General features: G+C 59.1%; 52 protein-coding genes and 1 riboswitch (1 of these 53 only partly in view). Of the genes, 29 read left to right on the top strand and 23 right to left on the bottom strand.

Translation table 11 applies throughout. The features are described 5' to 3' along the window. Window positions 1-141, bottom strand: the 5' portion of a protein-coding gene (locus tag HMPREF2681_RS09110) for an esterase/lipase family protein (RefSeq protein ID WP_049172143.1). 579 nt of this gene lie to the left of the window's left edge; only the first 141 of its 720 coding nucleotides appear in the window; it begins with the start codon at window positions 139-141; its stop codon lies off the left edge, out of view. A gap of 170 nt (window positions 142-311) precedes the next feature. Further along, a complete protein-coding gene (locus HMPREF2681_RS09105) occupies window positions 312-734 on the bottom strand; it encodes an HIT family protein (protein WP_049172147.1) in 423 nt (140 codons plus the stop codon). An 80-nt stretch (window positions 735-814) separates the two neighbouring features. Here HMPREF2681_RS09105 and purD point away from each other — a divergent pair, with 80 nt between their 5' ends. From purD to HMPREF2681_RS11145, 3 genes are all read left to right on the top strand, one after another. Then, window positions 815-2,089 carry a phosphoribosylamine--glycine ligase gene (gene purD / locus HMPREF2681_RS09100; protein WP_049172166.1) on the top strand — a complete coding sequence of 425 codons (1,275 nt, stop codon included), beginning with the start codon at window positions 815-817 and terminating at the stop codon, window positions 2,087-2,089. A 239-nt stretch (window positions 2,090-2,328) separates the two neighbouring features. Continuing rightward, window positions 2,329-3,456 carry an aminotransferase class I/II-fold pyridoxal phosphate-dependent enzyme gene (locus HMPREF2681_RS09095; RefSeq protein ID WP_049172167.1) on the top strand — a complete coding sequence of 376 codons (1,128 nt, stop codon included), beginning with the start codon at window positions 2,329-2,331 and terminating at the stop codon, window positions 3,454-3,456. Between the two features lie 815 nt (window positions 3,457-4,271). Then, entirely contained in the window at window positions 4,272-4,427 is a 156-nt protein-coding gene (locus HMPREF2681_RS11145; protein ID WP_162837147.1) for a hypothetical protein, read from the top strand. A 66-nt stretch (window positions 4,428-4,493) separates the two neighbouring features. On the opposite strand, the gene trpB is transcribed toward HMPREF2681_RS11145, so the two are convergent. Further along, window positions 4,494-5,819, bottom strand: a complete 1,326-nt coding sequence (gene trpB / locus HMPREF2681_RS09090) for a tryptophan synthase subunit beta (RefSeq protein ID WP_070546880.1) — start codon at window positions 5,817-5,819, stop codon at window positions 4,494-4,496. Window positions 5,820-6,241: 422 nt separating this feature from the next. Between trpB and HMPREF2681_RS09085 the strand changes: the two genes are divergently transcribed. Both HMPREF2681_RS09085 and HMPREF2681_RS09080 read left to right on the top strand, forming a co-directional pair. Next, window positions 6,242-7,672, top strand: a complete 1,431-nt coding sequence (locus HMPREF2681_RS09085; protein WP_038626542.1) for a TrkH family potassium uptake protein — start codon at window positions 6,242-6,244, stop codon at window positions 7,670-7,672. Further along, the gene (locus HMPREF2681_RS09080; RefSeq protein ID WP_049172150.1) at window positions 7,665-8,366 is read left to right on the top strand and encodes a potassium channel family protein; all 702 of its coding nucleotides are present in this window, start codon (window positions 7,665-7,667) and stop codon (window positions 8,364-8,366) included. The genes HMPREF2681_RS09085 and HMPREF2681_RS09080 overlap by 8 nt, the downstream gene beginning before the upstream one ends. Before the next feature lie 288 nt (window positions 8,367-8,654). On the opposite strand, the gene HMPREF2681_RS09075 is transcribed toward HMPREF2681_RS09080, so the two are convergent. After that, window positions 8,655-9,413, bottom strand: a complete 759-nt coding sequence (locus HMPREF2681_RS09075) for a thiamine phosphate synthase (RefSeq protein WP_070438817.1) — start codon at window positions 9,411-9,413, stop codon at window positions 8,655-8,657. 70 nt (window positions 9,414-9,483) lie between these two features. Then, window positions 9,484-9,606, top strand: a riboswitch (TPP riboswitch). 7 nt (window positions 9,607-9,613) lie between these two features. Here HMPREF2681_RS09075 and thiO point away from each other — a divergent pair. From thiO to HMPREF2681_RS09055, 4 genes are read left to right on the top strand one after another with little or no spacing between them, the layout of a single operon-like run. Continuing rightward, window positions 9,614-10,789 (top strand): glycine oxidase ThiO, encoded by a 1,176-nt coding sequence (gene thiO / locus HMPREF2681_RS09070; RefSeq protein WP_070546897.1) that lies wholly within the window; start codon window positions 9,614-9,616, stop codon window positions 10,787-10,789. A 13-nt stretch (window positions 10,790-10,802) separates the two neighbouring features. Beyond that, the gene (gene thiS, locus HMPREF2681_RS09065; RefSeq protein WP_049172154.1) at window positions 10,803-11,036 is read left to right on the top strand and encodes a sulfur carrier protein ThiS; all 234 of its coding nucleotides are present in this window, start codon (window positions 10,803-10,805) and stop codon (window positions 11,034-11,036) included. 29 nt (window positions 11,037-11,065) lie between these two features. Continuing rightward, window positions 11,066-11,911 carry a thiazole synthase gene (locus HMPREF2681_RS09060; protein WP_049172170.1) on the top strand — a complete coding sequence of 282 codons (846 nt, stop codon included), beginning with the start codon at window positions 11,066-11,068 and terminating at the stop codon, window positions 11,909-11,911. Beyond that, window positions 11,911-13,110 carry a ThiF family adenylyltransferase gene (locus HMPREF2681_RS09055; protein WP_070546877.1) on the top strand — a complete coding sequence of 400 codons (1,200 nt, stop codon included), beginning with the start codon at window positions 11,911-11,913 and terminating at the stop codon, window positions 13,108-13,110. Before HMPREF2681_RS09060 ends, HMPREF2681_RS09055 begins: the two co-directional genes overlap by 1 nt. A gap of 36 nt (window positions 13,111-13,146) precedes the next feature. Here the strand turns inward: HMPREF2681_RS09055 and HMPREF2681_RS09050 are convergent, their stop codons facing one another. Then, window positions 13,147-14,733 (bottom strand): alkaline phosphatase D family protein, encoded by a 1,587-nt coding sequence (locus HMPREF2681_RS09050; RefSeq protein WP_016421418.1) that lies wholly within the window; start codon window positions 14,731-14,733, stop codon window positions 13,147-13,149. A 209-nt stretch (window positions 14,734-14,942) separates the two neighbouring features. Here HMPREF2681_RS09050 and HMPREF2681_RS09045 point away from each other — a divergent pair, with 209 nt between their 5' ends. Beyond that, window positions 14,943-16,754, top strand: coding sequence for a BCCT family transporter (locus HMPREF2681_RS09045; RefSeq protein ID WP_070546874.1), 1,812 nt, complete (start codon window positions 14,943-14,945; stop codon window positions 16,752-16,754). Window positions 16,755-16,970: 216 nt separating this feature from the next. Here HMPREF2681_RS09045 and HMPREF2681_RS09040 read toward each other — a convergent pair whose 3' ends face one another. The 5 genes from HMPREF2681_RS09040 to HMPREF2681_RS09020 form a co-directional block, all read right to left on the bottom strand. Then, on the bottom strand, window positions 16,971-17,909 hold the full coding sequence (locus tag HMPREF2681_RS09040) for an amino acid ABC transporter permease (protein WP_070438833.1): 939 nt from the start codon (window positions 17,907-17,909) through the stop codon (window positions 16,971-16,973). After that, complete coding sequence (locus tag HMPREF2681_RS09035) at window positions 17,909-18,595, bottom strand: amino acid ABC transporter permease (protein WP_070546871.1); 687 nt, start codon at window positions 18,593-18,595, stop codon at window positions 17,909-17,911. Before HMPREF2681_RS09035 ends, HMPREF2681_RS09040 begins: the two co-directional genes overlap by 1 nt. A 19-nt stretch (window positions 18,596-18,614) precedes the next feature. Continuing rightward, window positions 18,615-19,556 carry a glutamate ABC transporter substrate-binding protein gene (locus HMPREF2681_RS09030; protein WP_016421414.1) on the bottom strand — a complete coding sequence of 314 codons (942 nt, stop codon included), beginning with the start codon at window positions 19,554-19,556 and terminating at the stop codon, window positions 18,615-18,617. Between the two features lie 15 nt (window positions 19,557-19,571). Then, on the bottom strand, window positions 19,572-20,300 hold the full coding sequence (locus HMPREF2681_RS09025; protein ID WP_042388208.1) for an amino acid ABC transporter ATP-binding protein: 729 nt from the start codon (window positions 20,298-20,300) through the stop codon (window positions 19,572-19,574). 120 nt (window positions 20,301-20,420) lie between these two features. Further along, complete coding sequence (locus HMPREF2681_RS09020) at window positions 20,421-21,701, bottom strand: MFS transporter (protein WP_070438806.1); 1,281 nt, start codon at window positions 21,699-21,701, stop codon at window positions 20,421-20,423. Window positions 21,702-21,960: 259 nt separating this feature from the next. Here HMPREF2681_RS09020 and HMPREF2681_RS09015 point away from each other — a divergent pair, with 259 nt between their 5' ends. The 4 genes from HMPREF2681_RS09015 to HMPREF2681_RS09000 all read left to right on the top strand — a co-directional run bounded on the left by HMPREF2681_RS09015 (window position 21,961) and on the right by HMPREF2681_RS09000 (window position 27,303). Further along, entirely contained in the window at window positions 21,961-22,410 is a 450-nt protein-coding gene (locus HMPREF2681_RS09015; protein ID WP_070438830.1) for a MarR family winged helix-turn-helix transcriptional regulator, read from the top strand. Between the two features lie 34 nt (window positions 22,411-22,444). Further along, window positions 22,445-23,875, top strand: a complete 1,431-nt coding sequence (purB, locus tag HMPREF2681_RS09010) for an adenylosuccinate lyase (RefSeq protein WP_070546868.1) — start codon at window positions 22,445-22,447, stop codon at window positions 23,873-23,875. Between the two features lie 185 nt (window positions 23,876-24,060). After that, window positions 24,061-24,990, top strand: a complete 930-nt coding sequence (locus tag HMPREF2681_RS09005; protein ID WP_049172165.1) for an alpha/beta fold hydrolase — start codon at window positions 24,061-24,063, stop codon at window positions 24,988-24,990. Between the two features lie 336 nt (window positions 24,991-25,326). Then, window positions 25,327-27,303: a vWA domain-containing protein gene (locus HMPREF2681_RS09000; RefSeq protein WP_070546865.1), complete on the top strand. Its 1,977-nt coding sequence runs from the start codon at window positions 25,327-25,329 to the stop codon at window positions 27,301-27,303. 2 nt (window positions 27,304-27,305) lie between these two features. Here HMPREF2681_RS09000 and HMPREF2681_RS08995 read toward each other — a convergent pair whose 3' ends face one another. The 7 genes from HMPREF2681_RS08995 to HMPREF2681_RS08965 all read right to left on the bottom strand — a co-directional run bounded on the left by HMPREF2681_RS08995 (window position 27,306) and on the right by HMPREF2681_RS08965 (window position 34,302). Further along, complete coding sequence (locus HMPREF2681_RS08995) at window positions 27,306-28,001, bottom strand: VOC family protein (protein ID WP_070546863.1); 696 nt, start codon at window positions 27,999-28,001, stop codon at window positions 27,306-27,308. A 120-nt stretch (window positions 28,002-28,121) separates the two neighbouring features. Next, window positions 28,122-28,697 carry an NADPH-dependent FMN reductase gene (locus HMPREF2681_RS08990; RefSeq protein WP_016421405.1) on the bottom strand — a complete coding sequence of 192 codons (576 nt, stop codon included), beginning with the start codon at window positions 28,695-28,697 and terminating at the stop codon, window positions 28,122-28,124. Between the two features lie 42 nt (window positions 28,698-28,739). Next, the gene (gene nrdF, locus HMPREF2681_RS08985; RefSeq protein ID WP_083301610.1) at window positions 28,740-29,744 is read right to left on the bottom strand and encodes a class 1b ribonucleoside-diphosphate reductase subunit beta; all 1,005 of its coding nucleotides are present in this window, start codon (window positions 29,742-29,744) and stop codon (window positions 28,740-28,742) included. Next, entirely contained in the window at window positions 29,741-30,205 is a 465-nt protein-coding gene (gene nrdI, locus HMPREF2681_RS08980) for a class Ib ribonucleoside-diphosphate reductase assembly flavoprotein NrdI (protein WP_080971522.1), read from the bottom strand. The genes nrdF and nrdI overlap by 4 nt, the downstream gene beginning before the upstream one ends. A 352-nt stretch (window positions 30,206-30,557) precedes the next feature. Continuing rightward, the gene (locus HMPREF2681_RS08975) at window positions 30,558-31,520 is read right to left on the bottom strand and encodes a MaoC/PaaZ C-terminal domain-containing protein (protein ID WP_016421402.1); all 963 of its coding nucleotides are present in this window, start codon (window positions 31,518-31,520) and stop codon (window positions 30,558-30,560) included. 53 nt (window positions 31,521-31,573) lie between these two features. Next, entirely contained in the window at window positions 31,574-32,932 is a 1,359-nt protein-coding gene (locus HMPREF2681_RS08970) for a 3-oxoacyl-ACP reductase (RefSeq protein WP_049173074.1), read from the bottom strand. A 47-nt stretch (window positions 32,933-32,979) separates the two neighbouring features. Beyond that, the gene (locus tag HMPREF2681_RS08965; RefSeq protein ID WP_016421400.1) at window positions 32,980-34,302 is read right to left on the bottom strand and encodes an acetyl-CoA C-acetyltransferase; all 1,323 of its coding nucleotides are present in this window, start codon (window positions 34,300-34,302) and stop codon (window positions 32,980-32,982) included. A gap of 296 nt (window positions 34,303-34,598) precedes the next feature. Between HMPREF2681_RS08965 and HMPREF2681_RS08960 the strand changes: the two genes are divergently transcribed. The 5 genes from HMPREF2681_RS08960 to HMPREF2681_RS08940 all read left to right on the top strand — a co-directional run bounded on the left by HMPREF2681_RS08960 (window position 34,599) and on the right by HMPREF2681_RS08940 (window position 39,886). Further along, window positions 34,599-35,492, top strand: coding sequence for a phosphoribosylaminoimidazolesuccinocarboxamide synthase (locus HMPREF2681_RS08960; protein WP_070438796.1), 894 nt, complete (start codon window positions 34,599-34,601; stop codon window positions 35,490-35,492). Between the two features lie 5 nt (window positions 35,493-35,497). Further along, window positions 35,498-37,729, top strand: a complete 2,232-nt coding sequence (locus tag HMPREF2681_RS08955) for a S9 family peptidase (RefSeq protein ID WP_370449653.1) — start codon at window positions 35,498-35,500, stop codon at window positions 37,727-37,729. A 4-nt stretch (window positions 37,730-37,733) separates the two neighbouring features. Continuing rightward, window positions 37,734-38,405 carry a 5,6-dimethylbenzimidazole synthase gene (gene bluB / locus HMPREF2681_RS08950; protein WP_049173072.1) on the top strand — a complete coding sequence of 224 codons (672 nt, stop codon included), beginning with the start codon at window positions 37,734-37,736 and terminating at the stop codon, window positions 38,403-38,405. Between the two features lie 133 nt (window positions 38,406-38,538). Next, on the top strand, window positions 38,539-39,348 hold the full coding sequence (locus HMPREF2681_RS08945; protein WP_246815980.1) for a polysaccharide deacetylase family protein: 810 nt from the start codon (window positions 38,539-38,541) through the stop codon (window positions 39,346-39,348). Between the two features lie 46 nt (window positions 39,349-39,394). Next, a complete protein-coding gene (locus HMPREF2681_RS08940) occupies window positions 39,395-39,886 on the top strand; it encodes a glutathione peroxidase (RefSeq protein ID WP_049173070.1) in 492 nt (163 codons plus the stop codon). Window positions 39,887-39,892: 6 nt separating this feature from the next. Here the strand turns inward: HMPREF2681_RS08940 and HMPREF2681_RS08935 are convergent, their stop codons facing one another. Beyond that, window positions 39,893-40,831 (bottom strand): hypothetical protein, encoded by a 939-nt coding sequence (locus tag HMPREF2681_RS08935; RefSeq protein ID WP_239272507.1) that lies wholly within the window; start codon window positions 40,829-40,831, stop codon window positions 39,893-39,895. 119 nt (window positions 40,832-40,950) lie between these two features. Here HMPREF2681_RS08935 and HMPREF2681_RS08930 point away from each other — a divergent pair, with 119 nt between their 5' ends. Next, complete coding sequence (locus tag HMPREF2681_RS08930) at window positions 40,951-41,658, top strand: hypothetical protein (RefSeq protein ID WP_070546860.1); 708 nt, start codon at window positions 40,951-40,953, stop codon at window positions 41,656-41,658. Here HMPREF2681_RS08930 and HMPREF2681_RS08925 read toward each other — a convergent pair. Then, complete coding sequence (locus HMPREF2681_RS08925) at window positions 41,655-42,662, bottom strand: acyl-CoA thioesterase (protein WP_016421392.1); 1,008 nt, start codon at window positions 42,660-42,662, stop codon at window positions 41,655-41,657. The two genes, HMPREF2681_RS08930 and HMPREF2681_RS08925, sit on opposite strands and share 4 nt — an antisense overlap. Before the next feature lie 29 nt (window positions 42,663-42,691). On the opposite strand from HMPREF2681_RS08925, the gene HMPREF2681_RS08920 reads away from it, so the two are divergent. The 3 genes from HMPREF2681_RS08920 (at window position 42,692) to purM (ending at window position 45,975) form a co-directional block, all read left to right on the top strand. Beyond that, window positions 42,692-43,132, top strand: coding sequence for a sterol carrier family protein (locus HMPREF2681_RS08920; RefSeq protein ID WP_016421391.1), 441 nt, complete (start codon window positions 42,692-42,694; stop codon window positions 43,130-43,132). A gap of 51 nt (window positions 43,133-43,183) precedes the next feature. After that, window positions 43,184-44,752, top strand: coding sequence for an amidophosphoribosyltransferase (gene purF / locus HMPREF2681_RS08915; protein ID WP_049190235.1), 1,569 nt, complete (start codon window positions 43,184-43,186; stop codon window positions 44,750-44,752). A 158-nt stretch (window positions 44,753-44,910) separates the two neighbouring features. Then, window positions 44,911-45,975 (top strand): phosphoribosylformylglycinamidine cyclo-ligase, encoded by a 1,065-nt coding sequence (gene purM, locus HMPREF2681_RS08910; RefSeq protein WP_016421389.1) that lies wholly within the window; start codon window positions 44,911-44,913, stop codon window positions 45,973-45,975. Between the two features lie 311 nt (window positions 45,976-46,286). On the opposite strand, the gene HMPREF2681_RS08905 is transcribed toward purM, so the two are convergent. Then, the gene (locus tag HMPREF2681_RS08905) at window positions 46,287-46,469 is read right to left on the bottom strand and encodes a DUF3073 domain-containing protein (protein ID WP_005511943.1); all 183 of its coding nucleotides are present in this window, start codon (window positions 46,467-46,469) and stop codon (window positions 46,287-46,289) included. Window positions 46,470-46,729: 260 nt separating this feature from the next. Beyond that, window positions 46,730-47,884 carry a CAF17-like 4Fe-4S cluster assembly/insertion protein YgfZ gene (locus HMPREF2681_RS08900; RefSeq protein ID WP_083301609.1) on the bottom strand — a complete coding sequence of 385 codons (1,155 nt, stop codon included), beginning with the start codon at window positions 47,882-47,884 and terminating at the stop codon, window positions 46,730-46,732. 80 nt (window positions 47,885-47,964) lie between these two features. Between HMPREF2681_RS08900 and HMPREF2681_RS08895 the strand changes: the two genes are divergently transcribed. Then, the gene (locus tag HMPREF2681_RS08895) at window positions 47,965-48,852 is read left to right on the top strand and encodes an aminodeoxychorismate lyase (RefSeq protein WP_049190238.1); all 888 of its coding nucleotides are present in this window, start codon (window positions 47,965-47,967) and stop codon (window positions 48,850-48,852) included. A 34-nt stretch (window positions 48,853-48,886) separates the two neighbouring features. Here HMPREF2681_RS08895 and HMPREF2681_RS08890 read toward each other — a convergent pair whose 3' ends face one another. After that, entirely contained in the window at window positions 48,887-49,567 is a 681-nt protein-coding gene (locus HMPREF2681_RS08890) for a heme-binding beta-barrel domain-containing protein (protein ID WP_016421386.1), read from the bottom strand. A 101-nt stretch (window positions 49,568-49,668) separates the two neighbouring features. Continuing rightward, window positions 49,669-50,526, bottom strand: coding sequence for an LmeA family phospholipid-binding protein (locus HMPREF2681_RS08885; protein ID WP_049173063.1), 858 nt, complete (start codon window positions 50,524-50,526; stop codon window positions 49,669-49,671). A gap of 81 nt (window positions 50,527-50,607) precedes the next feature. On the opposite strand from HMPREF2681_RS08885, the gene mshD reads away from it, so the two are divergent. From mshD to pstB, 5 genes are all read left to right on the top strand, one after another. Continuing rightward, window positions 50,608-51,516: a mycothiol synthase gene (gene mshD / locus HMPREF2681_RS08880; protein ID WP_070438786.1), complete on the top strand. Its 909-nt coding sequence runs from the start codon at window positions 50,608-50,610 to the stop codon at window positions 51,514-51,516. Window positions 51,517-51,855: 339 nt separating this feature from the next. Continuing rightward, a complete protein-coding gene (gene pstS / locus HMPREF2681_RS08875) occupies window positions 51,856-52,953 on the top strand; it encodes a phosphate ABC transporter substrate-binding protein PstS (RefSeq protein WP_016421383.1) in 1,098 nt (365 codons plus the stop codon). A 236-nt stretch (window positions 52,954-53,189) separates the two neighbouring features. Continuing rightward, on the top strand, window positions 53,190-54,233 hold the full coding sequence (gene pstC / locus HMPREF2681_RS08870; protein WP_049173061.1) for a phosphate ABC transporter permease subunit PstC: 1,044 nt from the start codon (window positions 53,190-53,192) through the stop codon (window positions 54,231-54,233). A gap of 77 nt (window positions 54,234-54,310) precedes the next feature. After that, the gene (gene pstA, locus HMPREF2681_RS08865) at window positions 54,311-55,204 is read left to right on the top strand and encodes a phosphate ABC transporter permease PstA (protein ID WP_042388200.1); all 894 of its coding nucleotides are present in this window, start codon (window positions 54,311-54,313) and stop codon (window positions 55,202-55,204) included. A 48-nt stretch (window positions 55,205-55,252) separates the two neighbouring features. Then, window positions 55,253-56,029, top strand: a complete 777-nt coding sequence (pstB, locus tag HMPREF2681_RS08860) for a phosphate ABC transporter ATP-binding protein PstB (protein ID WP_016421380.1) — start codon at window positions 55,253-55,255, stop codon at window positions 56,027-56,029. The last annotated feature ends 415 nt before the right edge of the window (window positions 56,030-56,444 follow it).

Raw genomic sequence — 56,444 nt, 5'->3', positions numbered from 1 at the left:
GTCTGTTGCACGGTGCCCAAAATCTGGCGCGAAGACAGCCCAGCCATCCTCCCGTAACTGACCGCCGAGGGTCTCCCAAATGCCCTTGACCTGGCCTGTTCCATGCAGGAGGATGACCGGCCACGGCCGGGATTTGGACACTTTGGCTCCCCAGTTATCTTCGAAAACACCGCGCAGCGGACGGAAGATGGCATAGGGGAGCGATGCTGATCCTTCAGCTGCAGCCGGTTGTTGCGCCTCCGGTTCCTGCGCTTCAGGGGCAGGGACTACCGGAAGTTGTTCTTCCCGAAAATCCTCGTTTGAAGCGGCGATTAGCGCACCAACTTTCCGTCTTCGTCAGTCCCGAGGGCCTTCCGTAGCTTGGCGGCGGCCTCATCCATGGACTCTGCGGAAGGATTGCGATCTACCGACTGTAGGTTGTACCCGGACATATCGTGGGCAGGGAAGATATGAATGTGCGTGTGCGGAACCTCGAAGCCGGCGATGAGGTAGCCAGCACGCGGAGCGTCAAAAGCGGAGACAACAGCCTGACCAACCTTCTGGGCAACCTCATTGAGGTGGGCCCATAGCTCAGGCGAGGCGTCCGTCCACTTGTCCACCTCTTCAACAGGGACGACCAGCGTATGACCAGGCGCAATTGGCTCGATGGTCAAAAATGCGACGACCTTGTCATCGCGGTAGACAAAACGACCGGGGAGTTCACCGTTGATGATTTTGGTAAATACTGTGCTCATGTGCCAAGGGTAACCCGAATAGCGGATTGAGGGGTTGGGTGCGATGAGAGTTATCCGGGCTGATTAGTAAGATGATTGCTATGCGCATCCTCGTAATTGGCTCCGGTGCCCGTGAGCACGCCCTGTTGTACGCAATGAGTAAGGACCCGCAGGCTACTGATCTTCACGTAGCCCCTGGTAATGCGGGTATGAGTGAAATTGCAACCATGCATCCACTGGTCGTGGATGACCCCGCTGGCGCTGTTGCGCTGGCCAAGGAAATTGGGGCCGATTTGGTTGTTATTGGCCCTGAGGTTCCGCTGGTCGCGGGTGTGGCAGACGCGCTGCGCGACGCTGGTTTCGCAGTCTTCGGACCGAACGCTGACGCAGCTCGGATTGAGGGGTCCAAGGCTTTCGCTAAGGACGTCATGAAGGCAGCTGGGGTAAAGACCGCCTCGGCAGAGGCCATCCAGCCGGAGGCCTCCGACGAAGACATCGAGGCCGCCATTGACCGCTTTGGCCCGAACTGGGTCGTGAAGGATGACGGTCTGGCTGCTGGCAAGGGAGTCGTGGTCACTAAGGACCGCGCTGAAGCTCTCGAACACGCAAAGGCTGTTCTGGCCGCCGGTAACCCGGTGCTGCTGGAGTCCTTCCTGGACGGCCCGGAAGTTTCCCTGTTCTGCCTGGTCGACGGCGAAATCGTCGTCCCGCTGTTGCCGGCTCAGGACCACAAGCGCGTCGGTAATAACGACGAGGGGCCGAACACCGGTGGCATGGGTGCTTACAGCCCGCTGTCCTGGCTGCCGGAAGGCGCAACTGAGCGCATTGTCACCGAGGTCTGCGAGCCGGTCGCTCGTGAGATGGCCGCTCGCGGTTGCCCGTTCCAGGGTCTGCTGTACGCAGGTCTGGCCTGGGGCGAGGACGGCCCGGCTGTCATTGAGTTCAACTGCCGTTTCGGTGACCCGGAGACCCAGGCCGTGCTGGCGCTGCTGGAGTCCCCGGTGGCGCAGCTGCTCAACGCCGCTGCTACCGGAACATTGGCGGACTTCGGTCCGCTGTCTTGGCGTGATGGTTACGCTCTGACTGTTGTGCTGGCCGCTGAAGGCTACCCGGTGTCGACGCGCACGGGTGATGTCATTGAAGGTGCAGAGCCTGGCCGTGAGGCAGATGGCATTCTCCACGCAGGTACTGCCCGCAATGCTGCGGGTGAGCTGGTCTCCGCTGGTGGCCGTGTGCTCAACGTCATCGGCGTTGGTGACACGCTGGAAGAGGCCCGCGACAAGGCGTACGAGACCATCAAGACCATTAAGCTCGAGGGCTCGCACTACCGCACCGACATTGCACTACCTGCAGTTGAGGGCCGTATTTCCATCTAAATAATGCTTGAGGTGGTCCGGCTGCACTCGGATGCCTCACTGGTGCACCCACCCGGGATGAACTGGATTTCCCGGGTGGCCTCGGCGGCTGCAAAGATGAAGGTATGCACGCCGAATCTCCGCAGTCGCCAAAGTCGTCGCAGTCACCGCAGCCGTTAAACTCCTCGCAGTCACCGCAGGCATCCCAGCCCCAGCGCGACCTAGCATCCCGCCGTTGTGAGGTCGCACCCTTCCATGTGATGGATGTTCTCGCGCTCGCACAGGAGCGTCAGCGCACTCACGGTGACGCTCTATTCCTCTGCGTGGGACAGCCCGCGACCGCGGCCCCGGCTGCCGCGATTGCCCGTGCGCGTGCTGATTTAGAAAATCAGGTTCTGGGCTACACAGCGGCCGTCGGCACGCCTGAGCTGCGTGCAACCATCGCCGCCTGGCATCGTGAAAACTACGGCACGGCCACGGAAGCCGCTGATGTTGTCATCACTACCGGTTCTTCCGGCGGTTTCGTAGCGCTCTTCCTCGCAGCCCTCGATGTTGGCGACGACATCGTGCTCGCGCGCCCGGGCTATCCCGCATACCGCAATACGCTGCAGGCGCTCGGCGCCAACATTGTCGAGATTGACTGTGGTCCTGAGACTCGTTTCCAACTCACCGCCCAACACCTGGAGGCACTTCCGCGCGTGCCCAAGGCCGTGATTGTCACCAGCCCGGACAACCCCACTGGCACCATTATCGATGCCGACGAGCTGCGTGCCATTGCGAAGTGGTGTGAGCAGCACGATTGCCTGCTCATTTCCGACGAGATTTATCACGGCATTACTTATGGCCGACAGTGTGCGTCTGCACGCGAGTTCTCCGACGCGGCGGTCGTGGTCGGCAGTGTCAGTAAGTACTTCTCGATGACCGGCTGGCGCGTTGGCTGGCTAATCGTTCCCAAGTGGCTGCGTGCGCCGCTTGATCGCCTCGAAGCCAACCTCACTGTCTGTCCACCGGCAATTTCGCAGGCAGCGGCGGTGGAAGCGTTCAGCCCCGAGTCCATTGCCGAGCTCAATTCGCACGTGACGCGTTACGCACGCAACCGCGACGTTTTGCTCGAGGGGCTGCCCCGCGTCGGTCTCGGTAATATCGCCCCACCCGACGGCGGTTTCTATATCTACGCCAATATCGCAGGGCTTTACGACGACCCGAACTCCGTCGACTCCATGACTTGGGCTCGGGAACTGTTGGCCGCAACGGGCGTGGCCGTTGCCCCTGGAATCGACTTCGACACAGAGAACGGCCATCAGTGGGTTCGCCTCTGCTTCGCCGGTGAGACGTCCGAGATGGAAGAGGCTGTTCGGCGTATTGGGGTGTTCACTGATCGTCGTTAAAACGGCTTTTAGTGGCGCTCGCGGTGTGATTTACCTCACCCTTTTAGGGGTGTTTTCAGTCGGGCGAGATAGGGTGCTCGACGGGCGAATCGCTGCTTTAAACCCTCTACCGACGGTCGCTGGTAGAGCCGATGTTGGGGGCATTCCTGGAAGGGGCCGTTGGGGCTCTGTTTTCTTGATCGCCGGTTTGCTGTAAAGGCGGAAAAACTGCCTCAGATTGAGGGTTCTGTGGCTGCGGTCACATCAAGTGAGGCTGGGGTTGGGTCGATAGTGGGGTGGGGTGGCCTTCGCGGCAGCATCTTTGACAGCCGGCAGCTCTGTCGGTGGTCTATTTCCGCTGGCAGGGGCCCCTTTTTCTTTAATTGTCGATGGGGTTGACCTCTGAGGAACTGGCGGCTATCCCTGCGTGGGGTGACGATTGAGCGCGGTGTGTAACCCACATTCAATGTTGGCTGCAAGCGCTTTTAGTGGGGATAGTTTATGTCTGACCAAAAGAGACTTCCGCGCCCTGTTTTTGGTTGTGTAAAAGCGTGATTTTTGAAGCCGTTATCAACGGCAGTAAAGCGAGGTATGGGGCGGCGTCGAGGGGCGCTGTTTGTGGCTCAGTGCCTGAGCTAAAAAGCGTCCAAAAGTTAACAAAAGGTTAACTAAAAATAGAGTTTAGCGCTTGCCAGGTCTTGTGTTGTCGTCTACGGTTGCAAGTCATAAGTTCCAAACGATTCGATGAAACGACGTTTCAACTGCGGAATCGCAAAGAATCGGTTGGAGAAGTCCAACAATAAAGATCAAAGAGATCTTAAGAGAGGTGACCTCTGATGAACGCATTCAACGAGATTATGGATACTGTGTCCCCGATTTTCCAGGACGGCAAGGAATCCAAGCAGGATGCGCTGGCATCGCTGCTTGCCGAAGCCATCGTGGAGGCGAACCCGAAGCAGGGCATCGCCGCCGACGATCGCCGTGCTGCCTAACAAGAATTAGCTTTGGTCCGATTCCTGCTAGGCAGCTAGTGGGGAAGCAATCCCTACTGGTTATTCCTACTGGTTCAGGAACTCCCGGACCTGCTCCATATCCTTATCACCGCGACCCGACAGGTTCACGAGCAACAGCAAAGGCTCATCGCCTTCGTGAACCGGCAGCCCGAGCTCGCTAACAGCGGCAGGGTCGGTTTCACGGAGTCGCGCAATCTTAATGGCCTGCGCCAGCGCATGCGAGGATTCCATCGCCGGAATAATGCCCTCCATGCGGCTGAGCAGCTGGAACGCTTCCAGCGCCTCCTCGTCGGTAATTCCGACATAGCTGGCGCGGCCATTCTCCTTCAGCATGCCGTGCTCCGGGCCAACAGACGGGTAATCCAAGCCCGCCGAGATGGAGTGCGATGGCAACACCTCGCCGTCGTCGGAAAGCATGACAAATGAGCGCATGCCGTGAAGGACACCAGTCTTGCCCGCATTGATGGGCGCGCCGTGACGGTCGGTGTCGAGACCCTCACCTGCGGGTTCGACGCCAATGAGGGCGACATCGGAGTCGTCGATGTAGTTAGCAAATGCGCCGATGGCGTTGGAGCCGCCACCGACGGCTGCGATGACAGCGTCGGGAAGCTTGCCGTAACGCTCGGCCATCTGACTGCGTGACTCCTCCGAGATGACCTGCTGGAATTCACGCACGATAGTGGGGAATGGGTGCGGTCCGGCGGCTGTGCCCAGCAGGTAGAAAGTGGAGTCGAGAGTCTTGCTCCACTCGACCAGTGCCTCGTCAATAGCATCCTTCAAACCGGCCTCGCCGGTGGTGACGGGAACGACCTTCGCGCCCATGAGCTCCATGCGCTCGACATTGGGGTGCTGGCGGGCGACATCGTGCGCGCCCATGTAAATCTCGCACTCAAGTCCCAGCAGCGCTGCGGCCATCGCGGTGGCCGTGCCGTGCTGGCCTGCGCCCGTCTCAGCAATGAGACGGGTTTTTCCCATGCGCTTTGCCAGCAGCGCCTGGCCGACCACGTTGTTGCCCTTGTGCGCGCCGCCGTGGTTCAAGTCCTCGCGCTTGAGCACAATCGTCGTGTTCGGCGTGGATAGACGTCGGCATTCGAACAGCGGGGTCGCGCGGCCGAGGAAATCGCGACGCAGTTCTTCCAGCTCGCGCTGGAACTCCGGATTGCTCATCGCCTCGATGTAAGCCGCTTCCAGTTCATCGAGAGCTGGCAGCAGGAACTCTGGCACTTCCTGTCCGCCGAAGCGACCGAAAAATGCAGGCAAGAGGGTTTCGCGCACCTCGCCCGCGCCGTTAACGCTTGCCGACGGCACCCTGGTTGCAGTCGGTGCTGCAGCCTTGGCGATGGCATCCGCGCTGGGGTTGTAATCAGTCATTGAAGAGAGCCTTTCGTTGCTGTTGTTTATTTCAGCGGGCCCTGGTTCTCTTCGCCGAACCGATAAAAGAAAAGAGCCCGCCAGATTTATCTTCTTGCGAGCTCGTACTTGACGGGTTTGCCGTCGACATTAATGAGATGACGTGACGTTGCTCGCGGACTTAGGCGAGCCACCACCACTGTGCGCCGCACGGCGCGGGTGTGTTCATCAGGGGTGTCATCATGAATCTGACCATAACTCAAGGTTTCCGTAGTAGCCAAAGCGGGGTGGGGTGTGGGGGCGGGGATGGGGCACGAAATGTGTACGGGATATCGCAACGGTGTCTGGGGTCGTAAAGCAGCTCCCCGCTAAGTCCCGGCATATGCAGAGGCGGAATATCAGCATTCCCCTCGACATCGCTGGCCACGAGGACTAACGTTCCGATGGTGATTACGCTGTCGCGGCAGGCCACTAAAACACGTCGGGGAGTTCGTCCCACGACGTTGGTGGTGTGGTGTTATGTCGCCTTGATAACCGCTGGCACGGTTTTGTTAATGCTGCCGATTTCGGCGGTCAATAGCCATCCTACGGGGCAGTGCGCCCCGAGCCCTGGGGATATGTGTTTGCCCACGGCGCTGTCTGATGCGCTGTTCACAGCCACCTCGGCAACAAGCCTGACCGGCCTGATCACCGTAGATACGGCCACCCATTGGTCAACCTTCGGCAAGGTCGTCATCATGTTGTTGATTCAGCTGGGTGGTCTCGGGTTCATGACCTTGGCTTCACTTTTCGGCCTCTTCGTAGCAGGAAGGCTCGGCCTGAACCGCCGTGCCGGTGCCCGCGTTGAAGGCCGCGGTATGGATATGGGCGAGATTTCGTGGGTTGTCCGTGCTGCCGTTAGCTTCACTCTGTTGGTGGAGTTTGTGGTGGCAGTGGCACTTACGCTGCGGTTCCACTCCGGATACGGGTATGGCTGGGGAAAGGCTGCATGGGAAGGCTTGTTCCATGCCATCTCAAGCTTCAACAACGCCGGTTTCGCTCTGTATACCGACAATGTCATCGGGTTCTATAGCGATGCCTGGGTGCTTTTGCCACTGGCCTTCGCCCTCATCGTGGGTGGTCTGGGTTTTCCTGTTTTGCTCGAGGCCTGGCGGCACGGCAAAGCGTGGCTTAGTGTCTGCACTCGAGGACAGCTGCCTAAACGCTGGTCGCTGACTACTCGCTTCACCATTAAAGGCACGATTCTGCTGATTGCTTTGGGTACGCTCATGGTGGCTTTTGGGGAGTGGTCCAATGCCATGTCTGGATTCACCGCGGGGGAGAAGATACTCAACTCATTCTTCGCTGGTGTGAGCCCGCGTACCGCGGGGTTCAACGCGCTCGATTACGCGGAGTTCCATCCATCGACACTGCTGGGCACTGACTTCCTCATGTTCATTGGTGGTGGCACCGGCGGTACTGCAGGTGGCGTGAAAATCACGACGTCGGCCGTCATTCTCGCCGCTGTTCTCGCGGAGATTCGCGGTGACACCTCCGTGTCCGTGGCTAGGCGGCGCCTCAACCCAAAGGTGCTGCGCCAGGCTCTCGTAGTCCTTGCCTTCGGTATCGGCCAGGTATTCCTGGCAGTAATCGCCGTCAGTTTCCTAGCACCACAGTTTTCTACTGACCAAATTCTTTTTGAAGTAATCAGTGCTTTCGCCACGGTAGGCCTTTCCACAGGTATTACCGCCGACCTGCCGGTGGCAGCACAGGCAATCTTCATCGTGCTGATGTTCACCGGACGTGTTGGCCCAATCGCCTTGGCGACGGCCTTGGCCGCCCGCCCACGCCAGCGCGTCTACGAATATCCAGAAGAAAGGCCCTTCATTGGCTAACTCGAAATTCAACCCGTTTGCTGGTTTTGCAGATCATTTCTCCAACCAAGCCAGCTCTTCGCCTGTTGTCATCCTCGGTATGGGGCGTTTCGGACAGGCACTCGGCGAGGAGCTGGTCGCTGGCGGTATCGAGGTTCTCTGCGTAGACCATCGCGAAAAGGTGGTTCAGGAGCTGTCCTCGACCTTCGACCACGTGGTCACCGCCGACACCACCATGCCGGAGGTACTGAAGCAGCTCGGTGTCGATGAAGCCGAACGTGTTGTTATCGCCATCGGCAGTGACATTGAGGCTTCATTGCTGACCGCGTCTGCGCTGGTGGATATGGGGGTGCCCATGATTTGGGCAAAGGCCGATAACCAGGCCCACGCCAAAATCCTGGGCCAGATTGGTGTGCACCACGTCATTCGCCCGGAGGCCGACACCGGTCGTCGTATTGCGCACCTCATCGGCGGCAAGGTCCAGGACTTCCTGGAGTTCGACCGCGATTACGCAGTAGGCAAGGTCGCGCCGCCAATCCACTGCCTGGATAAGACGGTGGCGGAGATTAACCAGAGCGCACCGATTACGGTTGTCGCCGTACAAAAGCGCGGTCAGCGATTCCGCCCTGCGCTTGCCGACGACCGCATTTCCGCAGGTGATCTCCTGATTGTCTCCGGCGCTATTCGGCAGTTGGAGACATTCGCCGGAGAGTAACAGGAAGCGACGGAGTCCGTGCACGCGGGGCTCCGTCGCGATGGAAATCAACGACCAACAGTGTGGAAAGGCGGGGTCCACGCCCAGCTCAACGGGCTGCAAATGTGAAACTGTGCGAGTTTATGACGCTTTCAGGCCATTTTTGGGCCAATTTTGTCATAAACGCAGTCACTAACTCGCATTGGGGCAAAGTAGGGCTAGATAGCAAATGGTGCCCACCCAGCGACACGCCGAGCGGACACACTTTTTGCCTATTAACCCACACTTTTGCTACTTAACCCACGAAACTCAGCGACCGTTCGTAACCGCAGCGCGCAGGGCACGAGCTGCCTCTTCCGGATTTTCTGCCTCGGTCAGTGCGCGAACCACCACAATGCGCTCCGCACCAGCGGCGATAACCGCATTGGCGGTCTCGGCGTTGATACCGCCAATTGCCCACCATGGCTTGACGGGGTCACTTGCGCCGCGGTCGTGCGGGCGCACAATATCGGCCACGGAATCCTGGTGGGACTCCGCAGAACCCTGTGCACGCGCCCTCCGCACGAGTGCCGCAGCTTCACGGACCATCTCGACTCCGACGGGCTGACGGTCGGGCTTTGTCGGGGTGGCATACACCGGACCGATCACCGCGTAATCGATGCCATCGTCGGCAAGCGAGGCGGCGAACATGTCCAGATTTCGGTTGGAGCGGCCGATGAGAACCTCGGGGCCAACGATCTGGCGGGCCTGCTCGGTTGTGAGGTCCTCCTGGCCCACATGCAGGATGTCTGCGCCGGTCAGTGCGGCAATGTCGGCGCGGTCATTGACGGCGAAGAGCTTGCCGTGTTCAGCGGCGACCTCGGCGAGGGTCTCCACAGCGACAATCTCGTCGCGGGTGTCGACTTTCTTGTCGCGCAGCTGGATGATGTCGGTGCCGCCTTCGTAACAGGCGTGCAGGAATTCGCGCAGATCACCGCGGGATGCGCGCGAGTCGGTGCAGAGGTACAGGCGGGCGTCGGCAAGCAGGGCGCGTCGTGTTGTGCGAGTGGCAGCTGATGAGGCGTTCATGTCCCCATGTTAGGCGAGGTTGGGGATGCGGTGTCGTGGCGGTGAGTCCGAAGTCATATGATGGGGGAGTACCACGTTCCGCGGGAGCCGTACTCGGTATCGATGAGATGCCGCTGGCTGAGAGGGCGAATAACGCCGACCGCTTTTACCTGATGCGGGTTATGCCGCCGGAGGGAGGAATGGCAGTGAATGCTGCCGCTATGGGTGCCGCCTCGACAACTGAGGGCGGCACAGGGGATACGTCGTCGAGCGTTGTTATCGCAGGCGCGGGCATTATCGGCTTGGCGACGGCATGGAGACTACTCCGCCAGGGATTCGATGTGACCGTCCTCGATGCCGAGCCCGTTTCCGGCGCAACCTTCGCCGCGGCTGGCATGCTGGCGCCGGTTGCCGAAGTCGTGTGGGATCAGCCGACGCTGTATCCGCTGATGGTGGAATCGGGCAAGCTCTACCGCGACTTTGCCCAGGCCATCGCCGAGGAATCGGGCCACGATGTTGGCTATATCGAGAATTCCACGTTTGTTTGTGCGGGCGATGCCGCTGACCGGCAGACACTCAGCGAGCTCGTTGAGCTGCAGCATGACATGGGCATGGAGATCAACCGCATCACCGCCACCGAGGCGCGCCGGGCAGAACCGGCACTGGGGCCGGGCTGTGTTGGTGCGGTGGATATTCCGGGAGATCACCAGGTCAATCCGCGTCTGCTCGCCGAAGCGTTGCTGACCATTCTGGGAGACCGCGTCATCCGCACCCGCGCGGAAGAGGTTATTTACGCTTCCGATGCCGACCCCCGCCAAGCCATTGGGCTGCGCGGCACGGACGGAAATGACTACCTCGCCGATGAGGTCGTTCTGGCTGCGGGGCTGAACACCGCCGATATGGCCGGTCTGCCGGAGAATCTGAATCTGCCGCTGCGCCCGGTCTATGGAGATGTGCTGCGTCTGCGTGTACCGGAGCGCCTGCAGCCACTGGTCACTCGCACTATTCGCGGTGTGGTTCAGGGGCGTCCGGTTTATATCGTCCCGCGTGCCGACGGCACCGTCGTGCTCGGCGCAACCTCGCGTGAAGATGACCTGACCGGCGTCTCCGCCGAAGGAGTCCACCAGCTACTCCGCGACGCATACCGCCTGGTGCCCGGCATTCTCGACTGCGAAATCTACGAGATGACCGCCCGCGCCCGGCCTGGTTCCCCAGACGATGTCCCCATGATTGGTCGCGTGGCTCCAGGACTGACCGTGTCCACCGGCTACTTCCGTCACGGCATTCTGCTTACGGCCATCGGCTCCAAGCTCACGGCCGATGTCGTCGCAGGTCGGGAAACTGACAACGACCCGGCGCTTCTTTCCGCCGTCAATCCATTCCGCTTCAGCGATTAGAGGAGGCTCGCTTATGTCCACCACAACACTCAATGGCGAAGGCTACACACCGGCTGCGGGGGAGATGGTCGCAGATCTCGTCGCAAAGCACACGGGGCACGCGCTTAACGACGACGGCACTGCCGCGGACGGCACCCGCCTGGGAATCGCGGTAGCCGTGGATGGTGCGGTAATCCCGCGAGCCAAGTGGGCGAGCACGCCCGTGACAGGTGCAATCGACATCGTGACAGCAGTTCAGGGAGGCTAGAGATGACCGCGAATTCCGCACAAGCAAACATGTCCGCGCAGGAAAATGAAACTGGGGCGGCGAGCGGACTTACACGCGAACCGCTGCGCATTGGCGGGCTGGAGTTGAACTCCCGTCTGATTATGGGAACTGGCGGTGCGACCAGCATGGATACGCTGGAGCGCGCGCTGGTGGCTTCGGGCACCGAGCTGACTACGGTGGCGATGCGCCGCTTTACGCCCGGCACGAAGCAGAACGTTTTTGAGATTCTGCAGCGCAACAATATTGCGGCGCTGCCGAATACTGCGGGGTGCTATACCGCTCGTGACGCGGTGCTGACTGCGCAGTTGGCCCGCGAGGCGCTGGAGACCAATCTGCTAAAGCTCGAGGTCATCGCCGACGAGGACACGCTGCTGCCGGACCCGGTCGAGCTGGTTGCGGCAGCGGAGCAGTTGGTAGCTGACGACTTCGTCGTTTTCGCCTACACCAACGACGATCCGGCGCTGGCCAAGCGGCTGGAAGATCTGGGCTGTGCAGCTGTCATGCCGGCGGGCTCGCCGATTGGCACTGGTCTGGGCATTCTTAACCCACACAACATCGAGCTGATTGTGGACCGCGCGAATGTGCCCATCATCCTGGATGCGGGCATCGGTACCGCGTCTGAGGCAGCTCAGGCGATGGAGCTTGGCTGCGATGCAGTGCTGTTGGCATCCGCAGTGACCCGTGCACATGATCCGGTGGGCATGGCCACGGCGATGCGCTTCGGCGTTGAGGCAGGACTGACTGCTCGCGAGTCCGGCCGCATTCCACGGCGTCGACTAGCCCAGGCGAGCTCGTCGTTTGAGGGCATCATCACTGAGCGCGTCAGCGGCGCACGCGAGCAGGATTCTCTGTAATGGCTGAGCAGGGGGTCAATCTTTCGGACCGCGACCTGCGCCGGTACGCCCGGCATCTAACACTTCCGGGCTTTGGTGCCGAGGGGCAGCGAACTTTGCGAGCCTCCCGCGTCCTCGTCATCGGAGCTGGTGGCTTGGGATCGCCTGCGCTGTTGTACCTGGCCGGGGCAGGGGTCGGGCACATCACCATCATTGACGATGACGTGGTCGACGAGTCCAATCTTCAGCGCCAGGTCATTCACCGTGAGTCCGACATTGGTCGCCCGAAGGCCGAATCTGCCGCGGATGCCGTGCGGCGCCTTGACTCCGAGGCATCGGTGACCGCAATCGTCGGCAGGTTAAGCGTCGACAATGCTGAGGAGCTCTTCGCCACTCACGATGTAGTGCTCGACGGCGCGGACAATTTCGCCACCCGCTATCTGTCTTCCGATGCTGCGGAGCTGACCGGAACCCCGCTGGTCTGGGCCACAATCCTGCAGTTTGCAGGGCAACTGTCTGTGTTCTGGCCGGGCTGCGGTCCCATGCTTCGCGATCTCTACCCCGACATCCCCGACCCCGGCTCCGTGCCGTCGTGCGCCGCAGGTGGGGGTCTCGGCGCAATGGTCGGACAAATCGGCTCCATGATGGTCGTCGAAGCTATCAAGGTGCTCACCGGTGTCGGCAAGGTCGCCGTCGGCAAACTCGTGCTTATCGACGCCCTGGAGGCAACCACCCGCACGCTGTCCTTTGCAGCCGACCCGGAGCGCGAACCCGTTTCCGACTTGACCGAAATTGCGCAGGTGTGCGCAGCTTCGTGGACCGAGGATGAGGAGGCCCCGGCGCAGAGCATGCGCAGCATTGGTCCCAACACGGCGCACGAGCTTCTTGCCGAGGGGGTGCCTCTCATCGATGTACGCGAACCCGAAGAGCACGCGGAGGTCGCCATTGTCGGATCGGTGCTTGTGCCACTCGGCGACATTCGCAGCCGTGGGTGGGCTGCGATTCGCGAAGCGTGGGCTGAGCGGAACCTCCAGTCGAACTACCCACGAGTTCTGATTCACTGCCACTCGGGTGCCCGCTCGCAACAGGCAATTGAGCTGTTGGCCAGCGAGATCGAGGCTGATGGCGCCATACCGGAGCTCATCAATCTGGACGGGGGCATTGTGGCCTGGCAGGCTGCGGGGCAGGAGACCGTCGTAAAGCGTGGCGGAACGCACTAATTAGTGGCTACCGCCACGCGCTGTTGAACAGTGTGCCTACGCCTGCGGCTTCAGCGTTGTCGACCACAACTCGGTGCCACGAGTGGTGAGCAGACGGACGGTCATCTCGCGTGAGTCGCCGTCGATATCGACTTCGCCGAAGTGCTGGAAATCCTGTGTGGGGTCGGCGTTGGCATTGTCTTTACCCGGTGCGTGGACGTACTCCACCTTCGGCCCGAAGGTCGAATCCATTTCGTTGGGGCCGAATGCGCCCGCGTGGAGAGGACCGGAGACGAATTCCCAGAAGGGTGCGAAGTCGGTGAACTGTGCGCGCTCTGGGCTGTAGTGGTGAGCCGCGGTGTAGTGCACATCGGCGGTGAGCCAGACGACATTTGAAACATCTTTAATGGCGCTGAGCAGGCGGGCGATTTCACGTTCACGTCCTGCAGGTGCACCGGCGGCACCATTGGATACGCTTTCTTGGTCACCATCGTCGCCGTCGGGGACGATGATTCCAAGCGGTAGGTCATTAGCAACAATCTTCCACGTCGCGCGGGAGTCCTTGAGGGAGTCGATTAACCAGTTGGTCTGCTTTTCGCCAAGGATTGGTTCTTCGGTTGTCGAGCGCGGATTATTGGAAGTGTTTTCTCCCTTGTAACTGCGCATATCCAGAATGAATATGTCTAGCAACGGGCCGTAGGAAACCTTGCGGTAGACGCGCCCATCTACAGCCATTTGTTGATCAATTGGCTGCCACTCATGGAAGGCCTGGTAGGCACGCTTGGCCAGGGTGTTGACATCGCGCTCGGTATAGCGATCATCGTCTAGGACTTCGTTGGGGTACCAGTTGTTGACTGTTTCGTGGTCATCCCACTGGACTAGCTGCGGAACCTGCGCATTGAAGGCCAAGTAGTTCTTGTCCATGAGGTTGTAGGAGTACTGGCCACGATACTCTTCGAGGGTTTCAGCAACCTTGGATTTGGCCGGAGTGACATGGTTGCGCCACACAGTGCCGTCGGAAAGCGTGACGGATTCATCCAGCGGACCGTCGGCATAGCAGGTATCGCCTGAGTGAATGAATAGGTCTGGATTGCGCTCCATCATGGTGGAAAAGCCGGTGTATCCACCGATTTCGTCGTTAATTCCCCAACCCTGACCTGCGACATCGCCGGACCAGTGCAGGCGGATGTTGGATGCGCGGTTTGGGGCAGTACGGAAGGTGCCGATAACGGGATCAGAGCAGATTCCAGTATCTGCCTCTTCGAGCGTGACACGATAGAAGATTTCCTGCCCCGGTTCGAGACCGACGACACGTAGACGTCCGGTGCCGTCAGTGTCTGGAGTTAACAGAGAGTTACTGCGGAATACCTTGGCATTCTGGAAGCTCTCAGTTGCAGCAGTTTCAACCACCATATGGGCGGGGCGGTCTGAGCGAGCCCAAATCAATGCGCCGTCGCCGCGGATATCGCCACTTGCAACGCCGTGGGTGAGCTGTGGCCGAGAACGCAGTAACCCTGGGGAGGCCAGTGACGGCGAACCCGGTGTAGCTGAAGCCGCAGCTCTAGAGGCATGAGCGAGCGTGACTGAAGTGGCAAGTGCGGTGGATGCGCCTAAACGTAGAGCGCTGCGACGGGAAAGCTGCATGGAGTCGAACGATAGGTTTTCCACTTTGACGTTCAGTTAAACCAGCGTGAACTCGAAGGAAAAAGTCGCAATTACAGAACAAAGGCTTAGTTATTGAGAATGACTGGGCTTCCTTTTGTAACGTAGATAACCGACTTGGGAGGAATGTGTCTTCCGAGCTGTCTTTTCTGAGACAAACAATCTAGAAGTGAAAGGCGCTGACCCCGATAATGGGATCTACACAAACGCCACAAGTAAAAACGCAAGAAAAGAAGTCGGGCGGTTTTCTTAAGAACCTGCCGACCGACCCGTTGATCTTCACGACGGCGATGGGTTTCATTGTCCTCTTTGTGGCAGTGACCATAGCGCTGGGGGATACCGCTCGGGATGCCTACTCGGCCGCTTCCGATTGGGTTACGTCTAACATGGGCTGGCTGTTCATCGGTGGTGTCTCGGCAAGCTTTATCTTCCTCATCGGCTTGTTTGTGTCCCGCTACGGACGCATCCAGCTTGGCGATGATGACGAAGAGCCCGAATACACCATCGCCGAGTGGTTCGGCATGCTCTTCGCCGGTGGTACTGGCTCCATGCTGATGTTCTGGGGTGTGGCTGAACCGCTCAACCACGCTTACAACCCGCCGTTCGGTCAAGAGCCGATGAGCCGCGAAGCTCAGAACACTGCGATGGCATTTACCATCTACCACCTGGGTATTCACATGTGGGTCATCATGGCGCTGCCGGGGCTCGCGCTGGGGTACTTCATTTACAAGCGTCACCTGCCGCCGCGCGTCTCCTCCATCTTCGCGCCGCTGCTCGGTACCCGCATCTACTCATGGCCGGGCAAGCTTATCGACGCCGTCGCCATCATCGGTACCGTCGTCGGTATCGCGGTATCGGTGGGCATGGGTGCGCTGCAGATTAACTCCGGTGCTGCACGTGTAATCGGTACCCCGGAAAGCTCGATGGTGCAGCTCATTCTGATTGCCATCATTATTGTGATTGCCTCGATTTCCGTGGCCCGCGGTCTGGACAAAGGTATTAAGGTGTTGTCCAATGCGAACATTTGGGCCGCCATGGCATTGATGGTCTTCGTGCTGCTCATGGGCCCGACATTGACGCTGCTGCGCCAGACCGTCGATACGACAGGTGTCTACTTGGATGCGCTGCCTCGCATCATGTTCTGGACTGACTCCTACGACGTCAACCCGAATTGGAAACAGGGCGCCTGGACGGTCTTCTACTGGGCCTGGACAATCTGCTGGTCGCCATTTGTGGGCATGTTCGTCGCCCGTATTTCCCGCGGCCGTACTGTGCGTCAGTTCATTGCCGGTGTGATTGCACTGCCGACAATCGTGTCAATCATGTGGTTCTCTATCTTCGGCCGCGCTGGCTTCGAACTGGAAAATGAGCAGCCCGGTATTCTGACCAAACCAGTTGTCGAGGGCGGAGACCCGTCACCGGCGCTCTTTATCCTCCTGGAGCAGTTCCCGTTGGCAACGCTTGTCAGTGTGTTTGCGCTCTTTGTGATTATGATCTTCTTCGTCACTTCCATCGACTCGGCTTCGATGGTGATGGACATGATGTCTACCGGTGAGGAAAACAAGACTCCGACCTTCTACCGCGTGCTGTGGGGCGTCATGATTGGTGCAGTGGCAGCTTCTCTGCTGCTGATTTCTGGTGAAACCGCACTGGAAGCGCTGCAATCTGCGGTGATCGTCATCGGTGTACCGTTCTTCTTCCTCCACTTTGTGATGATGTACTCCTTGGTCAAAGGCATGAGTGATGACCACATGGCAGTGCGCAAGCCGGTTACCCGCCAGTGGGAGAAGACCGATACTCCAGAGAAGTTGGAGAAGCACGAAGCCGCACCCGCGCCGGGCTACGACGAAGAGGGCAATGAGCTGCCGCGCTTTGAGTACACCCACGATGAAGAGGGACGTCTGGTTATTCAGTCCGATGTGGTCGTTGAAGGCGAGTTTGAGTCTGGCGAAAAGTCGGAATCAGAGAGCCCAGAGGAGTCGGGGACGAAGTCTGAGTCGTAGTAGAGCACGGTCGCAGTAGTGCCCGGCACTTGTGGCCACGCTATTCACCTATCGTTGCGCTGTAGCGTGGCCATCAGTGAGTAGCTCATCGATAGGAGCGAAGGCAAAGGCCGTAGCCAAACAAAAACGCCGCCCGGCGGAAACCATAAGCAGTTTCCGTGGGCGGCGTCGCTGTGTTCGTCGTAAAGCAAGTGTGGCGTTAAGCCGTGATTAGCTTTACTCGTAGGTGCCTCGGAGGTCCTTGTAGTCCTCATCGTGCCAATCCACGTTGGCCTGGTCCTTGGTGGTGACACCGACATCAGGCTGATGCGGGACCTTCGCAATGATGTTGCGGCGGGCGCGGCCGGCGCGGAGCTGGCTTTCGATGCGCTCAGCAAGGTTGGCAAGGCCGAAGTTGATGGCAATGAGAATGATTGCTACGACGACCAGCGATGGAATCATGGCGCCGTAGTACTCGCCAAGCTGGCGGCCAGAGCGGACAACCTCGACGTAGCCAATCATGTAACCCAGCGCGGAGTCCTTCAGCGCAATGACCATCTGCGAGATAATCGCCGGCAGCATGGCGGCGACTGCCTGCGGCAGCAAAATAGTGACCATCGTCTGGCGGTGGGAGAGACCCAGCGCAATCGCAGCCTCACGCTGGCCCTTCGGCAGCGACTCGATGCCGGAACGCAGTGTCTCGCCAATGACGGAGCCGTTGTACATGGTCAGGCCAAACACAACGGCGGCAAAGCCGAGGTAGTTCGACGGAAACAGCTGCCAAAGCGCGAACACCGAGTAGGCAAACAGCATGAGCACCAGCACCGGAATGGCGCGGAAGAACTCGACAATCACCGAGCACAGCCAGCGCACCGGTGCGACCGGGCTCAGCCTGCCGACGCCCAGGAGAGCGCCAATAACCAGTGCCAACACAATAGAGACCACAGCCGCGATAATGGTGCTGACCAAGCCGGGCAGAATGTACGTGGTCCAAGTGGTGGATTCGAGGAAGAACGACCACTTATTCGCCTCGAACTGGCCCTTGTCGGCCAGTTTCATTCCGACCCCGGCGAGGATCGCAACGGTGATTGCAGCCACGATCCAGGTGAGGGTTCGGTTGAAGCGCTGAGCCTTGGGGCCCGGCGCGTCGTAAAGAACTGTTGCGCGAGTAGCCATTAGCGCTTCACCGCCCATCGCTTGCCAGCCCAGCCGAAGAACAGGCCGGTCGGCAGAGTCAGAATAATAAAGCCGACAGCGATGATGCCGAAGATAATCAGGATATCGCTGGCGTAGTTTTCGGTCATGGTCTTCATCAGCAGCGACGCTTCAGCCACACCGATTACCGAGGCAATCGTGGTGTTCTTGGTCAGCGCGATCAGGGTGTTGCCGAGCGGCACGATAGCGCCACGGAACGCCTGCGGGAAGATGATGTAGCGGAAGCTTTGGCCGAAGCTAAGCCCCAGGGAGCGGGCGGCTTCGGCCTGCCCGAACGGCACAGTATTAATACCGGCGCGCAGGGACTCCGCAACGAAGCACGAGGTGTAGGCAACGAAGGCCAACACCGCGAGACGGAAGTTCTGCTTGACAATGAAGGAGTCATTCTCCGCAGCCAGCAGCAGCCCCAAGTTGTAGTAGAGACCCATCGAGGCCAGCAGCACAATCAACGTCAGCGGGGTATTGCGGACAATGTTGATGTACCAGGTCGACAGGGTACGCAGGATTCCCACGGGGCTCACACGCATAGCGGTGAGAAGCGTGCCAAAAATCAGGGAACCAATTGCCGAGGCAACCGTCAGCTTGATGGTCACCCAGAAAGCCGGAAGCAGTTCCGGTCCCATTTCACTCCATAGTTCTGGATTCATTGTTTGCTCGCACCCCTTCCTACTTCTTCTCTACGAACGACAGATCGCCGATTGCCGGCTTGTCGTCGAGCTCGAACTTGTCGCCCAAATGCTTCTTCAGGATCTTCTGAAGCTCACCGGTGTCGTACAGCGACTCCAGCGCCTCATTGATGGCCTCACGGCTGGCATCATCACCCTTGGGCAGGCCGATGCCGTAGTACTCATTGGTCCAGTAGGAACCATCGGGGTTGCGCAGCTCGACCACGCGGAAGTCGTCGCCGAAGCGCTCCTTGTAGCGCTGGGCGAAGCCCGCGAGAATAGTCGCATCGGTGGTCAGAGCATCGACGACACCCTGCTTCACACCTTCCGCGCACGCGGCGTAGGTATCGAACTCCTGCAGCTGCACCTCCGGTAGAGCGTCCTTGACTTTCTGCGCTGGGGTGGAGCCGGATACAGAACACAGGCGAGTGCCCGGGGCGACGTCGTCAAGCCCCTGGATGCCCTCGGAACCGCGCACCAACAGTGCCTGGTGCGTGACCAGGTACGGGCCGGCGAAGTCGACGGCAGCCAGGCGGCCAGCGTTGATGGAGTAGGTGGCGGCGATCATGTTGACCTCGCCGTTGTTAATCAGCGTCTCGCGCTGAGCGGACGGGGTCTCGCGCCACTCCATCTCGGGCACATCCCAACCGTTCTTGTTGGCGATGTACTCAATGACGTAGCGGGAAACATCGTTGTCGACGCCCGCGAACTCACGGTCCGGAGTGCGCTCACCGAGACCCGGCTGGTCAAACTTCGTACCCAGCGTCACGTGCCCGGCTTCGATATCGGCCAGCAGGTTTCGGGGTCCGCCGCTACCGCAGGCCGCGAGGCTCATTGTCGTGGCAACAGCTACGACAGCCGCCGCAACTCGCTTGCCGACGACACCTCGGCGGCCCTGGTTGCGACTGCGTCCCCGGCCTCCTCGTAATAGTGAAAGCTTCATGGTGACCAGCCCCGCCTAGTGTCCGACGATCTTGGCCAAGAAGTCCTTGGCGCGATCGCTCTGCGGGTTGGTGAAGAAGGTCTCCGGGTCGGTGTCTTCGACAATCGCACCGTCGGCCATGAACAGGATGCGGTCGGCCACGCGGCGGGCGAAGCTCATCTCGTGGGTGACACAGACCATGGTCATGCCGCCCTTGGCCAGGTCGGTCATGACATCGAGGACCTCGTTGATCATTTCCGGGTCGAGCGCGGAGGTGGGCTCGTCGAAAAGCATGACCTTCGGGTCCATGGCCAGGGCGCGTGCGATGGCGACGCGCTGCTGCTGACCGCCGGAGAGCTGCGCCGGGTACTTGTCAGCCTGTTCCGCAATGCCGACACGGGCGAGCAGCTTGTCCGCACGCTCGCGGGCCTCGGCTTTGGAGATCTTGCGGACCTTCAGTGGGGCCAACGTGACATTGTCGCGAATGGTCATGTGGCTGAAGAGGTTGAACTGCTGGAAGACCATGCCGACCTCAGCGCGCAGGCGGGTGAGTTCCTTACCTTCTTCGGGAAGGAGCTTGCCGTTGATGCGAATTTCGCCGCTGTCGATGGTTTCCAGGCGGTTGATGGTTCGGCACAGTGTGGATTTACCAGAGCCGGAGGGGCCGAGGATAACTACGACCTGGCCAGCTGGGATTTCCAGGTTGATGTCGCGCAAAGCGTGGTAATCGCCGTAGTGCTTGTTCACCTCGGCAATCGAAATCATGCTCTGTGGTGTGGATGATTCAGTCATGGGGGAAAGTATAGGTGACTCACGACACATAACTGCTATCGGTGTTCCTTGTCCGATATTCACCTGTAAAAAGTGACTGCACACCAATTAGTTCTAAAGATCCACGCGATGGCGCTGCGCAACAGGCTTGCGGCCATGTACGAACCAGTAGAAAACGGCCGCGAGAACCACCACAACCGCCAGGCCTGCGTACATCTTGTCGAAGCCAATCGTGGCAGCTACCGAGCCCAACACGATTGGGCCGAGGCCGATGCCTGCATCGACAAGCAAGAGCAGCGTAGAGATACCCGTGCCCAACTTGTGCGCCGGCGCCAGGTGTACGGAGATGGTCTGGCACGCCGGCATCAGCGTGCCGTAGCCCAGGCCGCAGAGCGCGCCAGCGGCGATGACGTGCCAGTCAGAGGTTGCGAAAGCCAGAACAAGGAGCGAGATGGTGAAGCACACCAGGCCGATGGCAATTACCGGGTTGTCGCCGCGGCGATCCTGTAGGCGTCCCAGCGAGAAGCGTGCTGCCATCATCGCCACCGCATAGGCGATGAAGAAGAAGCTGGCGCCCCTAGTCAGGCCGCCCAGCTGAGAGTATCGGTTCAAAAACGTAATCACGCCCGCATACGCCAGGCCGATGAGCAGCATGAACAGGCCGATCGGCACCACTCTCGGCGTCATGATGTCATCGAAGGAAAATGTGCGCTTCGTCTCGCTTGCCGACGAATCCTCGGTGACCTCGGCCTTGGTTTCCGCAGTGGTGGGCCCGTTGTGTTGTGGCAGAACGAGTGCTAGCACCAGTCCGACAATGGACAGGCCGAGGGCTGTGGCAAAGAGGACGCTGTAGCCGACCGAGCCAATAAGGGCTAGGCCGAGAGCTGGGCCAATCGCGGTGGCCAGGGTGGTGCCGAGCGAGATATAGCCAGTTCCCTCTGCGCGGCGCGAAGCCGGAATAGCGGTCTGGGCGGCGGCCATCACGGCGGTGGAAGCTAATGCGTAGGTCAGGCCGTGGATGATGCGGATTGCAATCAGGACCGGCAGGGATGCGGCCCAAATGTAGGCGGCACAGGCTGCCACGATGACAGCGAGCGAGCCAAGCATGATTCTGCGACCACCGAAGGTGTCCACCAAGTAGCCGGAAAAGAGTCGCGCGATGGTGGCGCCGACCACGAAAGAACTGGCAGCGAAGCCACCGGCGGCATCTGAGGCGGAGAAGCGCTGGACGGCGTAGAGCGCCATGACCGTGATTGAAAGGTAGAACACCAGGTACATGCTGAAGTTAATCAGCCAGCTGATGATGAACGCGGGGGAGAAGAGCTTGTCTTGCCCGTGCTGCTCGTCCTGCTCGTTCTGTCTGCGCCTGTTCTGCGTGGTCGTATGCGTTGTCATGCTGAAAATACGGTCTCTTTTCTCGTTTGAAAACGATCGTGGAATTAGTGCTGTGGCAAAACTGCTTCCCGGCATTTGTATTATGCAAAAATGCAGTTAGGGGTCGAATTATAACAATTGATTTGTATGATGCAAACGCGCTTTTTCGGCCTTAACCCCATCCGCGGCGCGCTAGAATAGGAGCTGTTCAGCAAACAGATACATCCCGCAGGCCCATTAAAGGGCCGACATATAGGCGACAAGAGGATTGACTGCCATCGTGCGAAACGACGACCTAGCCGCGCTCGTTTACGAGAACATGCTGCTATCTCGGGTGAGCTCCAGTGGCTACCGACCACATCGCAAGGGCATCCTGTTGGATCGCTCCGCCGCAGCACTACTGGCACGACTGGAAGCGCAGCCGGATATGACAGTCGCTGAGCTTTCCGATGCGCTGGGGCTGGACATTTCTACGGTGCACCGCCAGCTGGCCGCCGCCATGCGGCAGGGGTATATCGCGAAGAGGTCCGCGCCGTCGTCAAGCGCGAAGGTGCATAGCGCGACCGACAAGGGGCTAGAGCTGCTGCACCGGGAAATCGAGGCGCGTAAGAAAACCGTCGATGACATTACGCATGACTGGGAGGACTCGGAGCTCGTGGAGTTCGTGCGATTGATGCGCAAATTCAACGAAGGCGTGGAAGAAATGCGTGGTCACCCATGGCCTAGATAACCGCGGATGCCGGGGTCATGGAATACTTGAGGGCGTGGCTGAGAAAAAGAAGATTGCAAACGTCCTTGCTAACCGATACGCCTCTGCGACTCTGGCGGAGTTGTGGAGCCCTGAGTACAAGATCATCCTCGAGCGCAAGCTCTGGATTGCAGTTTTGAAGGCCCAGGTCGCCCGCGGAATTGAGGTTCCGGAGGGCACTATCGAGGCGTATGAGAAGGTCATCGACCAAGTTGACCTCGACTCCATTGCCGCCCGTGAGCGTATTACTCGCCACGATGTGAAGGCCCGCATTGAAGAGTTCTGTGAACTGGCTGGCACCGAGCACATTCACAAGGGAATGACCTCACGAGACCTGACTGAAAACGTCGAGCAGCTGCAGGTTCTGCAGTCGCTGAAGGTCGTGCGTGACAAGGCCGTTGCCGTTGCCGCCCGCACTGCTGAGAAGGCCTCCGAGTACCAGTCGCTGGTCATGGCGGGTCGTTCCCACAACGTCGCCGCGCAGGCAACTACTTTGGGCAAGCGCTTCGCCTCCGCTGCGGACGAGATGCTGCTGGGCATCGAGCGCGTAGAAGACCTGATTTCCCGCTACCCACTGCGTGGCATCAAGGGCCCGATGGGTACCGCCCAGGACATGCTGGATCTGCTTGACGGTGATGAGTCCGCACTGGCCTCCCTCGAAAACGAAATCGCTGAAGGCCTCGGCTTCGACCGCGTCTTTGACTCCGTTGGTCAGGTCTACCCGCGCACCCTCGACTTCGACGCTCTGTCCGCACTGGTCGAGCTGGGCGCAGGCCCGGCGTCGCTGGCCACCACCATCCGCCTGATGGCCGGTAATGAGACCGTCACCGAGGGCTTCAAGGAAGGCCAGGTCGGTTCTTCCGCCATGCCGCACAAGATGAATGCCCGCTCCTGTGAGCGCGTCCACGGTTTCCAGGTCATTCTGCGTGGTTACATGACCATGCTCTCCGAGTACGCCGGTACTCAGTGGAACGAAGGCGACGTTTCCTGCTCCGTGGTTCGCCGCGTTGCACTGCCGGATGCCTTCTTCGCCATGGACGGCATGTTCGAAACCTTCCTCACCGTCCTGTCCGAGTTCGGTGCATTCCCGGCCATGATCGACCGTGAGCTGGAGCGCTACCTGCCGTTCCTGGCTTCCACCAAGATCCTCATGGCAGCCGTTCGCGCTGGTATGGGCCGCGAGGAAGCCCACGAGATTATCAAGGAGCACGCCGTCGCCACCGCACTGGATATGCGCGAAAAGGGCGCTGAGCAGAATCTCACTGAACGTCTCGCTGCAGATGAGCGTTTCCCGCTGGATGCCGCAGGGCTTGCCGACGCTCTGGCGAACCGCCATGCGTTCATCGGTGCCGCGGAATCCCAGGTTGACCGCGTAGTTGCACGTGTGCAGGCTGTCGTGGACAAGTACCCAGAGGCCGCGACCTACAAGCCGGGCGAGATTCTGTAGCTTCGCGAGCGTCACGCGCGAAACGCGTAAACGCAAAAACGTAAAGACGCAAGGTCCCTTGAAAAACTCTGTCACTTTGGGGGCAGAGTTTTTCTTTGTTTGTTGGCGAAAGCGCCAGTGAGCAGCCAACTTCCTCGGTACGATGAGCGGTAAGTATCGAAACCTCTACGCGAAAGGTGCCCGACGTGACATCGGCTGTTAGGACTTCGCTTTCTCGCCCAGGTGCCACATTGAATGTGTTGCGCTGGGTTCCAGAAAATGACAAGGGCGCGCCCATTACTCCTAAGGGAGTGGTGCAGATTGTCCACGGCATGGTCGAGTACGCCAACCGCTACGCCAAGTTCGCCGAGTACCTCGTATCCCAGGGCTATGCCGTCGTCGCGCACGACCATCGCGGCCACGGTATGACCAAGACGGATGCTGGCATCCCGGGCTACTTCGCTGACTACGGTGGCTGGAACTTGATTCTCGAAGACCTCCACGCGGTGCGCCAGTACGTTGATGCTGAATTCCCAGGCAGCAAGCACTATATTCTCGGCCACTCCATGGGGTCGCTTCTGACTCGTAACTACATCGCCAAGTACGGCGAGGGGCTCACCGGCGTCATTATCATGGGCACCGTGTCGTGGCCAGGGGCTAAGGGCGACGCGGGAATGAAGGTGGCAAACCTGCTGGCTAAGATTCGTCCTACCGCGCCGGGCAAGCTGCTCAACACTCTCACCTTTGCTGATTACAACAAGGACTTTGAGCGCCGCACTAAGTTTGATTGGCTCACCCGCGACCACAAGATTGTCGATGCTTATATTGCGGACGACAAGTGTGGTTTCGTTCCCACCAATGCCTTTTTCCGCGACCTTCTCGTCGGCACGCACTACGCGAACTCGCCTGAAGCCTATGAGAAAGCGCCTGATGAGCTGCCGCTTTTCGTGGTTTCCGGTGCCGTTGATCCGGCGGGTGGCGCTGCCTGTGTGACTGAGGTCGTGGGCAAATACCTGAACGCGGGCAAGAAGGACGTGCGCTTTAAGGTCTATCCGGATGGTCGCCATGAGATTCTCAACGAGTTGAATAAGGAAGAGGTCTACTCCGACATTGTGGCGTGGTTGGAGTCCCGCTAGGGGGAGCTGGTTAATAGACAAAAAGTATGCCCGTTCGGCGGGTCGACCGGTGGGCATCTTTTGCTACTTATCCCAATGCGAGTTACTGACTGCGTTTATGTCAGCGGCGGCAGGGCGATGCAAGTTACTGACTGCGTTTATGACAAAAATGGCCTGAAAAATTGCCTGAAAGTGTCATAAACTCATACAGTTTCACATTTGCAGCCCGTAATCATATTTGGCGCCCGTAATTTTTGGGGTCTGCCCAGTCATTATCTTGAGAATCAGACATACTTTTGTCATGTAACGTTCTTTTTACGCTTGAAGATTTACGCTTGAAGAAAAGGAACCGACCACATGATCAGAAGAAGACAACTCTCAGCGGTCGTGCTCTCCATCTCCATGCTGCTGGTGCTCGTAGGCTCTTTTGCGGGAATCACAACAGGGCGTGCACAGGCGCAAGAGGCCGCGAGTACTATCTCGCCAACCATGGTGATCCTGGATGCTTCAGGGTCAATGCTTGCCGACGACGCGGGCGGCCAGACCCGAATGGAGGCAGCGAAGACTGCCACGAGTAAGTTCGCGGGATCGGTGTCAGAGGACTCCGAAATTGGGTTCATGGTCTACGGCACGGAAGTTGGCAATTCGCCGGAGGAGCGGGAAGCTGGCTGTCAGGACATCACCACGCTGCTGCCCGTGCAGGCGGGTAACTCGGCGAAGATTCCTGCTGAAGTAGGAAAGGTCCAAGCCTCCGGCCACACCCCGATGGGGCCTGCGCTGCGTCAGGCTGCCGATGAGTTGCCGAAAGAAGGGCAACGTTCGATTGTGTTGGTCTCCGATGGTGAGGACACCTGTGCTCCGCCACCGGTGTGCGAGGTAGCCAAGGAACTCAAGCAGCAGGGCATTGACCTGGTCATCAACACAGTTGGTTTCCTCGTTGATGCGGGCGCACGTGCTGAACTGGAGTGCATTGCTGAGGCCACTGGCGGTGAGTACCTGGACGCCCAGGACTCCGATTCGCTGGCTGAGTCCATGAAGACGCTGGCGACCCGCACCGCACGCACCGCGCAGTCCAGCGCGCAAGAGATACAGGGCGGCGACGCTCCTACGAGCGCTACCCAGGTGCCTGCCGACGTGGAAACGTTCTCGACCAAGCTGCGGGAAAAGACTCCTGAGTCCGAGCGCAGCATCGGTAATCAGGAAGGCGACGGTGCTGAGTACTTCTCCGTCCCGGTTGCTGAGGGAGAGCGGCTTGCAATTAGTGCGGCCACGGTGCCGGGAGCGTCGTCAGGCGCGACTTTGATGGACCTAGATGTCCGCAACTTCGCGCTCACTATGCATTTGGACGACAGCAGTTGCTTCCTTGCCAATGATTTCGGCAATGGCATCATCGACTCCAATGGCCCCTTTTTCGCATCGATAACAACCAAGCAGTCCGGAGGAGCGGAGGGGGACTGTAAGTCGGGCAATATGGTGTTCTCCGTGGCCCGAAAAGGAGGCCCCTTCGAAGGTCAGGACATTCCTGCAGAAGTAACCATCAAGCGTTTCGCCAACGAAAACCTGACTGATGTGCCGGAGGCGTTCCCGTCCGACAAGGAGAGCTTGACCCCTCCGCCCGCGACACCGGAAGCGGATCAGGCTAAGAAGGTCACCCCAGGTTCGTGGTTCGATGACGCCACGGAACTTACTGCCGACAGCATCAGCAGCGTCACGGCCGACATCGTTCCTGGTGAGACACACGTGTACAAGATCAAGTCCGAGTATGGGCAGCAGCTCCGCGGCGCCGTCAAACTCATTGACGCCCCAGAAGCGGACAAGCTTGCACAGATCTCCGGCCTGGATATCAAGACGCTGAACTCGGCACGCCAGCTCGCCGGCAGCGAGGAAAACCGTCCGGCCAATGAACACCAGATCGGTGAAGAGACTACATTTGGTAACTCGGCCCGGATTAACTATCGCAATCGGATCGGCGAAGATAGTGAAAAGTCGGGCGATTACGAGGCTGAAAGAGCCTGGTTGGATGGCGACCAGTACATCGTTGTCTTCTTCAACAACAGCTGGGGTGCCGGTCAATCCCACGATGTCGCGGGTGTTCAAAACGTCCCGGTGACTTACCAGCTGACCACGGAGTTGGTCGGCGAGAAGATTCCGGGCCCAGCTTTTGAACAGGTCGCGCACAAGTCGCCAAGTAGCGAGGCCCCGACTAGTAGCCAGCAGAATCCGAAGGGCACCGAAGAAAACGAGGATGACGGCTCTTCCAACATGATGTGGTTCTCTATTGGTGCAGTTCTGTTAGCCGTCGTCGGCGCGGCAATCGCGTTGACCCGTAAGTAACGCTAGAGCGTCCAGTACACGCCGAATCGGTCAGGCTTGACGACGGCTTCCGTGCCCTCGGCAACCTCAGCGCCTGTTAGGCCAAGCGCTTGGCAGGCGCTTTCGACCTCTTCGGCCGAATCGCTGGAGAGGCGCATCGCCACACCGTCGCCGAAGGTGAAATTGTGCATGCCCGGCGAGTCGAGCGTCATGAAATTCCCTGACCCGAAAAGCCGGTTGTATACCTCGGTGGCGGCGGCAGCCTGTGGTTCGCCGCCTGTCCACATGAAGTAGGGAATAACGGCGGGATTCGCTGTCTTTGCGGCAGCGTCCGTGCTTGCAGCCCCGCTGGTTAAGGAATCAATCATCAGTTGCCAGTTGACCCCATTGCCGTCGACCAACCAGCCAAAGAGCGGCGAGAAATCGTAGCTGGTCAGGGGCATGAGCGTAGCACCACCGCTGATGGTTTCATCACCCGCCATCAGATGCTCCCACAGTCTGCGCAGCTGGTTTTCCTGACCAGGGGCAAATCGCACCATAAAAGACACAGCGGGGGTTAATCGGCGGTTCCCGTTCTCAATGAGTTCAAAGTCCATCCCGCCGATGGTGAGCGTGGTGGAGTTGGGCTTGATGTTGGAGTGAAAACCTTCGGCGTAAAACCGCGCAGCGGCGCGGGGGTCGTCGTTAAGCGCGATCACGGCCGAGATAGAAACAGTCATGAAAATGAGCCTAACGACGAGCGCCTAACCGCGCAGAGAACGCAGCGTTTGATCCTAGTCAGTGAAGAATCTTCATACGGCGATATCCCCAGTAACGCTGCGCTGATTAGGGGATTTCAGTTAGTGGCGTGGGCTCTGCTCGCGAACTAGGTCTGCAAATCTGTTGATGTAGTCGCGAACAAAGTCCTCAGTGCTTGACGACGTGAATTCTCCTTGTTCGTCAATGAGTGTTGGCGATTGTCCCAGGAAGACCTCTGGCTGACCGAGCATCGGCATGTCGAAGTACGACAGCGCGAGTCGCAAGTTCTTCTGAGAGCTATAACCGCCCATACGGCCGACGGAGTGGCTGATAATTCCCGCGGGCAGGTTCTTCCATGCCACATCACCGTTGGGCTTAGATCCGATGTCAACGGCATTCTTCAGAGCTGCAGGAATTGTGCGGTTGTTTTCTGGGGTGACAAATAGGATGCCATCGCTGGCTTTAATGGTTTCCCGGAAACTGGTGTATTCCGCGGGAGTCGCAATATCGGACACTGCGGGGTCGTCGTAGTCGAAGTTGTAGAGAGGGAGGTCACGAATCTCGACGATGTCGACTTTGAAGTCATCGGGGAAGTACGTGGCTGCCTTGAGTGCAATCTTTCGTGCATAGGAGGCTCGACGCAAGCTTCCTACCAGGATAGAAATCTGTGCAGTCATGCGAATGTTCCTTTCTTAGGATGTATGGGGAAAGACGTGGATTTAGAAATCCCAGTCTTCATCTGCGGTGTCTTCGGCTTTTCCGATGACATATGCGGAGCCAGAACCGGAGAAAAAGTCGTGGTTTTCATCTGACCCCGGGGTGAGGGCGGCGAGAATCTCGGGCTTGAATGCGGTCTCATCATGGTTAAACCGCTGCGGGTAACCCAAGTTCATGAGCGCTTTGTTGGCGTTGTATCGAATGAAGTTGGCAACGTCGTCGTAAAGCCCGAGTGGTTGGTATAGGGCTTCGGAGTACCTTAGTTCGAGCTGGTATAGCTCGTCGAGAAGCTCGAAGACGAAAGCCTTCATCTGCGTTTGCGTGGCGGTGTCGTAGGTTTCTACGCCTCGCTGGAATTTGTAGCCGGAGTAATAGCCGTGAACAGCTTTGTCACGCAGAATCAGGCGCACCATGTCGGCGGTATTGGTCAGGATGCCACGTGATGCGAAGTGCAGCGGGAGGTAGAAGCCGGCGTAGAGCGAGAAGGACGAAAGAAGCGTTGCTGCCGCCTTTCGCTTGAGTGGAACGTCGCCGTAATAGTGTTTGAGCACAGCTTTTGACCGAGCCTGCAGGATGTCATTGGCGACTGCCCATTGGTAGGCAGCGTCGATGTCAGGGGTATTGGATAGCGTAGAAAATACTGAAGAATAAGACTTTGCATGCACTGCTTGCATGAAAGCGATATTCGTGTAGACGGCCTCTTCATGTTCGGTGCGGGCATCTTGAATTTGGGAAATCTCCCCGACAGACGCCTGGACTGTGTCGAGCATGGTCAGTCCGGTGAAGACCTTCATGGTCAGCTCGCGTTCTAGATCGGTGAGACGTCGCCAGTCTGCAAGGTCATTGGACAGCGGAACTTTTTCGGGCAGCCAAAAATTTGCTGTTAGGCGATTCCACACTTCGAGATCTTTGTCATCTTGCACTCGGTTCCAGTTGATTGGCCGAAGGCGGGCAGCTGGGTCCTTTCGAAAAGACGGTGGCGTAGTTGAATAGCTGTAGATGTTCAAGAAGTAGCGCTCCTCCAGAATTTTTCCAGGCCCTCTTTGACGTTCTCCACATCGTGGTCTGTCCCCAGTAGCTCATAGTGGTATAGCTCCGGAACCTGGCATTTTGCAGAAATGATGGCTCCGGCTATGCAAAAGTCGGTGCCGAAATTTGTGTTGCCCGAGGTGATGACACCGCGGATGAAACTCCTGTTGGTTTCGTCGTTGAGAAAAGCGATGACTTGCTTAGGTACCGCGCGGCGCCGACATCCGCCACCATAAGTCGGTGTGATCAGGACAAATGGGCTGCAAACGCGAATCATTCCGTCTTTTCGCGGATGTAACGGGATGCGTGCTGCTGGTTGAGCCAGCTTTTGGACGAACCGGTGAGTGTTTTCAGAAGCACTGGAGAAGTACACGATTCGGGGTGACTCCTCCGGTGGGAGTTCCGTGAAAGTCAGCGGCGTCTTCGATGATGAAGACACTCGATTACCTCCTATGTTCAATGGATTGAACATAAAATAGAGGAGTGAATGGGGTGTCAACAAGGCGTTGCCTACATGCGGTTGAAAAGTGCTTAGTCACGCAATTGCGAAGTAAAGCCGCGACTCTTCATTAACGGCGGAAAAACCCAGCAGCTGATCTTCAAGGCGGGAAAGTGGCGGGGTTGCCGGCCGGGGGGGAGAGGGAGGAGGTGGTGTCTCTCGGAGGGGGCTCCAGTCGTGCCCCGGGCAAAAGCACAACAGGGAAACAAAACCGCCGCGCTTTGGAAAGGCCCAGTCGATGAGGAGACTGGTTTTCCAAAGCGCGGCGTTTTCTACAGCGCTTTCGCATCAACTACTTCAGCGGACGAACACTTCCGGTGAAGTGCGGACGCTTCTTCTTGCGATCCCACGCGACAATGTTGACTGCGCGGCCGATGTTGGAGCTGCCCTCAGTCAGGTTGTGAGCAGCACCTGCACCGTCACCGGTGTGGGTGAGTGCGACATTGATGGTGGTCGGCAGAACGACCGGCGCACCGAAGGAAATCTGGAACTCGTACGACTGACCCGGCAGAACCTGTGCCTCAGCCAGCGCGCGGGAGGCGGTGTACATGCCGTGTGCAATCGCTGCTGGCATGCCCAGAGCCTTCGCGGAGACAGAGGTGATGTGAATCGGGTTCCAGTCACCGGAAACCTTGGCCCACTTGCGGCCGGTGTTGCCAGCCAGCTTCCACTGAGCGGTGGGGAAGGGAACCTTGAACTGCTCGCGTTTGATGGTCTCGGCGCCGGACTTGATGGCCTCACGCTGTGCCTGGACCTCTTCGAAGCCCTCGGCATCCTTCAGGCGAACGCCCTTGGCCAGATACACCGACTGCTCCTCGACCAAGGTGGCGCCGGATGTGGACGATGTAACAGTTGACTCCAGAACAACCTCAGTGCCCGAGCGGTGAGCGCGGAATGCGGCAACCTTCACCGCGATATCAACTTTGCCACCGAGTGTGACAGGCGAGATTTCGCGGTAGGTGTTCTCGGTGTGGACCAGGCCCATCATCGGCAGCGGGAAATCATCCGCAGCCATTAGCTCCATCTGGATGGGCATGATTAGGGCGTGGATGTGGCCGAAGAAAGCCTGTTCAGACTTCGGGGCGCCAACGACGTCGCGGAAGTCCTGGTCACGGTCGGCATCGACAGTGACGCCCTTGACCACTAGTTCATCGACCTTGATTTCGGTGGAGTTCGGGCGTTTCTTCGCCGAACCAGCAGCTGCCTTGGCGTAGAGCGGAACCAGATTGGGAATGGCATCCAGGGTCTTAGCCATAAGTTTTCCTCTTTCCTCCTTATCGGGAGCCTATGCGGAAGCCGCGACTTCGCTTAGGCGCCGACGATGTTCTGACCGCAGACGCGCAGGACGTGACCATTGACGCCGAGAGCGCGGTCGGAGACCAGGAAGGCGATTGCCTGGGCGACATCGCCCGGCTGGCCACCCTGCTGCAGCGAGTTCACGCGTCGAGCAACCTGGCGGTTGACGAACGGAATAGCAGCGGTCATGTCGGTCTCGATGAAGCCCGGAGCAACAGCGTTGATGTTGCCGCCGCGCTTAGCAAACTCCTCAGCGTAAGCCTCGACCATTGCGATAACGCCGGCCTTGGAGGTGGCGTAGTTGGTCTGGCCGCGGTTACCTGCGATACCGGAGGTGGAAGCCATGGTGGCAATACGCGGAGCCTTCTCGAAGGCCTTGTGGTTCAGCAGCTGCTCGTTCATCTTCAGCTGAGACTCGATGTTGACGGCGATGACCGAGCCCCACTTGGCGTCGTCCATGTTGGCGAACATCTTGTCGCGGGTGATGCCTGCGTTGTGGATGACGATGTCCAGGCGACCGTAGCGGGCCACAGCGGCATCGGCAATGGCGTTGCCGGCGTCGTCGGCAGTGATGTCCTGCTGCAGAGCCAGGCCACCGAGCTCGTTGGCAACCTTGGACAGAGCCTCGCCCGCCTGTGGAACGTCGATGACGATGACCTCTGCGCCGTCAGCCTTGAGCTGGCGAGCGATAGCGGCACCGATACCACGGGCGGAACCGGTGACAGCGGCAACCTTGCCAGCCAGCGGCTTATCCCAGTCGGACGGGATCTCGCCCGCGTCGGAGGTGACGCGGAGGAACTGGCCGTCGATGAAGGCCGAGCGGCCGGAGAGGAAGAAGTGCAGGGAGGAAATCACGGATGGCGCGGTGACCGAGACCCCCGGAGCAACGAGGATGCCGTTGGCGGTGGAGCCGCCACGAACCTCGTGGCCGAGGGAGCGAATCAGGCCCTCGATACCACCGGCGACAGCGTTCTCAGCGATCTCGGCCGGGGTTGCGTTGTGGTGAGCATCCTTGGCGCGGGAGACGGTGACGATGCGACCACCCTTGTCCAGCTTGCGCATGTGCTTTGCAGCAGCGAGCACTGGGCCCTGCAGCTCTGCCGGACGCTTGGCCTCAGTGGCGACGAGGACAATGGCACCAATCTTGTCGTCAGCGGCGTTGCCACGACGGACCTGCAGACCCCACTCAGCCAGCTGAGCTGCAACTGCGTCTGCATCTGCACCCTCGCCGGTGACGAGCACCTTGTCGTTGTTCAGCAGCGGACCGCCCGGCTTGTGGCGGCGCAGGAACGGTGGCTGCGGCAGGCCAGCGGCCTTAGCCAGTCCAGTGAGCGGACCACCGTTGACGAGTTCCTGGTACTTATCGGTCATGGAAAATTCTCCTTGAAAGTAAAAGTGTCTTTATCGGTGGTGCGCTTTTAGACGCGAGCCTCGAGAACTGCGACAACACCCTGGCCGCCCGCAGCACAAACGGAGATCAGGCCGCGAGTGGTCTTGCCGGTCTCGTCTGCCTTCTGGCGCAGCATCTTGGCGAGGGCTGCCACAATGCGGCCGCCGGTAGCGGCGAATGGGTGGCCGGCTGCCAGAGAAGAGCCCTTGACGTTGAGCTTCTCGCGCGGGATGGAGCCCAGCGGGCCTTCCAGTCCGAGCTTGGTGCGGCAGAACTCCTCGTCCTCCCATGCCTTCATGGTGGACAGGACAGTGCCGGCGAAGGCCTCGTGGATCTCGAAGAAGTCGAAGTCGTCGAAGGTCCAGCCGTTGCGGGCCAGCAGGCGCGGGGTGGCGTAAGCCGGAGCCATCAGCAGGCCCTCGTCGCCGTGGACGAAGTCAACTGCGGCCGCCTCGGAATCGACGACGTCGGCAAGCACCGGCAGACCGCGCTCAGCGGCCCACTCCGGGGTGGAGACGAGGACGGCGGAGGCGCCGTCGGTAAGTGGAGTGGAGTTACCGGCGGTCATGGTCGGCTCTGCTTCCAGGCCGCGGCCGAAGACTGGCTTGAGCTTGGCCAGCTTCTCCGGGGTGGAGTCCGGGCGCATGTTGGTGTCGCGGGAAACGCCCTTGTACGGGGTGACGAGGTCAGTGAAGAAGCCCTCGTCGTAAGCGTTTGCCATGTTCTGGTGGGAAGCGGCGGCGAGCTCGTCCTGCTCGGCGCGGGTAACGCCCCACTTGGCGGTGGTGATTGCCTGGTGCTCACCCATGGACAGGCCAGTGCGTGGCTCGCCGGTCGACGGAGTGTCTGGAGCCAGGTCGGACGGACGAGCCTTCAGGAAGACCTTTGCCATGTCCAGAGTGGACTTCTGGCGGCTGGCCTCCAGCAGGATCTTGCGCAGACGGTCGTTGACAGCAATCGGAGCGTCGGAGGTGGTGTCCACGCCGCCGGCGATGGCGGAGTCAATCTGGCCCAGCTTGATCATGTTGGAGACAGAGTTGAGGGCTTCCATGCCGGTGGCACATGCCATCTGAATGTCGAAAGCCGGGGTGTCCGGCGCCAGTGCGGAGCCGAGGACACACTCACGGGTGAGGTTAAAGTCACGGGAGTGCTTCAGTACAGCGCCGGCGGAGACTGCGCCGAGGCGCTCGCCGCCGATACCGAAGCGAGCGACGAGACCGTCGATTGCGGCGGTCAGCATGTCCTGGTTCGACTCGTTAGCGTATTCCTTGTTAGAACGAGCGAACGGAATGCGGTTACCACCGACGACGACTGCGCGGCGCAGAGAGTTATTGTTGGCCTGAGCTGCCATGTGATTGTTCCCTTCAAAATCCTTGAAGTGTGACGTGAATTACTAAATTTAGACAATACTGGTATCGGTGTTTTCTGTCACGTTTTTAGAAATATTTTTGTCCAGTCATCTACCGAGCGGGGGAGGTGAGGGGCAAACACCGTCGTCCACCTGTGAAAAATTCGATGGGCAGCACTCCGGAATCTCAAAAGTTTTCCCGCTTGACGACGGTAATTGCGTCAATCCCCACTAGTTGGGGTGGCGGCCGGAGGTATCAATAGAGTGCAAAGGCGTATAGGGGTTTAGACTTTATCGCCATGCGACCTGAACTTTCCTCGTATAACCATCTTTCCGCGGGCAAGGTCCGGGAAATCTACGAGATTGACCCTGAGACTCTGCTGCTTGTGGTCAGTGACCGTATTTCTGCCTTCGACCACATTCTGGAGACCCCGATTCCTGACAAGGGTCGAGTGCTCACCGCGATGAGCGTGTTCTTCTTCGACGAGATTGACTTCCCGAACCACATGGCTGGCCCGGCTGACGATGAGCGCATTCCGGAGGAGTGCCTAGGTCGTGCGCTGGTGTGCAAGAAGCTGGACATGCTGCCATTCGAGTGCGTCGCACGTGGCTACCTGACAGGCTCTGGCCTGGTCGAGTACAAGGAAAACGGCACTGTCTGTGGCATTGAGCTGCCAGAGGGCCTCGTCGAGGGCTCCAAGTTGCCAGAACCGATTTTTACCCCGGCCACCAAGGCTGAGCTGGGCGAGCACGACGAGAATGTCTCCTTCGACGCCGTTGTGGAGTCCCTGGGGCAGAAGCGCGCCGAAGAGCTTCGCGATGCCACCCTGCGCATCTACTCCCAGGCTGCTGAACTGGCTGCTAAGCGCGGCATCATCCTGGCCGACACCAAGTTTGAGTTCGGCCTCGACTCCGACGGCAACCTGGTGCTGGCCGACGAGGTTCTCACCCCGGACTCCTCCCGCTACTGGCCAGCCGACTCCTACCAGGAGGGTTCGGTTAACCCGAGCTTCGACAAGCAGTACGTCCGAAACTGGCTGACCTGCTCCAAGTCCGGCTGGAAGAAGGGCGAGGGCACTCCGCCGCCGGCGCTGCCGGGTAGTGTTGTGGAAGCAACTCGCGAGCGGTACGTCGAGGCCTACGAACGACTGTCGGGCCGCCGCTTCTCGGACTGGATTGGAGAACCTGCGTGAGCGAAGTGACCTTGGACTCGGCATCCGTCGGCAAGCCTGCAAAAAAGGATTTGCCCGCACCCCGTGCACAACGGAAGCCGGTGACTCGGTCCTTCCACGGAAGGGACTTCACCGATAACTTCGAGTGGCTCCGCGATAAGGAAAACTCCGAGGTTATCGACTACCTAGAGGCTGAAAATGCCTATACGGAGGCTTTTACCTCCGATCTTGACGGCACCGCGGACGCGATTTTTAAGGAGATCAAGTCGCGCGTGCAGGAGACCGACATGTCGGTCCCAACTCGCCTTAACGGCTGGTGGTACTACTCGCGCACGCAGGAGGGCAAGTCCTACGGGATGAGCTGTCGCGTGCGTGCGGAGGCCGGTGACGGTCTTGCCGCGTGGACGCCGCCGACCATCGCCGACGATGCCCCAGCACCAGGAGAACAGGTCATCCTGGATGCCAACGAGCTGGCCGAAGGCCATGATTTCTTCGCCCTCGGCGCAGCGAGCGTCTCCGCGGACGGCAATCTGCTGGCCTATTCCACCGACGTCACAGGCGACGAACGCTACACGCTGCGCGTAAAGGATCTGCGCACGGGTGAACTGCTTGATGACGAAATTGCGGGCATCGCCGCAGGTGCTACCTGGGTCGGCTCCGAGTGGATCTTCTACCAGAAGGTCGACGAAGCCTGGCGGCCGGATTCCGTGTGGCGTCACCGCGTGGGCACCTCCACCGAGGATGATGTCTGTGTCTTCCATGAGCCCGATGAGGCCTACTGGGTTGGAGTCGGCACGGTACGCAGCGAAAAGTACCTGATTATTGAGAGCTCCTCGAAGATTACTTCCGAGGTTTGGTACCTGGACGCCAGTGACCCGACCGGTGAGTTCACCTGCGTGCGCCCGCGTGAGGCCGGTGTTGAATACGACATCGATCACGCCGTCATTAGCGGCCGGGATATGTGGCTGATTACACACAATATGACTGGTTCGAACTTCGCACTGGCCATGGTGCCGGCGGGGTCTTTCGACAGCATTTCGGATCTCACTGAGCTGGTTCCGCACCGCGATGACGTCCGCGTTGAGGGCGTCGACTGCTTCGCTGGGCACATCGCGTTTGGTTACCGTCGTGGCGGTATTGGCCGTGTGGCGCTGGCGGTATTGGGTCAGGATGAGGATGGTGCTGGCTCCGCTGGTGATGCCTCTGATACAAGCCATGCTGCTGCTCCAGTGCCAGCGTCCGCTGTGAACTTCGTCGAGCTCGACTTCGACGAAGAGCTCTACTCTGCAGGCACTACCGGCAATGCTGAATGGGACACCCCGGTGTTGCGCTACGCTTACGGCTCCTTCACCACGCCGTCGCAGCTTTGGCAGATTGATATTGCCTCGGGCAAGCGGGTGCTGCTCAAGGAGCAGAAGATTCGCGGGAAGTTTAATCGCGGTGATTACGTCGCCAAGCGTGAATGGGTGAGTGCAGCCGACGGTGCCCAGATTCCGGTATCGATTATCCACCGCGCGGACCTGGACCTGAGCAAGCCGAATCCGACGCTGCTCTACGGCTACGGTTCCTATGAAGCCTCGATGGATCCTGGCTTTTCCATCGCGCGACTGTCGCTGCTGGATCGTGGGATGATTTTTGTCATTGCACACGTCCGCGGTGGTGGCGAAATGGGCCGCGGCTGGTGGGAGAACGGTCGCGCAACCACGAAGAAGAACACATTCACTGACTTCGTCGCCGTCGCTGACTACCTGCTGGATTCTGGGTGGACCACACGCGAGCAGCTGGTAGCACTCGGCGGTTCGGCGGGCGGCATGCTGATGGGCGTGGTCGCGAACATTGCTGGCGATAGGTTCGCGGGCATTCAGGCCGTGGTCCCGTTTGTCGACTGCCTGACATCCATGCTGATGCCAGAGCTGCCGCTGACCGTGGTGGAGTGGGATGAGTGGGGCGATCCCTACCACGACCCGGAGGTCTACGACTACATGGCCTCCTACGCGCCGTACGAGAACATCTCGGCCGATGCGAAGTACCCGAAGATTCTCGCGATTACTAGTTTGAACGACACCCGCGTGCTCTACGTGGAGCCGGCAAAGTGGATCGCCAAGCTGCGCGAGGTTGTCGGAGGTCAGCCGGGGCAGTTCCTGCTCAAGACCGAGATGTCCGCAGGTCATGGTGGTGTTTCCGGTCGTTACGAACGCTGGCGTCAGACTGCCTTCGAGTACGCCTGGATTGTCCACACTGCTGGTGCGGTGGAGTAACGGCATGGATATGCGCACGCTGCTGTCCGCGCAGGGTTTTGACACCGATTCGCTTTCCGACGATCAGTTGGCCGTCTACCACACCCTTTTTCGGCGGCGGGATGTGCGCCGCGAATTCGCCGGAGAAGTGGTGGACAGGGAGCGATTGATGCGCGTGTTGGCGGCGGCCCATGCAGCCCCGTCGGTGGGGCTGTCCCAACCGTGGGACTTTCATATCATTCAGAATCCGGACCGCCTGCAGCAGTTTGCCGACCACGTAGCCGGACGTCGCGCTGAATTCGCGGCCAAGCTCGAAGGCGAGCGGCGTGAGACCTTCAATCCGATTCAGATTGAAGGAATCGTGGACTCGGGAACGGGCATCGTCGTCACCTATGACCCGACCCGTGGCGGCAAGAACATTCTCGGCCGCGACACCGTCGATGACACCGGCCTCATGTCAGTCGCGCTGGCTATTCAGAATCTGTGGCTGGCTGCTACGGCAGAGGGGCTCGGCGTCGGCTGGGTCAGTTTCTACCATGAGGATTTCCTGGCTGACTTTGTCGGTGTCGAGGCACCCGTGCGCCCGGTGGCCTGGCTGTGCATTGGTCCAGTAACGCACCTGGCCGAGGAGCGTGACTTGGAGAAGTTCGGTTGGCGCAAGGGACTGGCTCTCGATGAGGTTGTGCATTGGGGATAATCCGCGCTGCAGACGCACATTGATGTGCTGCGATGGCGCTTTTTGAACTCTTATTTGAAAGGCTTCTGAGTATTCTCCAAGCCTTGTCCTCTCCGTTACCAAAAATTTACATACGCCTGTTTTTGTTGAATCCATGGCAGGCAGTGGGGTGCAAGAACAGATTCGGACGACCGACCAGGTCATTCGTCCAGCGGGCAAAGAGCTCGTAACTGTTGACGGTGGTGTGGTCGGTTCGCCGCTTTTGGTGTCGGTGTCGGGTTTGCGCGATGGCACATTGCTCGACGTCGCTCGTTTCGTGGCAGCGATGGAACAGCGCGGTATTACACCGTCTCTGCTGGTAGCGCCGCATGCGGGTAAAAACTGGTCGTTGCGGGAAGCTCCGGCGGTGCTGGATTGGCTCCGCCGTCGTAGCGATGACGGCATCGAGATTGTTCTCGCGGGGTTCGATCAGTCAGTTCGAGGCCGAGGCGCGGAATTTGCGTCGTTAAGCGAACATGAAGCGCGTTTGCGCCTGACCGCCGCAACGCGCCAGATGCGTGCGATGGGTTTTGAGACGGACGTCTTTGCACCGCCGAAGTGGACCATGTCGCCAGAGACCATGAACGTGCTGCCGGAGCTGGGCTTCCGTGTGGCAGCGGACCGAAATGGTGTCCGCGACCTGACCACTGGTGCTGTTGATCCGACTCGCGTGCTGGCTATCGGCGAGGGCTTCGGCGGCGCCGGTTGGTGGCGCCGTGCGGTGCGCTCCTCGGTGCAGCGCTCGCTGGAGAAGGGCCGCGCGGTGCGCATCTCCGTCAACGCTTTGAAACTGCGGGAGCACAAGCTACGCCAGGATGTTGTCGGCATCATTGACCAGGCGGTCGATGGGGGTGCGCAGCCGGTCAACCACTCTTCGGTGCCGCTGGGCCGCGAGCTCTTTGAAGGTATGGAGCAGGTCGGCTAGTCGCTACCTCTGACGGCTATCGGGGGACTGCCCTAGTGTGGGGTTTATGAGCAATCTCTTCGACATCCCAGTGACCACCATCGACGGCAACGAAGCAACGATGAATGACTGGGCAGGCCACGTTCTGCTTATCGTCAACACCGCCTCGGAGTGCGGTTTCACAGATCAGTACGACGATCTGCAAGGACTTTTCGACGAATTCGCACCCCGCGGCTTCTTCGTCCTCGGCTTCCCCTGCAACCAGTTCGGTGGGCAAGAGCCCGGCAACGCCGAGGAAATCAAGCAGTTCTGCCAGCGCGAATTCGGCGTTACCTTCCCGCTCTTCCAAAAGACGAAGGTCAACGGCCATGGCGCGCACCCACTGTACAAGCTGCTTAAGGAAACCCCGGATGCCGACGGCGAGGCTGGGGATGTGAAGTGGAACTTCGAAAAGTTCGTTGTCTCGCCCGAGGGTGAGGTCATCGGCCGTTTCCGCTCCAAGGTCTCGCCTGACGACGATGCTCTGCGCGACCTCATCGAGGAAAACCTGCCTATTTAAACTTGGCTATTTGGTGGCGTCCAGCGGTGCTTGCTCGAAGTAGCCCGTGGCACCGTAACCCACGATGCCACCTCGGTTGCGCAGGGTCATGCTAGCTAGACCGACCTTGCCAAGCTCATCGCCACCGATGGTGACCCAGTCACCCTGAACCGCGACAACCATGTTGGCGTGCACCCCAAGGCCTGCGGGGTAGCGGTAGAAAATGATGTCACCCACCTGAGGAGAGAAGTCCTTGTCGGTGACGAAAGCATCATGTGTCTTGTAGGCATCCATGAGCTGTTCGACATCCGTAACCAGCCATGGGTTCTCGGTTGTGGCAGCCGAATCCTCGGGCGTATCAAAGACCGGAACACCCGCGGACGCGAGCAGGAATGACAAGAATGGCGCAGTCCAGGAACCGGAGCAGTCGACCGTGTTGCCGAATGCGTCAAGGTTTGGATTCAGTTTCGAAGTCTCGTTCGCAGCCGCAGGTGCAGAACCCGGCCTGGTGGCAGCAGCGGCGGCGACGGCATCTGCATCAGCAGTTGGGTCTGCGTCTGAATTCGGGTGTTCGCCGACCTTGGGGATAACGCTGCGGATGTCGTCATCAGTAGCGCCACACGCCAGGCCGAAGTAAACCTCAGGGGAGGGCTGCTCCTCGTACTGATAGCGCGCAACATCCTTCAGAGCCTGCTGATAGTAAGGGCGGTCTGCCTCGGTGCGGGGGAACGTGCCACCACGCCAAGCCAGAACATTGATAGGACCGAAGAGCGTGAACCACCCGGCGAAGAGGAATACCGCCGTCAGTACCAGGATGGACACAGGCGGGATAGCGGCGCGAACACGTTGCAGCATGCTCGGTGAGGATGCGTTCTCCTGGCCGTCGTCAAGCGATGGTGAGGAAGACTCAGACCGTGCTGCATGAGGCTGCTGTGCGGGTACAGGCGCGGGTGAATCGGTGGTCATATCTTCCCAGGATAGTAGGCGGCGCTGCGGTCGTCCTTGGCGAGTGCGTCTGAGCCGTACGTAATGGCCTAGTCTGCGGCTCCTGCTGCAGAAGAGGGCGTGCAGTTAAACTGTGGTTCATGACTTCACCCGACATGCGTAACGAGGCCGAGCACGACCCTCGTGAGGATCTGCCGAGCTTCCTGCGTGAGCCGGACAAAATAGACAAGCTTCTCTATGCATCGCTGATGCTGGTTGCCGTGTACGGCTTTGCAATCATCCCGTTCCGTGCGGTCTTGCTGCTCAAGTACACGTTCTTGCACACATGGCTGACAGGATCGAATCTGTCGGTGCTGATTCTCGCGTCGGAAAACGAGGACCGGCCGCTCCTCCTCTTCGCTGTTGTAGTGATTGCGGCGCTTTCGACAATCAAGTTCATGCCGTTCTTCTACTGGATGGGCAAGAAGTGGGGCACGGAATTCATCACGATGAGTTTCGGCGGACACCCACCGCGATGGTTTAAGAAGATGGAGAACTTCATCTATGAACGCATCGGGCTGAGTGTGCTGGCATCGTTTGTGCCATTCTCGCCGATTCCGGCCACGATTGTCGTGGCCATCGGTGGTATTGCGAAGGTGCGCGGCTGGGTAGTAGGCGTGTACCTCTTCCTCTGTGCCGCGATGCTCAAGTGCTTCTACCTGTACTTGGGCCTGAAGTTTGGCCCAAGCATCCAGGGCTCCCTGCAGACGATTGACCGGTACGTCACCTACATCACCTTCGCGCTGATTGGCTGGATGTTCCTATCCATCTGGTGGAAAAACAGGAAGCCGGGTAGCCAGGCGGCTTAGTCCTGTTCGCGCTCAATCAGCGGCAGTGGGCTGTACTTGTCACGCAACGCCTTCAGTGACAGATCGTGAGCGTGCAGGCGCTTGTCCTCATCCGTCGTCGGCTGGAAGTGCGGTACGGGCTGCGGGTTGAAATCGTCATCAATGGCGACATACGTCATGGTCGAGTGCAGTGCCTTGCGCAGTCCACCGACACCCTTGCGGGGCTCACAGCAGTAGACCTGCACCGACAGGTGCATCGAGGTCGTGCCTGTACGCAGGATGCGTGCGCGCACCTCAACCAGGTCGCCAATGTGGATTGGGCTGTAGAAGCGAATACCACCTGCGTAGACAGAAATGGTCTGGCGCCCTGCCCAGTTGGTGGTAACTGCCGTCGCAGCCTCGTCGATCCACTCCATGGCGGTGCCGCCGTGGACGTTTCCGCCCCAGTTAACATCGGTCGGCTTTGCCAGGAAACGAGTGGTCAGTTCGGGTGCGGAAGAGTCCGCGGAGTAGGTCTGCGCGCGCATGCTGGCCTCGATGTCGCGGCGAAGCTCAAAACGGGAAAGAGCGGCCTTCTCAACGCGCTCTTCTTCCTCCGTTTGCGGCACCCACTTCGGCACTGGAGTCGACTTACCGTTTTCATCCATGGCCACGAAGATCACCAGGCAGTCAGCTGCGCGGGTGAACTTGCCCTCGCGCGGATCAGCCGAGAGCACTTCGTTGACGATGTGCATGGAACTGCGGCCGGTATGCGCAATCTTGGAGCGCACCTCGACAATGTGGCCACTGGGAATCGGGCGAGTGAAGTGAATGTGACCGAAGTACGCAGTCACGCAGTAGCGTCCCGACCAGCCGGTCGCGCAGGCGTAAGCGGCCTTGTCAATCCACTGCAACACACGGCCGCCGTGGACAGAATTGGTTCCGGCCATAATGACATCGGTCGGCGATGCCATAAAACGGAGTACAAGAGATGGTGACGCTGGAGCATGCACCTGTTCAGCTTTTTCAGTTGACTGCGTATCCATATATGAAAGCATAACTCTAGGATGAGGTTATGGTATCCAAAATCTCGCCTTTCGACGTTCGCAGCGCTCTTTCCACCGCCGCACCCTGGGCGGCGCAACGGCTTCTCGGCCGCGAATTGCTATCTGACCAAGAGGCTGCCTCCTTCATCGGGCCGGATGGGGCGCAGGGGTCGTCGTTAAGCCGTGCGAGCCTTGCCAAAGCGGTACGTCTGTCCGTGCGGATGCTCGCCCAAGAGGCTCCGGGGCATAGCGTCGAGGTGCGTGTGCCGCCCTTCGTCGCGGTCCAGTGTATTGAGGGGCCCAGGCACACACGCGGTACGCCGCCCAATGTCGTGGAGATGTCGCCGGAGATTTGGCTGGGACTCGCGTGCGGAATGATCACGTTAGAGCAGGTGCAGGCGCACATCGATATGTCGGGCACGCGCGCGGCGGAAATTGGGAATCATCTGCCGGTGGCGCGCATTTCTTAAAGCCCGTGGGGGGGATGCTGAATTGGTGCCTAGGCGGGTGGGGCTATTAGTGTGAATGTCGTGGCCGATACCAACATTTCAGGTGCACCAAAGTCCAAACTTTTGCCAATTTCGCCTTACGACGATCTGGGGGAGACATCCCCGCGCGAAGAATGTGGCGTTTTTGGCGTTTGGGCACCTGGCGAAGACGTGTCCAAACTCACCTACTATGGCCTGTTTGCCCTGCAGCATCGCGGCCAGGAAGCCGCCGGTATCGCAGTCGGCGACGGCGACCAAATTCTCGTATTCAAGGATCTCGGGCTTGTTTCCCAGGTTTTTGATGAGCAGACGCTCGACGCCCTGAAGGGGCACGTAGCGGTGGGGCACACGCGCTACACCACCGCTGGCGCTCCTGCGTGGGAGAATGCACAGCCGATGTTCCAGATGGCCTCTGACGGCACGGACATCGCGCTGGGGCACAACGGCAACCTGACCAACCACCTCACGCTGTTCCATGAGGCGGTCGACAAGGGCCTGCTGCGTGAAGAGGGCGAGCTGCCCAGTGACTCCGCAATCATGACCACTTTGCTTGCCGACGAAACCGGCAAGATTGACCACCCCGAAGATTACGGCTGCAGCACCAATGTAGAAGCGGCCGCGATGGCACTGCTGCCGCGTTTGAAGGGTGCTTTCTGTCTTACTTTCACCGATGGCGAGACGCTGTACGCCGCGCGTGACCCATACGGTGTGCGCCCGCTGTGCCTGGGGCGCCTGTCCGGTGGCTGGGTAGTCGCATCCGAGACTTGCGCGCTGGATATCGTCGGTGCATCGTTCGTCCGCGAGATCGAGCCAGGCGAGATGGTGACCATTGATGCTTCTGGTGTGCGTTCGCAGCGTTTTGCCGAGACCGCCCACGCTGGATGCATTTTTGAGTACGTCTACCTGGCGCGCCCGGACTCCAACATCCGTGGTCGCTCCGTCAACGCGGTGCGTCTTGAGCTGGGCCGCCAGTTGGCACGTGAGTTCCCGGCTGACGGTGACCTGGTGATGCCGGTGCCGGAATCCGGTACCCCGGCCGCTGTTGGCTACGCCCAGGAATCGGGCATCCCGTTTGGACAGGGGCTGACCAAAAACGGCTACGTGGGGCGTACCTTCATTCAGCCTTCGCAGACGATTCGTCAGCTGGGCATCCGACTGAAGCTGAACCCGCTGAAGGAAGTTATCGCCGGTAAGCGCTTGGTCGTGGTCGATGATTCCATTGTCCGCGGCAACACCCAGCGTGCCCTGATTCGCATGCTGCGTGAGGCCGGTGCAAAGGAAGTGCACGTGCGCATCGCCGCACCGCCGGTGAAATGGCCGTGCTTCTACGGCATTGACTTCGCCTCTCCGGGCGAGCTGCTGGCCAACGGTGTCGATGAGAATGACATTGTCTCCGGTATCGCAACCGCGATTGGTGCCGACAGCCTGGGATTTGTCTCCATCGATGGCATGGTCGCCGCTTCCGAACAGGCAAAGAGCGAAGTGTGCTGTGCCTGCTTCGATGGCAAGTACCCGCTGGGTCTGCCGGAGGGCAATCCGAATGCGGCAGCGGTTGAGAGGATGCAGGCAGCCCAGGCTGCCAAAGCCGCAACGAGCAATTAGCCTCGAAACCTCCTTAGAATGAACTACGAGAACTGAACCGAGAACGAAGCGCAAGCGGTGCTGTAGATTGCAGCCGTTGCTTTGTTCCCGGTCCGCCAATACTCCCGGATACGGCAGTAACGCCGCCCGGGGGAGAAAGTTTAAAGCGAGAGCCTCTAATGACCGAGAACGTTTCTGGTGCTTCCTACGCTGCAGCCGGTGTCGACATCGAAGCCGGCGACCGCGCCGTTGAACTATTCGCCCCGATTGCCAAGAAGGCCACTCGCCCAGAGGTCCGTGGCGGGCTCGGTGGTTTTGCCGGCCTGTTTGCACTGGGCAACTACGAAAAGCCGCTGCTGGCCGCATCCTCCGATGGTGTGGGAACCAAGTTGGCCGTGGCGCAGGCCGTCGGCAAGCACGACACCATTGGCCTGGACCTGGTCGCCATGGTCGTCGATGACCTGGTTGTGTGCGGCGCCGAGCCGCTGTTCCTGCAGGACTACATTGCAATTGGCAAGGTCGTGCCGGAGCACGTCGCCGAGATCGTTTCCGGCATCGCCGAGGGTTGCGTCCAGGCGGGTTGCGCCCTCCTTGGTGGCGAGACTGCAGAGCACCCGGGTGTGATGGAACCGGGTGAGTACGATGTCTCCGCTACCGGCGTCGGTGTCGTGGAAGAGGACAAGCTTCTCGGCCCGGACCGCGTGCGTGAGGGCGATGTCATTATCGCCATGGAGTCCTCTGGACTTCACTCCAATGGCTACTCGCTGGCTCGCTACGTTCTCCTGGAGAAGGCCGGTCTGGAGCTCGACGGTTACGTCGAGGACTTCGGCCGCACCCTCGGGGAGGAGCTGCTGGAGCCAACCAAGATTTATGCGAAGGACTGCCTGGCTCTGATGAACGAGGCCGAGGTCCGCACTTTCTGCCACGTCACCGGTGGTGGATTGGCTGGCAACATGGTTCGCATCATGCCGGAAGGCCTGACCGCTGACATGAGCCGCGCAACATGGACCCCGGGGCCGATCTTCAAGACCATTGCTGAGCTCGGCAACGTCTCCCGCGAGGAGATGGAGAAGACCTTCAACATGGGTGTTGGTATGGTTGCGATTGTTTCTGCAGAGGACCGCGATCGTGCACTGGCTCTGCTGACTGCCCGCCACATCAACGCTTGGGAGCTGGGTACTGTCCGCAAGAGCGAGGCGGGCGAGGACGGGGCTGTTTTGCGCGGCAGCCACCCGCGCTTCTAAGCGTCGGCCGGCCGTCGGTTTACTGCGACGGGCGGCCGGGATGCGGGTTGCACAACGGAGATCCCAGAAAACCACGGGCTGCAAATGTGAAACTGTATGAGTTTATGACACTTTCGAGCCGTTTTTCGGGCGATTTTTGTCATAAACGCAGTCAGTAACTCGGATTGATTCGCCGCGGCCGAACATAATCGGCCGAGCATAAACGCAGTCGACGAAGCAAAAGCAAGCACCCACCAACGGAATCGTTGGTGGGTGCTTGCTTTATTGAAATAGAAACGCTTTGCGGAAAACACGACAGCGGTTAGCTTGCGCTAGCTGTCGCGACCAGCGCCTGAGGCCCATTCCTCCCAGTCAGAGTAATAGTCGTCTCGATCGGACTCGTTCGACTTGCCGACGAGTTCCCGCTGCAGACGTTCCAAATCCATTTCTGGTGAATCGTACTTGAGCTGCCGGGCAACCTTCGCCTGCTTTGCTTTCGCACGGCCGCGACCCATGGCCTGACCCCCTTGTGTAATCCGTGGGACGGCACGGGGATACGGCCGACCCACTTATGTCTTATTGCGTTAATTCCTGTAAGACACCATAGCTGATTTTTAGACGAAGGGGTTACGCGGGGAGGCCCATAGTGGGTCGTGTCCTCGCGCTCAGGCAACTCAATATGCGTAGTGACCTGGGGAAATGTCCTTTCTGAAAAAGAATGGAAAAAGTTATTTTTTCACCACTCTGTCTGGTGGCTTTACCTATTTCCTGTTACCTATTTCCCACGCAGGCGGTTGATGGCCACACGGCCCGGCGGCAGCTGCTCAACGCGGTCGATGGAGGAAGGGTCGACGGCCACGGCGCAGTCACCCACCACAAGGCCCTCGCGCTCCTGAGCTGAGCGTTTAAGCAGAGCCAAAGCAATCGGGCCGTAATCGGCATGTTGCACGACGGTGCCCACGCGGCCCACGGCGCGCTTGCCCATCATCACTGGATTGCCGGTTTCCGGCAGGGTGGCCGAGCCGTCGAGCTGCAGCATCACCAAAACTCGTGGGGAGCGACCAACATTGTGGACACGTGATACCGTCTCTTGGCCGCGATAGCAGCCCTTGTCCAAGTGCACGGCAGCCGTGTCGAATTCAGAAGCAATCCAGCGGGGAGCCTCATGCGGAATCATCTTCTCGTCTACGTCGATTCCCAGCTCGGGCCGCAAGGAGACTACGCGTTCGGCCTCCCAGCCCATCAGGCCGACTGGGGAGGCGCCAGCGGCCACCAGCGCGTCCCAAGCACCGACTAAATCCTGTCGGCGCACGAGCACATCCACACGCCCGCCGCGTGGCCACGGCAGGTGCCGGACGTAGGAATGTCCCACAGTCGTAGCTTTGCCCACCTGCGGGAATGCGAGGCCAGCGGCTACCAGTACCTCAGGGGCATTCGGCCCCATGACGGAAATAATCGCCCGTTCTACTTCAGCAATTTCCACCTTGGACCAGAACACCATCATGTTCAGGTACTTCAACAGGGAGTCGAAGCCAGCAGGGGGCACGTCGATAAGCACGGAATCGTCCAAAACAGTCAACGTCATGTGATGGAGAACGTGACCGTTTGCATCCAGGTTCAGTGCTTCAGTGACAGTGCCGGGAGCGGCTTCGTCGACCTTCTGCGAAAAAAGTGTGTTGAGGTAGGTCAGGCGATCCTCGCCAGTGACCTCAATAACGCGGTAGTACGAGCGATCTACTACGCCGCAGTCCTCCTGCAGATGACGTTGCTCTACCAGCGGACGGCCGTAGTGCCATGCCACGCTAGCTTGCCCTGCGGTTTGCTCAACGTTTTTCGCTGAGTTTCCGTCTGGGGCGTTCTCTGAGGCCTTCTCCAAACCTTCCATCTGTCCGCCCAGTTCGAGGGCAGCGGCGCCAGCCACGTGAGACATCAAAGGACTTACATACTCAACACTCACTCCCTCATGTTAACCAGAAATCCTCAAATTAAGCATGGATTAAGCTTGTGTGTATGACGGATTCGCTTTCTTCTCTAGTGCTTATCGACGTCTTCGCAGACGGCGGCCCGATTGCTGTCGAGGCAGGACAGCCGTTCCTCTACGCGGATGATCTCGGAGCTATTCGCGGCGACGGAGTTTTTGAAACACTCCTGGTCAGGGGTGGTCATACCTGTAATACCGACCGGCATGAGAAGCGATTCGCATCGTCAGCGCTAATGCTGGATTTGCCAACCCCAGATCTGCAGCAGTGGCGGGCGGCTACCGAGGTCGCACTACAGGAGTTGCGCGATAGGTCAATTGAGGGGGATGCGACGTTGCGGTGGGTGTACTCGCGTGGTCGCGAGTCCACCGGAGAGCCGACTGGCTACGTTTTGGCTAGCTCCGCGGAAAAGGTGGCGGAAAACCGTCTGAAGCCGGTATCGGTCATGCTTGCAGAGCGCGGTTTCTCGCTCGACCTTGGCTCCCGTGCACCGTGGGCGCTCATCGGCGCGAAAACGTTGTCATACGCAGCTAATATGGCCGCTTTGCGCTATGCCAAGTCCAAGGGGTTTGACGATGTCATCTTCACCTCCGCAGAGGGCAAGCTCTTGGAAGGCCCAACATCGACCATCATCGTTCAGCGCGGCAATGAACTGCTGACTCCCAACCCCGGTGAAGGAGTGCTGCCGGGCACAACTCAGGCAGCGCTGTTTGAAACAGCCGCCAACTGCGGCTGGAAAGTCACCCCGACGGTCCTGGTGCCCGGGGACCTATTCACCGCCGATGCGGTATGGCTGGTGTCTTCGGTGCGTATCGCGGTCGTGGTTAAGTCCATCGATGGTGAGCCCATCCGGCAGCCGGATGCAATCGCGGAAAAGGAATTCCGCGACCTGTGTGACAAGGCGCTGGCGACGCAGTAGGGCCCCACAACGCCCGTCGTAAAGCGGGGAGAACCTAGCCCGCGTAGCGCTTGAGCTGCGCGGACATGCGGGGAGCGAACTCCTCATCCCGCAGGCGCTCGTCTACCCACCCGAGATCATTGTTCGGCATCAGACCGTAGAGGCGCTTGCCCGGGCCAAGGGATGCAGGACCGGTAGCAGTGACCATTGTGGAGGCTGCCTGCAGTTCCCATGCACGCTCGGAAACCGGCTTGCCGTAGTAGATCTCAGTGACGCCGGTGGAGTGGACGCAGATGAACTCAATCTCGTCCTCGTTGTTAATGCGCCAAAATCCTGTTTCGCGCTGGTCAGGGCCGGTCGGCTTGCCTTCTTCGTCCAGCTTCCAGATGCGCGACTCATACTTCAGGTAGTTCTCGCCATCGTGGCTGAAAATGAGCTGCTGGCCGAAGTTGTACTCGCCGTCGACGACAGTGTTCGCCTGCCCCTCACCGCGCCACACGCCGACCAGCGGCAGTAGTGCCAGCAGGCCGTCGTGAATATTCGGGCCGAAGCGCAGATTCGCGGTCTCGTCGGGGATCGGGAGCCCCTCAAGCTCAGTGATGTTGCGCGTAGCGGTGCTCTTGGCCTGTTCGGCCGCGCGGTTGATGGCCTCGTTGCCGTCGAGGCGAGGGGCTTCCGCAGCTGCAGGCTCCTGTGCAGCGGCGTCTGTCTGGTTGCTGCCATTCTTCTCGGTCATGCTTCACACTCTACCGCTGAAGCTCTTGTGGCCATGTATGGGCTGTTGTCGCATGGTGCTAACGCTGCACCGACGCTTAACGGCGATGCTTGACGACGGCCTTAGCGACGCACCCGACAGTTCTTCTCCGGCAGCTTCTCCGTGGATTGAGCTGACGCCTCGGCATCCTGCTGGGATGTCGGCGGCATGAAGTTTGTTGGCGACACGGTGCACAGAATCTGTTCGCCTTCGATGGTGATAGAACCGCCCGACACGTACACGCGAGTCGCCGGCATGCCCATCGGTATATCTGAATCCCGCAGTGTCAGAGCGAAGGTGTCCATAATGTGCTGCGTATCAGCCTCAGACAGCTCAGGTTTGACGTGGTTCTTAGAATCCGTTGGGGACGAGGGCGCAGAAATAATCTCCATCGGCGTAATGACCACGTCGCGGCTGACAATGCGCAACTTCGCCGTAACCTGGGTTTTTCCCTGCCATCCGGCTGGCGTGGCCTCGAAGATAGCCTCGGTCTCCCAGCCGCCGGTGGGGGAGGAGTCCTTCAGGCTCTGGATGCTCAAATCGGTCAGTCCCAGCTTGTTTCCCAGAGAGACTCCGTCGAGCGAGAGCTTAGTGAAGTACTGCTTCGTCGGCGATTCTGGGAAATTACCGCTGAGCACTGCCGATGCCGGGATCTTAACGTTGGAAGCTCCGTACTCCAGAGATACCAAGCCGAAGTCGGGCACCTCGACATCGCGGATGCGCGAGGTTACGGAGCTCCACTTACCCGTAACAAAGGAAGACAAGTAGGCCTTGCCACCAATGGCGACGTATGGGGTCATCTCCAGCTGAGCAGTCTCCTGAATATGCTCGGAGAGCTTGTACTCCGCATGGCTGGCGAAGCCCATGTCGGTGGCGACTACCAGCGCGGCAACGGCGAGGATAGAGCCACCGATCTTCTTCTGTCGTCGGGAAATGGACACACTCTATTAGTACCCCATCGCTTTTGGCTCAGACGACATCGGGGAAGTGTTGAATTCGCTGCTGTGTATAGGGTGGGGCGTATGAACGTAACCGAACTGCTTGACGTAGACACCACCGTCGCCAGTACGCTGCTGCAGCACGCCCACTCCACCGACGGCGTGGAGGCGTTCGGCGAGGCTTTCGTCCGAGGGCTTGACGACGACTCTTTCGGGCATCGACACTTTGCGATTATTGAGAACGACCGTTACTTGGGCCTGGCAGCCGTTGCGCCGGATGCAGTGGAGATGGTTGTTGATCCGGAGTTTCGTAAGCAAGGAGTCGGGGCGAAGCTGCTTGCGCACATCGATGCTGAGGTCGGCGAGCGCCTGCCTATCTGGGCTCACGGTGATGTCGCCGGTGCCAGCCGTTTGGCAGAGTTGACGGGACGCAAGGTCATCCGCGAGCTGTTGCAGATGTCCATTTCGAGCTCAGCGTTGGAGAAGGCTGCGGGGGCCGTCGATAAGCGCGATGATGTTGAAGCGCTAACCCTGACTGCGGCACGCGCGAAGTGGGGTGAGGCGGCCGTGGATCGGGCGTGGTTGGCTGTGAATAACGAGGCGTTTGACTGGCATCCGGAGCAGGGTGGTTGGTCGCAGCCACAACTCGATCGAGCTCGAAACGTGCAGTGGTTCGACCCGGAGGGCGTTTTCTTTGCTGCGGATGTGGCCGGGGCGCGCGACAGTGCGGAGGAGATTTGCGGTTTCCACTGGACGAAGTGGCACGCCGAGGAGTCTGTGCCAACTGGTGAGGTGTATGTGATCGGGCTGAGCTCGAAGGCACGCGGACGTGGCCTGGGGCGATGGCTGACCAATGTTGGGCTTTCCTATCTCCGGAACCGGGGAGCGGAAAAGGTAATTCTCTATGTGGAAGGCGACAATGCGCCGGCAGTGCGCACGTACCGTGCGGTCGGTTTTGAGGTGGCCCGCCGTGATGTGATGTACGGCGCGTAGATGTGACGGTTCGATTGGGGGGGGGATTGAAGGCGAGTTATTGGGGAGGGGGAGCTTAGCTTTATCTCAGTTTTAGGTGGTTTTCCTCTGGCGCGGGGGCAATGATTCTTGTGTTTTTGAGGAGATGCTGTCCAATCCTCAGTGTTTCAGGGGCGCATTTTAGGGCCTCTTACAGGGAAAATGAGGATAAATAAAGAATTACTTGCGCCGTTCACCAATTGTTAATGTTCTGAACAGGTTCCGGTTACTATCGGTAGATAGGTTCAGCGCAGTGGACCGGAGTGTGGCGGTTCCACGTGAACTGTTTCACTCATTGTGTAAAACCCCGGAGGATTTACTGTGCTGAAGAAGAACCGTGCGGCATCTGTCATTGGTTTGGCCGCTGTTGCAAGCCTTACCCTGGCTGCTTGCTCTGAAGAGGGCGGCGAAGGCGCTTCTAACGTTGAGGGTCTGGCTGACGTCACCGGTGAGCTGCAGGGCGAGGGCGCTACCTCGCAGCAGCGCGCCATGGATTTGTTTGCCACCAAGTTTGAAGAGACCGGCTCGACCCTGTCGTACAACGCATCTGGCTCTGGTTCCGGTCAGACTCAGTTCATTGCCGGCACCGTTGCTTTCGCTGGCTCTGACTCCCCGCTGAAGGAGAAGGACGGCAAGGACCAGGTCGCAGAGGCTAAGAAGCGCTGCGACGGCAATGAAGCATGGCACCTGCCGATGGTTATCGGTCCGGTTGCCGTTGCCTACAACCTCGAGGGTGTTGACGTCGCTCTGACCCCGGCTCTGGTTGCTGAAATCTTCGACGGCAAAATCACCAAGTGGAACGACCCGAAGATCGCTGAGGTCAACGAGGGTGTCGATCTTCCGGAGAAGGACATCAAGGTTGTCTACCGCTCTGAGGAGTCCGGTACTACTGATAACTTCATGAAGTTCCTGAGCGCAGCTGCTCCGGAGCAGTGGCAGCACGAGGCTTCCAAGTCCTTCCCGACTGCTACTGGCCAGGGTGCTAACGGCTCGGCTGGTGTTGTCAACGAGGTCGCCAACATCGACGGTGCTATCACCTACGTCGAGGCTGGCTTCGCTGAGGACAAGGACCTGGGCATCGCCAAGATGGACTTCGGTCATGGTCCGGTTGAGCTGAACAACGACACCGTCGGTAAGGCTCTGGATTCCGTCACGTTTAAGACTGAGGGTCACAACATGGTTGTTGACACCGACGCTCTGTTCGCAATGGACGAGGAAGGCGCTTACCCGCTGGTTCTGACCACTTACGAAATCGTCTGCTCCGCTGGTTACGACGAGCAGACTCGTGACCTGGTTAAGAACTTCCTGAAGGTTGTTCTGGAAGAGGGCCAGGGCCCAGAGCTCGAAGAGCTGGGTTACATCCCGGTTCAGGGTGAGTTCAAGGACAAGCTGTCCGCAGCGGTTGACGCTATCAAGTAATTCTTTGCGTGCAACGCGGGTGAAAGCAGAGTTGGCTCTGTCCTTACCCGGTTGGCGCGAGGATCACTTCAGCCGGCCACGCAGATCTGAGCTGTAGGCCGAAAACCTGACGTAGACCGGTTGGCTTTATATATCGACACCTCAGTTGATTGGGTACCGCTCGTAGAGGGGTACAGAGGCCAATCGGTCTTCATGTGCGTTTAAGCACAAATCACTTCTACTTAGGAAATGAGATCATGAGTTCCTCGACTCCCATTGAAGGGAAGCAGGAGGCTGTAGACAGCAGTCTGTTGCAGTCCTCAGCACCGCAGGTGGATTCCTCCGGCGACGAGAGCTCGGAAGAGCAAGCCATTCAGACCGGCGTTGTTCGTCCTGGTGACCGAATCTTCAAGATTCTGGCGGTAGGATCTTCCGCATTGGTGACTGCTGCCATCATCGCAATTGCAGTGTTCCTGCTCCTGCGCGCAGTTCCGGCAATGTCCCGTAACGAAGCGAACTTCTTCACCTACACCGAACGATGGAACCTGGCGGATACCTCCGCCATGTACTTCGGTATTCCGAACATGTTTCTGGTGACCGTCGCGGTTTCCATCCTGGCGCTGATTCTGGCTATGCCGGTTGCGCTGGGTATTGCTATCTTCCTGACTGCCTATGCTCCAAAGAAGATGGTCAAGCCGCTGGGTTACCTCGTGGATTTGCTGGCTGCAGTGCCGTCGATTGTTTACGGTCTGTGGGGCTTTATGGCTCTCGGTCCGGCATTGGCTGGTCTGTACGGGTGGTTGGCTAAGACGCTGGGCTTTATCCCGATGTTTGCCCTGTACCCAAACTCGCCGGCATTCGAGACCGGTCGAAACCTCTTCACCGGTGGCATTGTGCTGGCAATTATGATTCTGCCGGTTATTGCGGCTACCACCCGTGAGGTCTTTGTTCAGACCCCGCGTGGTCACATTGAGGCATCGCTGGCTCTCGGTGCGACCCGTTGGGAGATGGTCAAGCTGGCTATTCTGCCATTCGGTCGTTCTGGCTTTATCTCCGGCTCGATGCTGGGTCTGGGACGTGCCCTCGGTGAGACGATGGCTCTGTACCTCGTAATCTCCCCGTCCTCGGCATTCCGTGGCTCGCTTTTCGACGGTGGTACCACCTTCGCAACCGCAATTGCTAATGCGGCACCGGAGTTCAATGACAACCTCAAGGCCGGCGCTTACATGTCCGCAGGTTTGGTGCTGTTCTTGCTGACCTTCGTGGTCAACTCCGCAGCCCGAATGATTGCGAAGAAGTAGCAAGGTCGTAGGAAAAGAAACGAGAAGTAACAATGACTAGTTCAACTACTGATTCTTCGCCTCACGGCCCTGCAGACATGGTCCCCACCACCGAGTCGGCATTCACCCAGATTAAGGGTTCCCGCAAGGTGGCGGACAGCGTCTCCACGGTCCTGATTTACTTCTGCATGGCTCTTGCTCTGGTCCCGCTGGTGTGGGTTCTCTTCGAGCTTGTCGTCCGAGGTACCCCGTCACTGCTGAGTGGTGAGTGGTGGACTGCATCCCAGCGCGGTGTCACCGTTGGTGCGTCTGCCGGCGGTGTTGCGCATGCAATCGTCGGTACCTTGGTTCAGGCTCTGGTTACTACTCTCATGACCGTGCCGTTCGGTATCTTCGTCGCCATCTACTTGGTCGAGTACGCAGGTAACTCCCGCCTGGGCAAGGTCACCACCTTCATGGTCGACATTCTCTCCGGTGTGCCGTCGATTGTCGCGTCGCTGTTCATCTACTCGATGTGGGTGGTCATGTTCGGCATGAGTCGCTCCGGCTTCGCCGTCTCGCTGGCGCTGGTTCTGCTGATGCTGCCAATCGTTGTCCGCAACACCGAGGAAATGCTGCGCATCGTTCCGCACGAGTTGCGTGAAGCCTCTTACGCTCTGGGTGTTCCGAAGTGGAAGACCATTTTGAAGATCGTGCTCCCGACCGCACTGTCGGGCATCGTCACCGGCATCATGCTGGCCGTCGCCCGCGTCATGGGTGAGTCCGCACCGATGCTGATCCTGGTTGCAACCTCACGAATCATCACCTATAACCCGTTCGGCCAGTCGCAGTCCTCGCTGCCGCTGTTCATGCTGGACATGTACAAGGCCGGTAATACCGGTGCGGCATTCGACAAGATGTGGGGCGCAGCGCTCACGCTGGTTCTCATCATTGCCCTCATCAATATCCTGGCGCGCGTCATATCCGCCAAGTTCTCCGTCAAGAGCAGTTAATGCTGGGCGCCTAACGTCCGCTATTTCAAGGAAGGTTTTTGAAAGACCATGGCTAAGCGCCTAGACCTTAACGATGTCAACATCTACTACGGCGATTTCCACGCTGTGCAGAACGTCGACCTGCACGTCCCGCCGCGTTCCGTTACCGCATTCATTGGCCCGTCCGGCTGTGGTAAGTCCACCGTGCTCCGTTCGCTGAACCGTATGCACGAGGTCATCCCGGGTGCCTACGTCACTGGCGAGGTGCTTCTCGACGGCGAAAACATCTATGGCCCGAAGATCGATCCGGTCTCTGTTCGTAACACCATCGGTATGGTGTTCCAGCGTCCGAACCCGTTCCCGACCATGTCCATCGAGGACAACGTCGTGGCTGGCCTGAAGTTGGCCGGTGTTAAGAACAAGGCTCATCTCCAGGAGGTTGCCGAGAAGTCCCTGCGCGGCGCCAACCTCTGGGATGAGGTCAAGGACCGCCTGGACAAGCCGGGTGGCGGCCTCTCTGGTGGTCAGCAGCAGCGTCTGTGTATCGCACGCGCAATTGCAGTTGAGCCGGAAGTTCTGCTGATGGACGAGCCGTGTTCCGCACTGGACCCGATTTCCACTCTGGCAATCGAGGACCTGATTCATGAGCTGAAGGAAGAATTCACCATCGTCATCGTGACCCACAACATGCAGCAGGCAGCTCGTGTGTCCGATCAGACCGCATTCTTCTCCCTCGAGGCAACCGGTAAGCCGGGTCGCCTGGTTGAGGTTGGCCCGACCAAGAAGATCTTCGAGAATCCAGACAAGAAGGAAACCGAGGACTACATCTCCGGTCGCTTCGGTTAAACGCTTGGCGTATGCCGTAATAAGCAAAAGAAAGAGCCCCGTACCTCACGCGTGTTCACGCGAGGTACGGGGCTCTTTTTGTTGTTGCGGTTTATGAGATTGCTATGTCGAGCACATGTTTTGCCACCCGATTGTCTAACCGCGGAGGTGATTTGTGCCGGGGAAAACAGTTTTTGTGGCGGGATCAAGCAGTTACTGACTAGGTTTATGTCAGATGAATAGCGTTTACTCGCAGTAAAGTGTCATAAACCTAGTCAGTTTCTCGGTTTGAGACAGTGTTTGGCTGGGGAGGTGTTTAGCCCAGTGTGGCTTAAAAACGGCTCCACTCCGGCCTAAAAACCCGCGCCCCAGGCCAGCAGCCACCCCGACATCCCTACAGCTCAGCCCAACACCCAGCCCGCCGAGCAGCCCAACA

The organism is Corynebacterium sp. HMSC064H12, from assembly GCF_001809925.1.
GTDB classification, from domain to species: Bacteria; Actinomycetota; Actinomycetes; order Mycobacteriales; family Mycobacteriaceae; genus Corynebacterium; species Corynebacterium jeikeium_D.
Note: the sequence above shows the minus strand (reverse complement) of the source record. Positions and strands in the feature narration are given on the sequence as shown.

Excerpts from the sequence above, each read along its gene's own strand:
- HMPREF2681_RS09105 (WP_049172147.1), bottom strand. The coding sequence starts at position 734 with ATGAGCACAGTATTTACCAAAATCATCAACGGTGAACTCCCCGGTCGT.
- purD (WP_049172166.1), top strand. The coding sequence starts at position 815 with ATGCGCATCCTCGTAATTGGCTCCGGTGCCCGTGAGCACGCCCTGTTG.
- HMPREF2681_RS09095 (WP_049172167.1), top strand. The coding sequence starts at position 2,329 with ATGGATGTTCTCGCGCTCGCACAGGAGCGTCAGCGCACTCACGGTGAC.
- HMPREF2681_RS11145 (WP_162837147.1), top strand. The coding sequence starts at position 4,272 with ATGAACGCATTCAACGAGATTATGGATACTGTGTCCCCGATTTTCCAG.
- trpB (WP_070546880.1), bottom strand. The coding sequence starts at position 5,819 with ATGACTGATTACAACCCCAGCGCGGATGCCATCGCCAAGGCTGCAGCA.
- HMPREF2681_RS09085 (WP_038626542.1), top strand. The coding sequence starts at position 6,242 with ATGGTGATTACGCTGTCGCGGCAGGCCACTAAAACACGTCGGGGAGTT.
- HMPREF2681_RS09075 (WP_070438817.1), bottom strand. The coding sequence starts at position 9,413 with ATGAACGCCTCATCAGCTGCCACTCGCACAACACGACGCGCCCTGCTT.
- thiO (WP_070546897.1), top strand. The coding sequence starts at position 9,614 with ATGGGTGCCGCCTCGACAACTGAGGGCGGCACAGGGGATACGTCGTCG.
- thiS (WP_049172154.1), top strand. The coding sequence starts at position 10,803 with ATGTCCACCACAACACTCAATGGCGAAGGCTACACACCGGCTGCGGGG.
- HMPREF2681_RS09060 (WP_049172170.1), top strand. The coding sequence starts at position 11,066 with ATGTCCGCGCAGGAAAATGAAACTGGGGCGGCGAGCGGACTTACACGC.
- HMPREF2681_RS09055 (WP_070546877.1), top strand. The coding sequence starts at position 11,911 with ATGGCTGAGCAGGGGGTCAATCTTTCGGACCGCGACCTGCGCCGGTAC.
- HMPREF2681_RS09050 (WP_016421418.1), bottom strand. The coding sequence starts at position 14,733 with ATGCAGCTTTCCCGTCGCAGCGCTCTACGTTTAGGCGCATCCACCGCA.
- HMPREF2681_RS09045 (WP_070546874.1), top strand. The coding sequence starts at position 14,943 with ATGGGATCTACACAAACGCCACAAGTAAAAACGCAAGAAAAGAAGTCG.
- HMPREF2681_RS09040 (WP_070438833.1), bottom strand. The coding sequence starts at position 17,909 with ATGGCTACTCGCGCAACAGTTCTTTACGACGCGCCGGGCCCCAAGGCT.
- HMPREF2681_RS09035 (WP_070546871.1), bottom strand. The coding sequence starts at position 18,595 with ATGAATCCAGAACTATGGAGTGAAATGGGACCGGAACTGCTTCCGGCT.
- HMPREF2681_RS09030 (WP_016421414.1), bottom strand. The coding sequence starts at position 19,556 with ATGAAGCTTTCACTATTACGAGGAGGCCGGGGACGCAGTCGCAACCAG.
- HMPREF2681_RS09025 (WP_042388208.1), bottom strand. The coding sequence starts at position 20,300 with ATGATTTCGATTGCCGAGGTGAACAAGCACTACGGCGATTACCACGCT.
- HMPREF2681_RS09020 (WP_070438806.1), bottom strand. The coding sequence starts at position 21,701 with ATGACAACGCATACGACCACGCAGAACAGGCGCAGACAGAACGAGCAG.
- HMPREF2681_RS09000 (WP_070546865.1), top strand. The coding sequence starts at position 25,327 with ATGATCAGAAGAAGACAACTCTCAGCGGTCGTGCTCTCCATCTCCATG.
- HMPREF2681_RS08995 (WP_070546863.1), bottom strand. The coding sequence starts at position 28,001 with ATGACTGTTTCTATCTCGGCCGTGATCGCGCTTAACGACGACCCCCGC.
- HMPREF2681_RS08990 (WP_016421405.1), bottom strand. The coding sequence starts at position 28,697 with ATGACTGCACAGATTTCTATCCTGGTAGGAAGCTTGCGTCGAGCCTCC.
- HMPREF2681_RS08975 (WP_016421402.1), bottom strand. The coding sequence starts at position 31,520 with ATGGCTAAGACCCTGGATGCCATTCCCAATCTGGTTCCGCTCTACGCC.
- HMPREF2681_RS08970 (WP_049173074.1), bottom strand. The coding sequence starts at position 32,932 with ATGACCGATAAGTACCAGGAACTCGTCAACGGTGGTCCGCTCACTGGA.
- HMPREF2681_RS08965 (WP_016421400.1), bottom strand. The coding sequence starts at position 34,302 with ATGGCAGCTCAGGCCAACAATAACTCTCTGCGCCGCGCAGTCGTCGTC.
- HMPREF2681_RS08960 (WP_070438796.1), top strand. The coding sequence starts at position 34,599 with ATGCGACCTGAACTTTCCTCGTATAACCATCTTTCCGCGGGCAAGGTC.
- bluB (WP_049173072.1), top strand. The coding sequence starts at position 37,734 with ATGGATATGCGCACGCTGCTGTCCGCGCAGGGTTTTGACACCGATTCG.
- HMPREF2681_RS08945 (WP_246815980.1), top strand. The coding sequence starts at position 38,539 with ATGGCAGGCAGTGGGGTGCAAGAACAGATTCGGACGACCGACCAGGTC.
- HMPREF2681_RS08940 (WP_049173070.1), top strand. The coding sequence starts at position 39,395 with ATGAGCAATCTCTTCGACATCCCAGTGACCACCATCGACGGCAACGAA.
- HMPREF2681_RS08935 (WP_239272507.1), bottom strand. The coding sequence starts at position 40,831 with ATGACCACCGATTCACCCGCGCCTGTACCCGCACAGCAGCCTCATGCA.
- HMPREF2681_RS08930 (WP_070546860.1), top strand. The coding sequence starts at position 40,951 with ATGACTTCACCCGACATGCGTAACGAGGCCGAGCACGACCCTCGTGAG.
- HMPREF2681_RS08925 (WP_016421392.1), bottom strand. The coding sequence starts at position 42,662 with ATGGATACGCAGTCAACTGAAAAAGCTGAACAGGTGCATGCTCCAGCG.
- HMPREF2681_RS08920 (WP_016421391.1), top strand. The coding sequence starts at position 42,692 with ATGGTATCCAAAATCTCGCCTTTCGACGTTCGCAGCGCTCTTTCCACC.
- purM (WP_016421389.1), top strand. The coding sequence starts at position 44,911 with ATGACCGAGAACGTTTCTGGTGCTTCCTACGCTGCAGCCGGTGTCGAC.
- HMPREF2681_RS08905 (WP_005511943.1), bottom strand. The coding sequence starts at position 46,469 with ATGGGTCGCGGCCGTGCGAAAGCAAAGCAGGCGAAGGTTGCCCGGCAG.
- HMPREF2681_RS08900 (WP_083301609.1), bottom strand. The coding sequence starts at position 47,884 with ATGTCTCACGTGGCTGGCGCCGCTGCCCTCGAACTGGGCGGACAGATG.
- HMPREF2681_RS08895 (WP_049190238.1), top strand. The coding sequence starts at position 47,965 with ATGACGGATTCGCTTTCTTCTCTAGTGCTTATCGACGTCTTCGCAGAC.
- HMPREF2681_RS08890 (WP_016421386.1), bottom strand. The coding sequence starts at position 49,567 with ATGACCGAGAAGAATGGCAGCAACCAGACAGACGCCGCTGCACAGGAG.
- mshD (WP_070438786.1), top strand. The coding sequence starts at position 50,608 with ATGAACGTAACCGAACTGCTTGACGTAGACACCACCGTCGCCAGTACG.
- pstC (WP_049173061.1), top strand. The coding sequence starts at position 53,190 with ATGAGTTCCTCGACTCCCATTGAAGGGAAGCAGGAGGCTGTAGACAGC.
- pstA (WP_042388200.1), top strand. The coding sequence starts at position 54,311 with ATGGTCCCCACCACCGAGTCGGCATTCACCCAGATTAAGGGTTCCCGC.
- pstB (WP_016421380.1), top strand. The coding sequence starts at position 55,253 with ATGGCTAAGCGCCTAGACCTTAACGATGTCAACATCTACTACGGCGAT.